Below are 57,671 nucleotides of genomic sequence, written 5' to 3' on the forward strand. Positions count from 1 at the left end.
TCAGGGGCTGCAGCTTGCCGGCTGCAGCTTGCCGGCGCCGACATGATCATCGGCGTCGATCTCAACAACGACAAGAAGGCCTGGGGCGAGCGCTTCGGCATGACGCATTTCGTCAACCCGAAGGAAGTCGGCGACGACATCGTTGCCTATCTCGTCAACATGACCAAGCGCGGTGCCGATCAGATCGGCGGGGCTGACTATACCTTCGACTGCACTGGCAACACCAAGGTGATGCGCCAGGCGCTGGAAGCCTCGCATCGCGGCTGGGGCAAGTCCGTCGTCATCGGCGTTGCCGGCGCCGGCCAGGAGATTTCGACCCGCCCGTTCCAGCTCGTCACCGGCCGCAGCTGGATGGGCACCGCCTTTGGCGGCGCACGCGGCCGCACCGACGTGCCGAAGATCGTCGACTGGTACATGGAAGGCAAGATCCAGATCGACCCGATGATCACGCATACGATGCCGCTGGAGGACATCAACAAGGGGTTCGAACTGATGCATTCGGGCAAAAGCATCCGCGGCGTCGTGGTCTATTGATCCGATGAAGACGATATCGACAGAGAAATCGTTCGGCAAAAGGCGCTCGACAATGGGCTCATCCTTTTGACTTGCGGGGTCTACGGGAACGTAATTCGATTCCTGGCACCAATCACCATCCAGGATGACGTATTCGCGGAAGCGCTCGACATCTTGGAAAAAACAATTCGCAAAACTGAACAGGAGGGCTGATATGTCGATCTCGGAAAACTTGGCGTCGAAACTCAAAGACCCAACCCTAGCAGTGGACAAAGCCCTTATCGCGGGCGAATGGATCGGCACCGCCGATAGCGGCAAAACATTTGACGTGACCAATCCTTCAACGGGGGAAGTCCTCGCGACACTTCCTGACATGAACCGCGACGAAGCCAAACGGGCAATTGATGCTGCCTACATAGCGCAGAGGTCCTGGGCGAAGAAGACCGGGAAGGAGCGCGCCGCGGTCCTCAGGAAACTTTTCGATCTGATGGTCCAGAACGCCGACGACCTTGGAACTATTCTTACACTCGAAATGGGCAAGCCATTTGCTGAGGCACGCGGGGAAATCCTCTACGGAGCGTCATACGTCGAGTGGTTTGGCGAAGAGGCAAAGCGTCTCTACGGCGACATGATCCCTGGCCACCTCCCCGACAAGCGGATTATGGTCATCAAGCAACCGGTCGGTGTTGTCGCGGCCATCACGCCGTGGAACTTCCCCAATGCCATGCTCGCCCGGAAAATGGCCCCGGCGATTGCCGCCGGCTGCGCGATGATATCCAAACCTGCCCGGGAGACGCCGCTATCCGCGCTTGCGCTTGGCGTACTTGCAGATCGTGCCGGAGTCCCTGCCGGCATCTTCAACGTTATTCCGTCGAAAGATTCTCCTGCAATGGGCCTTGAGTTCACCGAGAACCCCAAGGTCCGCAAGCTCACGTTCACCGGCTCAACCGAAGTCGGCCGAATTCTCGCCCGACAAGGTGCGGAGCAAATCCTGAAACTCGGCCTCGAACTGGGCGGAAACGCACCGTTCATCGTATTTGATGACGCGGACATCGATGCCGCCGTCGAGGGTGCCATGGTGTCCAAGTACCGAAACAACGGGCAGACATGTGTGTGTGCCAACCGCCTTTACATTCAGTCCCGCGTGTATGAAAGCTTCGCGAGAAAGCTTGCTGAACGCGTTTCCGCCATGATAGTCGGTGACGGTCTCGAGGAGGGTGTCAACGCTGGCCCGTTGATCGACAAAAAGGCGCTAGCCAAGGTCGAAGAGCATATCGAGGACGCGCTTTCAAAAGGAGCGAAGGTCGCGGTAGGTGGTAAAGCCCATGAAAAGGGTGGCCTTTTCTTCCAGCCAACCGTTCTCACCGGGGTCACGAGCGATATGAAGGTTGCACGTGAAGAGACTTTTGGTCCCGTTGCACCGCTTTTCAAATTCGAAACGGAAGAGGAAGTCATTGCGCTGGCGAACAATACGGAGTTCGGCTTAGCGTCCTACTTTTACTCCAAGGACGTCTCGAAGATTTTCCGTGTCGCCGAAGAACTCGAGTACGGAATGGTCGGCATCAACACGGGACTGATATCAACAGAAGTCGCGCCATTCGGCGGCATCAAGCAATCCGGGCAAGGCCGCGAAGGTTCGAAGTACGGCCTCGATGATTACACCGAGATTAAGTACCTCTGCCTGAGCATTTGACACCGTCAGGGTATGGACCGGGCAAACTCAAGCAGGGCCCTTCACGCTTATCAGGTCCAACGGACGCAAGAGGAAGTCGCTCTCTTGCGTCCTTCGCCGCAAGCGGCTTCCCAAATGTACAAGACTGCGGGGGGTCGCGAGGTCTGCGCTTGCTTGAAGCCTTCCGCGCTTCTCACCGACACCCACGGCATAGATGGGTCGACCCAAACTTCAACGACATCCGCACCATCTGTCTCTCCGGAGTGCGTTTATGATTCTCTTCAGGCCAGAGTGCAAACCAAGCTGGTGCTCTTCTCTTCTACTCTGACAGACCTGCAGGCGAACAAATTCGACATTTCGCTTGGCGAATTTTACATCACGGACGAGCGGGTGAAGGTCGCCGACTTAGAGACGAGCTGGGCGACCGTCGCCACCTTCCTGGTCAGGAAAGATTCCGGTTTTATGCCCGCGAGACTCGCGGACGCGTGTGTTGATACCGTCGCGGGATAACGGGGTCGCTCGACCTCGCGGTACTCGAAAAGGCCAAGGGTTATTGCAAAGGAGCGGACATCAAAGTCCAGGCTTTTCCAAGCAACAGCACCGCGATGCTTGCCGCTCGTCAGCGGACGCATCGACGCTGTATGCGCCGACCGCGGGCTCGCAGACGACGCCATGAAGGAAAACCAGAAAATCGCCGTGAGAAGTCGCCTCGGCGGTCCGTGCGCCATCGCAATCGCACGCACCGAGAACTCCCAAGCGATGCTCGCAGCCACAAAGGCCGCGGTCGATCACCTGATCAAATTTGAATGGCCGACGGTGTCGTTTTACCTATTCGAGTTCACGGAGCGGGTCAGAACTCTCGAACTGCAATGCCCTGATGTACAGCGAAGGCTCATCGGCTTGAGTGACATCACATCCGCGCTGATTCACAAAGTAATCCGATGATGAGTAATCATCTTACTGAGGACCGAGCCAGTACCCTCCGGAAGCGGAAATGCTTTCTGCAGCACGAAAAGTCGCTCGATCTCTGCGAGGATTAGTGCCGGTGCTGCCACGGCCGACGACCTCGCGACGTGAATCGACAGATGTTCACCAGTAGCGAGCAGTGTGTCGGTTTTATCGAAAAGGCGGTGGTACAAATGCAGGCGCCTTTCATCGAAGCCAAGTATTTCCGTTTCGGTCCAGAGGGCGGTTCCGACCTTGGCTTCGGCACGATGGCGGATGTGTGTTTCCAACGTGAAAAACGCGCCCTCGCCGGCATTGTTGAAGTCAACGCCAATCTTGCCATACAGCGCATCCGAACTCTCACCGAACACTTGGAGATAGCGATGTTCGGTCATATGTCCATTATAATCTAGCCATTCTGGCAGAACTTTGCCGCGCCACAGCCGCAGTTGTCCCTCGGAAGATGTGGTCCGGTCGATCTTCATTGAAGCGCCTCTAAGATATCAGCTGTCACCCGGTCAGCGTCCCGCATTCCATCGACAGTGACTAATCTGTTTTGATTGTAGTAGAAGTTAGAAAGGGCCAAGGTGCTCTCGCGATATGCCATCAGACGCTTGCGCATGGCTTCCGGGTTGTCGTCCGCGCGGGGTGTTTCACCGTTGCGCTGGGCCTCATCCGCCCGCTTGGTGATGCGGTCCAAGAGCAGATCCTCATCGACTAGCAGCTCGACCACAGCGGTCAGTCGGAGGCGCTCGTCTCCTAACAGGTCATCGAGCGCCACCGCCTGTGCGATCGTGCGCGGAAATCCGTCCATGATGAAACCCGTTCTTGCATCCGGCTCTCTAAGCCGTTCCCTTATGCAACCAACGACAATATCGTCACCGACCAGGCCCCCGGCGTCCATCACGCCTTGGGCGGCTCTGCCGACATCCGAGCCAGTTTTAACCGCTGCGCGCAACATATCGCCCGTGGAGAGCTGCGGTATATGAAACTCCCGCATGAGGCGTTGGCTCTGAGTGCCCTTACCAGCTCCCGGCGGTCCAAGGATGACTAAACGCATTGAATTCTCCAAAAAAGCTCGGTTTTGATTTCTTTTCAGGACGCGGGATGCTCGACATGACACCATAGTACGACCATCGGAGTTGCGGTGCATCTCATGGCGCATTGTTGACCTGCACCATTGAACAGGACGTCACCAGGGTCTGCGGCCGCCCAATGACCATCGCCAAACAGAAACTCCCCTAGGGACAGTGGTAGAAAAACCCGGGAGTGAAATTGGCGGTGGTCTGGAAAGCGGGTGTAAGGGCTCAAAACCGTCAAGCCAATTCTGAGGTCGGTCCGGTGCTCAAGTCCGCCAGGCCCCACCAGAAGGGCGTGGATATGGTGCTGTCGGAAATTGATGCTGCAATAGGGGCCTTCATCTCCTGCGAACCATTCCAACTGGTGGAACATTTCGAGAAGCGGGGACACGAGCGCCCTGCATCCAGGTGCGACAGCTGAAACAGCCTCAAGTTCACGACGTGAAAGCTCAACAAGGGGATGCGAATGCGCGGATCCGGCGGCAGGATCGGTAAGTATCGGACCCGCTCGCTGGAGCATATCCATGATTTTGCCGGCGGTAAATTTCGCCATCAACGGAACGTGCGCCGCGAAGAGCAGGTTTCCAACAGCGCCGAGCACCTGTGTCAAAGGTTTCGGTCGGCCGGCACTTCTTGTACGCAACGGCGAAAGACTCGGAGCGTCTCGCGCTCCGAGTAGGAGGTCGCCGTTTCGTTTATGCGACGAACTGCGCTGCGCTGACATATGCTGCCTACAAAGCCTGTTCGAGTTCTGGCAGTATTTCGAATAGATCCCCCACAAGGCCGTAATCCGCGACCTGGAAAATCGGGGCTTCCTCGTCCTTGTTGATCGCTACGATCACCTTTGAGTCTTTCATGCCAGCGAGATGCTGAATGGCTCCAGAAATACCGACGGCAACATAAAGCTGCGGTGCTACGATCTTGCCTGTTTGCCCCACCTGCCAGTCGTTCGGAGCGTAACCTGCGTCGACCGCCGCTCGTGAGGCGCCAACAGCTGCACCGAGCTTGTCGGCGATAGGCAGGATTACATCTTTGAACTTCTCGGCAGAGCCGAGCGCCCGCCCGCCGGCAATGACTATCTTCGCGGAGTTGAGGTCAGGTCGCTCAGTAGCAGTGACGGAAAGCGAGACTTCCTTCGAAAGCTCCAACGAAAGGGCTGCCGTCGAGATGGGCTCGACGGCAGCAGCTGGGCCTTGGGAGGCCGGGGAAAAGGAGGCCGTGCGCACGGTGATCACCCGCTTGGCGTCGGTCGACTGCACCGTCTGGATGGCGTTGCCGGCATAGATCGGGCGCTTGAAGGTGTCTGCCGACACGACCTCGATGATTTCCGAGACCTGGGCAACGTCGAGCAGCGCTGCGACGCGCGGCATGACGTTCTTGCCAACCGAGGTAGCAGCCGTGATGATGGTGTCGTAGGCGCCGGCAAGCGACACGATCAGGTCGGCCAAAGGCTCGGCGAGATTGTTGGCAAGGTCGTCGCTTTCAGCAAGCAGCACCTTGGAAACGCCCAAAAGCTTGGCGGCAGCATCGGCAGCAGGCTTTGCGCCCTTGCCGGCCACCAGCACATGCACATCGCTTCCTGTTTCTTTGGCGATCTTGGCGGCAGCGCTCAATGTCTTGGCGGTCTGGTCGGAAAGGCTTTGATTGTCGTGGTCAGCCAGAAGAAGAATGGCCATGGTTCTGTTCTTCCTTTCCTAAATTAAAGCACGCCGGCTTCGTTTTTCAGCTTGTCGACAAGCTCGGCCACCGACTTGACCTTGACGCCGGCCTTGCGGCCGCCGGGCTCTTCAGTCTTCAGCACCTTCAAGCGCGGGGTCGTCGTCACGCCAAGATCGGCCGGCGACTTCTTGTCGAGCGGCTTCTTCTTCGCCTTTATGATGTTCGGCAGCGAAGCGTAGCGCGGCTCGTTGAGGCGCAGGTCGGTGGTGACCACTGCCGGCAACTTGATCTCGATGGTCTGCAGGCCGCCATCGACCTCGCGGGTCACTTTGGCTTTGCCGTCGCCGATTTCGATCTTCGAGGCGAAGGTCGCCTGGGCGACGCCCATCAGGGCTGCGAGCATCTGGCCGGTCTGGTTGCTGTCGTCGTCGATTGCCTGCTTGCCGACGATGATCAGGCCCGGCTGCTCGGCTTCTGCGACGGCTTTGAGGATCTTGGCAACCGTCAGCGGCTCAATCGCGTCGTCGGTCTCGACCAGGATGGCGCGGTCCGCACCCATGGCAAGCGCCGTGCGCAGCGTTTCTTCCGCCTTGGCGGGGCCGACCGAAACGACGACGACTTCCTCCGCCTTGCCGGCTTCCTTCAGCCTTAGCGCTTCCTCGACCGAGATCTCGTCGAACGGGTTCATCGACATCTTGACATTGGCAAGCTCGACGCCACTGCCATCCGGCTTGACGCGGATCTTGACGTTGTAATCAACAACCCGCTTCACTGGTACGAGAATTTTCATATCTGTCTCCACTGGCATTCGACCGGTCCCGGTCCGCGAGCAAAGGCAGCCACAACCGCCGCTCAGGTACGCAGTAGTACAAACACATTCCAGTTAGTACAATATCTAATTCGCATGATCCGGAAAAATGTGGGGCCGCGTTGCCCCGACGAAAAGAAGCCCACGCACCATTGTTGGGCGCGTGAGCGGACGTGTGTTGAATTCACAGGGTTTGGCAGGATTCAATGACGGTCAACCCAAAGGGAGGGCAGGCGGTCCGCCTATTCACTAAGCTGCCTCCCCTCCCGTTTAATGACCCAAGACCCGGGCGTCCCTTCCTTGCCAAGCCATCCAGATTTTCTCGCCTGTTTTCAGCTCCACTGCCGCAGATGAATTGGCGGACTTCAGAGCGGCCACAAGACTTGCTTGTCCCGGAAGCCGGACGAGCACGTTCTCGCTTTGGCCGTGATAGTTTATCTCCTCGACGGTTCCTTCAAAGCAGTTTTCGTGGTCCGCCAACCTGGAGTTCGAAAGGCGGATCCACTCGAGGCGGATCGAATATGTGACCGGACAAACCGCTTCAATATTTCCGACGAGTTCGCCAAGTTGAGCAGCCCCGATACGGTTACCCTTCGCCGTTTGACAGCTAGCATTCATGCGCCAGCGAATGGCTCCTTCGACGCCCCGACTATTGAAGGGGCGGCGTCCGGGTCATGCAGCCCTTTCTTTTGCTTTCAGCCCTCTCTTGTCTGCGCAATCAAGTCAGCCGTGGCCGACCACGGCCTTGATTTCCAAGAATTCCGTGAAGCCATGTTCACCGCATTCACGACCGTTGCCAGACTGGCGATAGCCGCCGAATGGAGCCTTAGGATCGAAATCCGGCGAGTTGACGTACACGGATCCTGCGCGCAGCTCGCGCGACAACTGGCGAACCTTGTCCATGTCCTTGCCCGTGATGTGAGCAGCCAGGCCGTAGACCGTGTCGTTTGCCATGCGTGCGGCGTCCTCGAGGTCGCCGTATGCGCTGATGGTGAGGACCGGGCCGAAGATTTCTTCCCTGTAGATCGTCATGTCCGATTTGACGTCAGAGAAGATGGTCGGCTTAACGAAGTATCCGGCATCGATGCCCTCCGGCCGCCCCACGCCACCTGCAGCCAGTTTCGCGCCCTGGTCGATACCCGATTGGATATAGGCCTGAATACTTTTGAACTGGCCCGCGTTCATGACTGGGCCGAGCGTCGTGTCGGGATCGCTAGGTGGTCCCGACACGTACGCGTTTGCGACCTTCGCTGCGATACTGGTTGCTTCATCGAGGCGATCGCGTGGCACCAGCAGGCGCGTGCCAGCGTCGCACGCCTGACCGTTGAGAAGGAAGCAATTCACAACGGCGCTTTCGATAGCTGTCTCGAAGTCTGCATCGTCGAGGAGAATGTTCGCGGACTTTCCTCCGAGCTCATTGACAACACGCTTGATTGTGTCGGCAGCCGACTTTGCAATCTGAATGCCCGCGCGCGTCGATCCAGTGAAGGATACCATGTCTATGTCAGGATGCTGGGAAATGGCTTCGCCCACCACGCGTCCATCACCGTTCACAAGGTTGAACACACCAGCGGGTACACCAGCCTCATGAAGGATCTCGGCAACGATCAGGCCGTCCAGGGGCGTTAGCTGGCTCGGCTTAAGAATCATCGTACATCCAGTTGCGAGAGCCGGAAGGATCTTCGTGAAAATCTGACCGATGGGAAAATTCCAAGGAGTGATCATGCCCACAACGCCAATCGGCTCCTTGTAGACCGTCGTCGTTCCGAGCTTTTCCGAAAACGCGTATTTCCGGAGGATCTCGATGGTCTCCAAGGTGTGAAGCTTACACCAATCCAGGAGAAATCCGGAGCTTACCGAAATGGGCATACCCACTTCCAGGGTCACGGTTTTCGAGATATCGGCTTCCCGCTTGATAAAGGCTTCATAGATTTTCTGGAGGAGTTCGATACGCTCCTCGATCGTCGTTTTCGAATAGGTTGCGAACGCGCGGCGAGCCGCTTTGACAGCACTATCGATGTCTGCGGCGTTACCCATTGCCACCGTGGCGTAAACTTTTTCGGTCGAAGGGTCGATGAGATCGCTGGTGATCTTGGAAGCTGGTTCCACCCACTTGCCATCGATGTAGAATTTGTTCGCGTTTTCCATGTTTCTCCTCTTTCCAACACCCACCGACGATCACGGACCGCAACCCGGCGCAATATTCAAAGCGCGACCGGAATCGCGCACATACTGTCACGTACTTATATATCCTATTGAGTAGGATGTCTATGTCGATTGGACGATGAGACTGATCAATTCTGGCCTACGATTTCTGGAAGATCGAAGGCGGTAACCTCTGGGGGATCACCTACAAACGCTTCAACCTGGACAAGACAGGATTGCGCCACCGTGGCCTGCGAAAGCTTCGAAGCAGGCGCGTCGATCGTCACCGCATTCGGATTTCCATGTTTCTCGAGGATATTGCCCGGCGTCCATTCCGTGGGATCAAACCACGCTCCCGTTGCAATCACCGTAACCCCCTGAAGAAGGCCTTCCGTGATCTGTGCGGATGCGAGACACGCTCCCCGGTCGTTATATACCCTGACGATATCTCCTTCCCTTATGCCGCGAATGCTCGCGTCATCGGGGTTCAGAAGAACCGGCTCCCTTCCCTTTACCTTTCCCGTCCGGCTGTGAGGAGAATGATCCAACTGGCTGTGAAGCCGGCGGCTTGGCTCCTGGCTCAGCAGATGCAGCGGAAAGCGGTCAGCCTTCTTGGATCCCAGCCATTCCAGTGGCTCCAGCCACGTGGCTTGCCCAGGACAGTCGTCGTACCCGAAACCAGCAATCTTCTCGGAATAAAGTTCGATACGACCCGATGGCGTCTTGAGCGGATGCCGCTCTGGATCGCGCCTGAAGCGCTCAAGCATAATTGTCGGTTTGTTCAGCGATGAAAATTCTAGTCGTCCTGCCTTCCAAAATTCCGAGAACGTCGGAAGAGGTATCACCGAACTGTTTCTCTGTCGGAACTCCTCATACATGTATTCAAGCCATGCCTCGGCGCTGCGTCCTTCTGTGAAATCTTCACCCTTGCCCATCGCTCCGGCTAGGCCAGCGAAAATATCGAAGTCGCTTTTCGCCTCGGCATTCGGTTTGCGTAGCATTCGCATTGCGACGAGTTGTCCTTCACGCGAAGCAAATCCGATGTCGTTTCGTTCAAGCGTCATGCTCGCCGGGAGAACGATATCGGCGGCCTTCGCGCTACTGGTCCAAAATTGCTCGTGAATTATAATCGTTTCCGGCTTCCGCCAAGCGAGGATGAAGCGGTTAAGGTCCTGGTGGTGATGATATGGGTTTCCGCCCGCCCAGTAGACAAGCCGAATGTCGGGATACTCGAAGGTGCCGCCATCGTAGTCATATCGAGCGCCGGGGTTCAAAAGCGCGTCGCCGATACGTGCAACGGGGATGAACTTGTCAACCGCATTCGATCCTTGCGACAATCTCGGCCCCGAAATCCGGAGTTCGCTGGAGCCCACCGAATTCAACGTGCCGTACCCGATACCAAAGCCACCACCAGGCTCGCCAATCTGGCCGAGATGTGAAGCAAGTGTCACCACACCCCAGTAGGCTTGTTCGCCATGGCTCTGGCGCTGGAGCGACCAGGATGCGTTAATCATAGTCTTCGATCGAGCCATGTCGCGGGCGAGTTTGACAATCCTCTCAACGGGCACACCCGTAATAGAAGATGCCCATTGCGGGGTCTTCGCCCGGCCATCCGTGTCTCCAAGCACATATTCGCGAACTCGCTCGCCTCCCACGCAGTAGCGGGCCAGAAACTCCCGATCCTGCAGATCCTCGGAGATCAACACGTAGACCAGCGCGAGCATTAAAGCGACGTCGCTGTTCGGACGGATCGGTATCCATTCCGCGGAGCCATCGATATCCTGCCTAAGAGGTGAGATATTGACGAAACGGACGCCTCTCGCCCTCATCAGGTCGAGGGCTTCGCGCACCCTGTGCCGGCCGGGGCCGCCAGCCGTCATTTGCGTGTTGCGAAGAGGGATACCGCCGAAGGCGACAAACAGTTCATTGCTTGCAGCAAGCGTGCTCCAGTCTGTATGCTGCTCTAGCAACTGTTCCATAGGAGCGGCTATGTGCGGCATGATAACCGAGCCCGCACCAAAGCTGTAAGAATCCCTCCCCTTCACGTACCCGCCGATGACGTTCAGGAAGCGATGGATCTGGCTCTGTGCATGATGGAATCTACCAGCGCTTCCCCAGCCGTAGGAGCCACCGAAAATGGATCCATTGCCGTGGACCGTCGTGACACGGGCTAGCTCGCTAGCCACGAGGTCAAAAGCTTCGTCCCATGGAACTTCGACAAATCGATCGCTCCCACGACGCTCCCGCCGTGCACCAGCACCCTCGCGCAGCCAACTTTCCCGGAAAGACGGTCGACACACACGGAGGGATTGTACTTCCGGAGAGAGTTGGTCGAGTCCGATCGGGCTCGAATTTGTATCCCCTTCCCATGCATCGAGGCGGGGGGTGCCCGCAGCGTCGCGGACAATCCGATGCATTCCCCAGTGTCCCAATGCGAACTCAGACGCCTGCGCGTCTGAGTGTTGTTTTTCGTTAGACATAGGCGTTCCGAGTGTTAAGCGGCCTGCGATGCCGCATTGGTTATTCGTCGACGGTTGCAGCTTCCAATGGTTCAACGCCCCGTACAGTCGGGCGCAAAAGTGCTGAGTTACGAGATGGCCAAGGCGACTTTTTCACGTGCGCCAATGTCACCTCACAGCAGTCTTACTAGCAAATCGATTAAGCGAGACGGCCTTAGGGCGTAACTACCTTTCCAGGGTTCATGCTCCCAAGTGGATCGATTGCCATCTTGATCTTCTTCATCAGCGCGACCTTGCCAGGATCGCCGTACAGATCGAGAAGGTTGAGCTTCACTCTTCCGATGCCGTATTCCGCGCTGAACGAGCCGCCCATCTCGGCAGCAAGGCTGTAGATAAGGGGCGATACCGTCTCCTCAAACTTGGTCTTGAAGTCCGCCGGAATGGCATCCCCCGGGGGAACCACGTTGAAGTGTACATTCCCGTCACCGACATGGCCGTAAACAGACAGGATCGCATTGGGCGAGTTTGACTGCACAATTCCCGAGGCTTGCTTGATGAAAGCGGCCAGCCGGGACGTCCGAACTGAGACGTCGTGCTTCACGGACCCGCCGCTGAGAACCTCGCCTTCCGGAATATTCTCGCGCAGATGCCAGAAATGGTTTCTCTGTTCCTCATTTGCTGCGATCGCGCCGTCGGTGATCATCCCCTCGCCCATTGCCTCTTCCAGAAGTGCGTCAACCGCGCCCTGGAGGTCTAGTATGTGCGATGATGTCGCAGCTTCGAGGAGTACGTAGTGATCGCTCGTCTGCTCAAGAGGATGGCGAAGACTTGTGCGCCTCCCCAACAGGAGATTGAGCGAGCTGTTCGAAATGTACTCAAATGATGTTACCGCATCCCCGGTGAATCGCTGCGCGCGATCCAAAAGCGTAGATAGCTCTGCTATGTCGCTAATCGCGAGAAAAGCGGTTACGGTCGTTCTTGGCTTTCGAGCAAGTTTAAGAGAGGCCGCGGTAATGATACCGAGTGTCCCCTCTCCGCCGATGAACAGCTGCTTGACGTCATAGCCGGAATTGTTCTTCCGGAGTGGGTTGAGATCGGTCAGAAGGCTGCCGTCCGGCAGTACCACCTCGAGGCCGAGAACGAGTTCTCGCGCCATGCCATACTTGACGACATTGATGCCCCCGGCATTCGTCGAGACATTCCCACCGATCTGGCATGATTGCTGCGATCCGAGGCTGAGAGGCAACATCAAATCGCAGTTACCCGCCACTTCGTGGAGATCGCTGAGAATGCAACCCGCGTCCACGGTCATCGACAGGTTGCCGACATCAATCTCCCGTACGTTATTGAGCTTTTCGAGACTGATGACCAATTCTGTGCCATCGCTGTTAGGCGTCGCCGCCGTGCAGTAGCTGGTGTTGCCACCTTGGGGAACGATCGGCACACCCTTTGCCGCGAGTGTCCGCACCACGAGCTGCACCTCTGCAACTGTCCGAGGGCGTATCACGGCTGCGGCCCGTCCTATATATAAGTGGCGGAAATCCGCAATGTATCTGCTAACGATATCCTGATCGCAGACTACGATTTCGGCTGGCAGGCTGGAGAGGGCATTCTCGGCAGCGGTCATCAGGTTCTCTGTTTCGCTTAGTTGACTGAAGCGGACCCGCCATCATCATGGAACGATAACGAGCTTTCCGACATGGTTACGTTTGACCAACTCCGTCTGACCGAGCGGCAGGTCCTTCAAGTCGTAAATCTTTTCGATGAGAGGCTTTAGTCGGCCGGAAGCCACATGGTCGATCACCGATTTGAACGTCTCCGGAGTCGGACATGTAATGCCGAACAATTCCAGGTCCTTGTAGATCAGATCCCTGAGATCGATCGGCTGAACCGGTCCTGCAATTGCGCCCGCAGTCGAATAGCGACCGCCGCGGCGCAGCAGCTTAAGGCTTTCCGTGAAGAACGGACCGCCCACGACATCGGCTACGACATCGACTGCCCTCTCCCCGACGATCGCTTCGATCGCTGCGCGAACATCGCTGGTTTCCCGGGCAACGAAATGATGTGCTCCAAGAGCCCTAAGACGTGCTTCCTTGGCCCGACCGGCGATAGCGATCACGGTCGCACCTCGGATCAGAGACAGTTGAACCAGGGCAGTGCCCACGCCGCCGGCGGCACCCGTAATGACGACTGTTTCGCCCTTGCCTAGCCGCGCGCGCACAAGCATTTCTTCGGCGGTGTCGTAAGAGGTCGGGAAGGTGGCAAGCTCCGCATCGGAGAGTTCTGATTCGATGGTGTAGGCGTTTTCTGCTGGGACGACCGCATATTCCGCAAAGCCACCGTCTCGTTCGCCGCCCAGATAGGCGACCAACTGCGCGCGCTCCGGCAGCGAAAGGTCTCGCACCTGCGGGTCAACGATCACGCGCTGCCCGATCCTAGAACTGTCCACCGAGCCACCGACCGCCGCGATCGTACCGACAATCGCGGCTCCTTGAATCCGCGGGAAGACAATCGTTTCCTCCTTCCAGGTCCCAGCGGTTTCGGCATCCGTCTTCCTGGAACCGACAGCGCCTTTGATGCCGACCTCTTCTGAGAGGCCTTCATTCACGTCACGGTCGTACCAGCGAGTTCTTAGATTGATATCGGTGTTGTTCATACCGCAGGCACCAACTCGAACAAGAACTTCGCTGTCGGACGGTTGTGGAACACTTACATCGTCCCGGTATTCAAGTTTATCGATCCCACCGAAACCGGTCAGAAGGACCGCGCGCATTTTATCCGGGATGTTTTGTCTGCTGCCCATACTAAGTCTCCTGAAAACACAGCCCGCCCCCATGGGCGGCTGACTAGAATTGCCTTACTAGAACACGTGTTATTGTTGGTTTGTTTGCCAATTCGGATTTACCCAATACGGCTCGTTCGATGGATTCAGTTGACGGCGTCCAAGGCGGCAATTAGCCGCGCATTCGCCGATCATCATTGCGGCCGCGTTCAAGTTGGAGGTCACGACAACGGGTATGATCGAAGCGTCGGCGACCCGCAGCCCTTCCACACCTCTCATCTTCAAATCTGGACCGACGACCGCGTCGGGATTGTCCCGCCGTCCCATTGCGCACGTGCTCGATATACGGAACGCCGTGGTGAGCAACACCGTCTTGGATGCATCTTCGCTCAACCCTGCAACAAGCGCACAGCCTGCCGACCCGCCTCCGACTACGATGAAATCGAGCTCCCCTTGCATGGTCTGCCTGCCTCCGTCATGAAATCCGCGATTGAACGGTTCGACTTCAACCCTTGTAAAGGCAGAAGAGAAACTCATCGGTATTTATTTAGTCTACTTGGTATATACGGCATGCGCGCCTCAATCAATGCACGTCTGACGAAACACCGAGAAATTAAGTTCTCAGCCCTCGGAGGCGTTCCGATCGCTGGCGAAAGAGTTCGACCGTCGCTAGCAACGCAATGGAAACCAGAGCCAGGGTGGTTGCCGTGAAAGGAGAGCTGGGGCCCTGGGGCCTCGACATCGAGATTTGCCAGGCTCCCCAAGAAGCCATAGAAAAGAGAGGCGGTGTAGCCATCATTAGCAACAATGCGCAGCTTCAGGCTCTACTGAGGACGCCTGGATGACAAGACGTTGTGTTTCAACAGCCAATAGCCTCTTGCGATCGTTGAATTTTAAGGGCTTTTACACAGAATAGAGCTACGCAAACAATTGGCAGGCATATGAAATACGCGTTTCGTATCCCGAAGCCTTGAGCAATGAACCCGAGCAATGGGGGCCCGAGGAAAAATACGATGAATGAGGTCTGGCCGAGTGCGGCAACATTCTCATGAGCTCGGCGATCCGTCCTTGCCATCGCCGCCGAAATCGCCAGCGGATAAACTGCGCTACAACCCGCACCCAAGCAGGCGAATCCAACAAGCGCCACCTGCGGGATCTGAGCCAGCCACAAGACCATCAACCCTGCGCCGGCAAGCAAGATCAAAGACATGGCGATGCGGACAGGTCCATATCTGTCCACTAGAGGGTCCGCGGAAAGTCGCGCGACGGCCATGAAGAGCGCGAACAGGGTAAGTCCCAACCCTCCAATCAATGGTTCGACGGCGAAGACATCGCGCATGTAGATTGCAGACCAATCAATGCCAGCACCTTCCACCAATAAGGCGGCAATTCCAATCGCGCAGAGAGGGAGCATTCCTAGAGTTGGAACAGCAATCCCGTGTGACTTGCCTTCGACTGACCGCTCCTGAGGGGGGCTTCCCTCCATATTCCAGATCGCGATGATCCCGACGACCAAGGCGACCGCCAAGCTCGCTGCTAGGTGAACGTGTATTGAAATACCAGCTTGCCGAATTGGAGAAGAGATTAGGGCTGTGACGAAGAACCCGACACTCCAAAACCCATGAGCGCGATTCATCACGCCCCGACCGAGCTTCGATTGAATTCTGTCTATTTCGACATTGAGATTGATTTCAAGCGCCCCGGCCAACAGCCCCTCTAAAAACAAGAGCAGAAAAACCAACTGTGCGTTGGGCATCCAGGGAACGAAGACCAAAACTGTCGGGATGCCGAGGATCGTTGCAAAAGCGCTAGTGCGCGCTCCCATCCTGGCAACCACCGAAGAACCGAAAGTGAGAGAAACGAGCGCTCCGATGGCCGCTCCTATCAAAGTCAGCCCGAGCTCGGATTTATCTATCTGAAGTGATTGTTGGAGATCGGGAATACGGGCAAAGAATGCACCCAGGGTCACCGCAAACAGGAAGAAGCAGATATAAATGCGATGGTGCGGACCCAAGATCATTTCGTTGCCTTTCGATCGACAGATCTGCCGACTATCGCAGGGAAGGTATCCTGGCTTCAGTTTCACAATCCCAGCTTCTGATGTGGAGACTGGACGGAAGCGCGTTATCGCTTGGTACCGTCATACCCGTACGGTGTAGCCAGCTAAAGCCAAGGATTGGATGGACGACGAGCGCAGATTCTTCCGCGCTCGTCCACTGTAGTCGTGGCAACTGTAATGTTAGTTGAAGACTGCGAACGGCTCTCCGAGAACGTCGAGGTCCGGCTCGACGCCAAGGCCCGGCAGGTTAGGCGGAGGCATATGGCCGTTCACACTGCGCGCGCCGCGACCTGGTGCTGTGTCGACGGTCACATAATCCTGGCAGCTCCAGGTTCCGACAAATCGATTGGCCGGCACCGTCTGACCGAAATGTGCACAAACGGTATCGTTTATTACCGTTCCAGCCATACACATCGTCAGCATCGAAATGTCGTAGTTTAACAGGAAGTCACGAATGGTGCGCGCTTTTGTCAGACCGCCTACGCGAGCAATCTTAATATTGACGATCTGGCAAGCCCGATCTTGCACGGCCCGAGCGAAGTCCTTCAACTCCACCAGGCACTCGTCCAAGCAGAGCGGTTGACGGGTCTGTTGGCGCACAATCAGGCATTGTTCATACGTTGCGCAGGGCTGTTCGAACGTCGTATCGAGATCCGCGGTTGCGTTCATCACTCGAATTGCTTCCCAAGGGCTCCAGCCGCAGTTCGCATCAAAGATCATGATTTCGTTTGGCCGCCTCCTTTCCGAGAACCGCTGTACGACCTCGATATCAGTCTCTACACCCTGGCCTACCTTGACGGAGAAACGCGTCGCACCACGCTGCCTATAGATCTCCATCTCCTGTAGCATTGCATCGGGAGTGGCGTGATGAATTGCGGCGGAGACAGGGACAGAGTTGCCGTCTTCCTTGCCGCCCAGAAGTTCGTAGATGGGACGTCCAGCAGCCTTTCCTACAATGTCCCAAAGAGCATAGTCGATACCGGCTTTCGCGTAGATGTGCCCCGTCAGGACAGCGTCCATCAGGCGGTTCAATTGCTCCGGACGGCGAGGATCTTCGCCAATCAGCTGCGGTGCGATTTCTGCGATAGCGGTTCGAACGCCACCGGGGAACGCAGGCAGGTAAGAAGAGCCCCACGGGCAAACCTCGCCCCAGCCGGTAATTCCTTCATCAGTGTCAATCCGGACAAATGTGGAGAGAAACCTCTCGAATTTGCGGCCGCGAGACAGGTGTTGCACTGCCACCAGCGGAAGTTCGAGTTCGTAAAGCCCAATCGAAGTAATTTTCATCGTTCTTCCTCTATCAGAGACGCTCGCACGAATGTCGCCGAGACCTCTCGGGTGGACTTGCCGCGAGGGATAACTTCGCCTTTCGAATCCCCCTTTCGGGGCATCCGTACGGATGAAAATATTTACATACCGATGCGTTTTCGTCAACACATGAAGCCTACCGTCACTTCGGGCGGCAAGTACTCCATTGTCTGCGATGCCGTGTCGGCTAAGAGGGAAAATAGAACAGAATCTCGCGATACGCAGACATCGCCCAGAGGCGATGACGCGTTAACGTGTACATACTGTTCTGAACTCAGGGTTAGGCGACCACGCCCTCAATAAGTTGCTTTGAGTACTCCCGGGCGATCTGCTCTGCAGAATAACTTCCATTTGGCTTAAACCAAGTATAGAGCCAATTGCAGGCTCCAATCACGCAAGAAACGGCAATAACCGGAGGGGTGTCGCGGAAATCTCCAGCTCTGACACCCTCTTGATAAAGTTCCTGAATGCGTTTGTTGTACCGACGCCGGTTAGCATCGACTATCTTACGCTGCTCTTCGGTGAGTTCGTTCTCATCTCTATTGTAAATCGTAGCCCATTCACGGCGAGACAGAACATTCATGCAGTGCATTCTCACGATAGCTTCAAGAATCTCTGTGTGAGAACCACCCCCCTTAAAAACGCCGTCGAGACCGCGCGCATAGGCGGTGTCGATCTCCTCGAATATTCTCCAAAGAATCTCGTTCTTATTCGCCATATAGTAGTAGACGATAGACTTGGTATACCCAATTTCCGAGCTGATATCGTCCACTGTGACGGCACGGAACCCTCGTTCTGCGATCAGCTTAGCAGCCGCGGCAAGAATCTCCTCTTGGATGAGAGCTGTTTTCTGCTCGCGAATCTTGCCGCGAATACTTTGCTTGCCATCGTCTGTCACTGGACGCTTACCCCGAAATTCGCCGTTGCTTAGGGTTCGATACCCCGCAAAACCCTGCGAAGCAATACCCTCTTCTCTTGTAGCGGGTCGCACATCTTATGCGCGAATGGCAGTTGCCTCAGACGTGATACCCGAAATTCTGTCATCGCTTCCCTCGATCCCTCGACGAACACCTATAGTGCCGAAAAGATACTGATAGGTATACGTCCAACTAACAGGAATATTTTCTGCGGAGAATGTGCTGAAGACCAGAGGGAAATTTACAGTGCTGAAAAGGGGTCAAGTTCGTCAACACATTTGGCTCCCTCACCTATGACGTTGCCTCCAAGTTTATCCAATTTGAGTTCGCTCCAGCGGTTTTTTGGTTACCGCATTTGTGATGGTAGCGACGGGTTGCGGTGCGGAGCCATTTCTGACCGCCCTTACCCCGCAGACGGTTTTCTTTTTTCCGGAACACTAAGTTATCGGCTTGACACTAAAGTAGCAAACCTATGAGTATCATTTCATGCTTTCCGGTATCCAGAATTTTCCGGCTGCGGACTTGTATGCCAATGGGCGTGCTTAGAAGGGGAGATGTTATGACAAGATTCAATGGCAAGGTAGCAATAGTAACTGGCGGCGCCGCTGGCATCGGTCGCGGATGCGTTGCGCGTCTCCTCTCGGAGGGCGCTAGCGTCGCTATGATCGATCTGGACAGTCAAAAATGCCAGGCAACGGCGTCAGAACTACACGCTCCTGAAGGTCGACTGCGTACCTACACGGCTGACGTGGGTAAGGAAGCGATTCTGGCCGACCGTATACGACAGGTCCACAAGGATTTCGGTCGTATCGATGTGCTCGTGAACAATGCGGGGATTGTCCGTCCCTACAAGTCGACGCACGAAGTGACTGAAGAAGAATGGGATCGGCTCCAGGCGGTCAATACCAAGGGAGTTTTCTTTGCCACCAAGCATGTCCTGCCGATCATGATGGCGCAAAAATCCGGATCGATCGTAAACATCTCTTCGGTGGCCGCGCTACTTTCGTTTGGGGGTATTGCTCCGTATCACGCGTCAAAGGGCGCTGTTCGTGCGATGACCAAGAACGACGCCATGGACTATGCTAAGTATAACATCCGGGTCAACGCGGTGCTCCCCGGCTTCGTTCTGACCGATATGGTGAAAGACGAGCTGGAGACCCTTTACCCTTCCTATGAAGCAGGCCTGGTTACAGCAACCGCGATGCAACCTCTCAACCTCATGGGAGAGCCATCCGATATTGCAGCGGCGGTTTGCTTCTTGGCATCCGAAGACGCTCGCTACGTCACCGGATCTGATATTGTGGTAGATGGGGGCTACTCCGCTAGATGATCTCGGCGGGCGGAGTAGCTCGACTACTATTCCGCCGGCCCTCCTCGCTTCGACTTCGCCAGCCATTTGTGTCAAACGGCATTGAATATTGGGTCTGACGCATATTTGATGACGGTTTCTTTCACATCGCGCCAATCAACCGCGCCTGGAGAAGGTCCAGAGGTTCGGAAATTGCGGCAGCTGCCTTATCTTTGACTTTCCAGTTGGCAAAGGGAGCGAACAGACTGTGGTGGGGCATCTGCGATCCACGGGTCGAGTACGGCCTTGGCTTTCCTGCGGATCATCGTTTGGAAGCGACCAATCAGATTGCGAGCTTCGATCAAGGCGGGAACACCGGCTTCTATGGCCGCGATCGTAATTGTATCGGCCTTGCTCAGTTGATCGCGAGCGGTTGTCATCAATCGGGCAATCGTTCTGACGGATGACACTTTTTGAAGTTGCTGATCAAAGGCCCGCTCGGCCCACCGCCGCCTTGCCGTCCGTTCACCAACTACACGAAAGGAACCACGAAAGACTCTGCATCGCAGTCGCCGCTAGAGTTCAGCACCACTTCTTTATCCATCTCCGCACGAGATTGGCATTGATGCCGTGTTCGAGCGCCAGCCGTGACGCCGAGACGTCAGGTTCTAAGTACGCCGCAACAAGCCGCTCTCTTGAAGTGATATCGGCGTCGGACGCCGCGTCCCACAAGTCGCACCTGAAGTTTCTGAGCATCGTCATCCATGTTTTGGCTTCCACCTATTTTGATGGAGACCTCATGCCTCAGAGCACTCAGTTTCAGAAGGTGCGTAGAAATTCTGTCTTACAATCAATCCGTTGGATGCCATCCACAGATAGGTGCGGCCGGGCCAAGCTAGGAGCGGGATGCCCGTGACCATCATCCAACGGGTAGAAAATAAAAGGAGCGGTCAAGACCGCTCCTTTATCTCGTCTGCGAGACGTGAGAGCCTTCGGGTTGGCCCCGCTCAGTCTGCGATATGAACGTCTATCGCAAGTGCGAAGTCTGGATCGATAGTCAGCTTGTCTCCTGCCCCGATGATAACAGTGGTGGTAGAAGACTGAACAATCGCCGGCCCTTCGAATGTCGCTCCCGGGAAAAGATCATCCATATGGTATACCGCGGTCGACACCATCGCTCGCCTCCCGAAATCGTAAGCCATGCGTTCACCACGCTTAGGCGGCGAGCCAGCTTCAGGCTTTGCAATCGCGGTGGTCGAGCCTGCGAGGCCCAGACCCGTCACACGCCAGTGCAGGAATTCAACAGGCACCGATGGTCTGTTGTAGGTGTACTGGCTTTTGTGTTCCGCATGGAAGCTCTCGACGGCCTGGTTGATATGTCCCACAGTAATCTTCTCAGCGAAGGGAACGGGGATAGTCAACTGATGGACCTGACCTGAATAGCGGGCATCCGCGAAAAACTCGATACGAACCTTGTCGTCAGTAAACCCTTCAGCGCGAAGCTTCGCTCGCAGATCACTTGCGAGAGTGGAGAGGATGGCATTGATGCTTTCCACATCCGGATTGTCTGAATAAGTATGGCATACGCCAGCCTCGTCGTACCGAACGTCTGTAACCGTCATCCCGAAGGCACAAAGGGTGCCAGCTTCACGCGGAATAATGACGTGTGGAACGCGAAGCTCTCTTGCAAGTGCTGCCGCATGGAGGCCGCCAGCACCACCGCCCGACAAGAGAGCATACTTCCGGATATCGATCCCGCGTTGAACCGACACCGCCTGTATCGCCGCGACCATGTTGGCGTTGACGATCCTGACAACACCGGCCGCCGTTTCAAGGGCATTGAGTCCGATGTTTTTACCCACCCGGGCGAGCGCCGCTTCGGAGAGATCATCTCGAAGAACTCGACGACCGCCGAGGAATGCGTGTGGGTCGAGGTATCCCAAAACAATGTTGGCGTCTGTCACCGTAGGTTCGGTGCCACCCGCATCATAAGCGACTGGGCCCGGGCGCGAGCCTGCGCTCTGCGGCCCGACGCGCAAGGCGCCACCGCTGTCGACCCAAGCAATACTGCCGCCGCCTGCACCCACCGATAGCACATCAACGCCAGGCACCCCGATAGGCTGCATGTCTACGCTGATCTCGCGGGACATCGCGGGGCGGCCATCGCGAAGTAGGCACACGTCGAGGCTCGTCCCGCCCATATCGATGATAACAATGTTGCTCAGACCGCGCGACGCGCCGATATGCGTAGCAACTGCAGGAGCCGCGGCAGGCCCAGAGGCGAGCACGTTCACCGGCTTTCGAAGAATCTCCGGGACCGAGGCAACGCCACCGTTGATTTGCATGATCAAGGGACCGCGTCCATACCCCGACTCCTTGAGGGAGCCCTCGAGTTCCTTGAGGTAGGTGCTTACGCCGGGCAGCATATAAGCGCTAAGAACAGCAGCAGAGGTGCGTTCCCATTCGCGTATTTCTGGAAGGATGTCGACCGCGCACAACACAGGCACCCCCGGCAGCTCCTCGCGTAGGATCTCAGCTGCGCGATGTTCGTTGTTGGGATTGGCAATCGACCAAAGGAAGGCAACGGCTACGGACGATACGCCAGCCTCACGCATCGTAGCGGCAGCCTTCCGGACGCCATCTTCGTCAAGTGCTTTGAGGATTTCGCCATCCTTGTTTACACGTTCGCTTACGCCTAGGCGCAGATAGCGATCGACCAACGGCTCTGGGTAAGGCATGCGGAGGTTGTAGCGGTCAGGCTTGAAGGCATCACGTGTGTATAGAATGTCACGGAACCCTTCAGTGCAAAGCAGACCAATCCGCGGGCCATTGCGCTGGATCAATAGGTTTGTCGCGATTGTAGTGCCGTGGACGAAGAGCGTTACCTTCTTGAGGAACTCCTCGGTCGTATGCCCCAGTTCGCGCGCAACCGCCTTCAGGCCGCGTTGGATAGCCTGGGCCGGAGAGACCGGATCGCTGTCTTCCTTCCAAAGGAAAGTCTTTCCCTTGTCATCAAGTACAGAAAAGTCAGTAAAGGTGCCGCCGATGTCGACGCCAACACGATAGCTCATAGTGTCACCTGCGAAAGATTGAATTGCTTTTCGTTGAACGCATCATTGCGCGGTCGAAGGCTTAAATGCTCGGATTCTGAAGGAACACATCGCCTTCACGCATATGGTTTTCGGCCCAACGGCCAGTTCCCGGCTGGGTCGGCTCGACCGACGGCCGTTTAATTTTCGCGAGCGCTACGCGTTTCGTCGACGTTTCTCCTTCGATCACCTTCGGATCGAGTTCATCTGTAACGATCACGCCGAACACTTCAGCCGCCGTATTCCGGCTAATGAAACCGTCCCGAATGTTCTTGCGTACGAGTTCAATATCGCGCTCCAAGGGATTCCCATGACCGCCGCCGCCGCACGATACGCCAACGTATCGCTCGTCCGCTTTCAAGTTCATGTTTCCGGTCGCAGAGAAGTAGCGGCGTTTGCGGGTCGTCATGTCTTCGATGTACTGCCCTCCCCCCGGCGAGGCTGTTCCACCCGCAACGCCATGTGGCGGGTTGCGCCAACCGTCACCAAACGAAAAGCAATCAACCTTGCCAAGTACAGGTCGCAGTCCGATGTTGAGGCCAGGTCCGCCGATGTGCTTACCGAAGCCCATGGAGTCGGTCTCGATCTCCAAAAAGTCGACGAGCAATGGATGCAGCATCTCTAGCTGCTCCAGTGGCTGTGACTTCATGCCGCCAAGGGCGGCCACGCTCTCGCAAAGCGGCCATCCGTCCGTTGCGTTAGATGCTCCGAAACCGCCCGTATTGTTGAAGAGCATCACACCCCAGGCATTGCCCGAGTAGTCTTTGTCTCCTGCGAAAGCCGGAACGTTCGCACAGCGGGTGCTTCCACCCAAGACATAATCGGGCATCGCTTCGCAAAGAGCTTTATGAACGGCATCGGACATCATATCGGACGGGATAATGGTCGCGCACGATGTCGAAGCGGGAAAATGAGGGTTCACGATCGAACCTTCTGGGAGCTTGACGGTGACCGCATCGATCTTCCCCTGGTTATGAGGAATGTCCGTAGGAAGATAGCACATGAAAGGTGCAGCCCCTGCAGCTTTGGACGTTGCGATGGAGCCGTTGACGCCGCCCTTGGCTTGCTCGCCGCTTCCTTCGTAGTCCACGACAATTTCGCCGTTCTTGATCTCAACAGAAACATTGATCGGGATATCCAGAAGCTCAACGCCGTCGCTGTCCACCCAGCCTTGCGCACGGTAGACGCCGTTCGGCATCTTCGCAAACTCCGCCTTTGCGCGCGTGTTCGAGTAGGTGATAAGCGCGTCGACGCAATCAACGGCGGTCCTCACCCCGAACTCTTTACAAACCTCAAGAAGACGCTGCTTGCCCTTCTCGATCGAACCCAGCTGCGCTAGCATATCGCCTTCGAGAAGGTGGCGATAACGTACGTTCCAGAAGTAAAGCTCGCGGACGTCATTGCGCATTTTACCTTTGTCCACCAACCTCAACGGCGGGATTGTAATGCCTTCCTGATAGACATTCTGTGCTGCCGGAAGCACGCTGGAGGGGAGGAATGCACCGATGTCCAACTGGTGTCCGCGGGCCGTAGACCAAAAGACTAGCTTTCCATCAATGAAGACCGGGGTGCACGTCGCAACGTCGGCTGGGTGGGTATTTCCGTGATATGATGAATTGCAGAGGAAGACGTCTCCATCGTGAATGTCGCCTTCAAACGCCTTCATGATCTCTTCGACAACAAGATGTGTTGTCAGCGTATGCACAGGGAGCGCGTCTCCGCAGGCAATCTGCCTGGCCTGCGCATCAAGTACGACGCAGTCGAAGTCGCGGCATAGCGAGTACATGGTGCTCTGCGCGCTGCGCTCGAGCGTCGCGGACATTTCTTCGATGATACTGTTGAACCTGCTTAGCAAAACGCTGAAGGTGATCGGATCTACCCCTGCAGCGCTGGGGCCGGTTCGGTCGGCGACTAATAGACCGCCAGAGAGATTCTCTTCATTCCGCATTTTTGACCTCCAAGTATAATCTTATCCTGGTAATTATATTCACGATCTTACGCGTATTTGCAAGAGACTTGATAGCTTTCTGCCATCACAATTTGCAGCGACCGCACCGCGTAAACAATGAAGCGATTTTACCGAAATATGCGCAGGACTGGCGCGAATTCGCGCCAGTCCTAAGGCGACTGACCGGTGAAGCCGAGCTCCGGCGCTGCTATGAGCAGCGGTTTGGGCGAGATGCCCGCAATCGTCTTACGCGAACCACCAACGCTGGAAGCACTTCAGCCCGTCCAGTGTAAGGTCGTTCTGGAGATCTGTTCCATGCTGGACGTTGTCGCGCACGGCCCAGACAAAGTTCTGGAACATCGGAATGATAGAACCGCCTTCGTTATGGATGATCTCTTGAAGGTCGCGGTAGATCTCTCCGCGCTTATTGTCGTCGATTGTGCCACGCGCAGTCTCGATCAGATCGCTCACCTTGGGAAGATTGCAATGGGTCTCGTTCCATGCCGCCCCTGGTAAGTAAGCTTGTGAGAATTGAAGGCCGACCGAGGCCAGCCTACCCCAGAAGACCGTAGTGAACGGCTTCTTGAGCCACACGTTCTCGTAAAACCCATCGTCAGGCTCCCGGACGACGTTGATGTTGATGCCCGCGGCAGCAGCCGACGCCTGATACAATGCCGACGCGCCGACAGCACCGGCGAACCCCTGATCAGCCGCGCTGAGCGAGACATTGAGGGACGTCAGGCCAGCCTGCTTGAGATAGTATTTGGCCTTGTCCGGGTCGTAAATGGTCTGCGGAATGTTCGCATTGAAAAACTTATTCGAAGCGCCGACCGGATGGTCGTTTCCGACAGAACCGTATCCGAGGAGGATCTTATTTACGAGTTCCTCGCGGTTTACACCATATTTGAGTGCCATTCGAACGTTGTTGTCGTTGAACGGTTTGACATCCATCATCATCGCAAACGAGTTGAATTGCTCGGTTTTGATATCTTCGACACGGATACCCTTGGCTCGCTTGAGCATCGCCGCGGTTTTGAGGTCCACCTTGTTGACGATATCGACAATGCCGGTTCTAATCGCATTCATTCGAGCCGCATCGTCTTCAATGAACGTCACTTCCGCGGTGTCGAAGAAGCCGACCTTGGGATCCCAATAGTTGGGGTTGCGCTTCAAGAGCATGCGCCGGCCGGGCTCAAATTCTTCCAGGCTGTAGGCACCGGTACCGTCCTTCGTCGTCCTGTCAACCTTCCCGCCAACCGACGGAAGGATGCCAAAGTTGAACGTCGTCACCAGGCTAAGGAAATCGATATTCGGGCGGGAAAAGACAACGTCGACCTTGAGCGGTCCATCAGCCTTGACGTCCGTAACGTTCTTCATTTCTTCCTTTGCTGGCGAAAGTGAGTCGTCACTACGGTGAATATTGAGCGATGCGACCACATCGTCGGCCGTCAATGGCTTGCCGCTGTGGAAAGTGACACCCTTGCGAATGAAGAATGAGAACTTCTTGGCATCGGGGGAGACCTCCCAGCGCTCGGCAAGACCTGGCACTGGGCGGTTCATCTCATCCAGTTCGATGAGGTTGTTTTTAACGTTGCTCGAAACGACCCACATCGCGTCGGATACATAGGTAAACTGATCGAGGGTGTCCTGTGACGATCCACCAGCTAGACCCACACGGAGATGCCCCCCGCGCTTGCCCGCGGCCCGAGAGGGCTGCGGTAGTAAGCCTGACGCTGTGACGATAGCCGCAGTTTGCAGAAAGCGTCGACGGTTAAAGTAATGCATTGCTATTCTCCCAGTTCTAGACAGTTGAATTGCTATTCGCCGAGTTGTTCCCTTGTGATCCCGGCACCTTGGTCAACCCCGCTCGGCGAGAGCGGGGTTGGGCATGAAAACCACGTCGGCAACCGACGTTTACGCGAACCACCAGCGCTCGATGCATCGGAAGCCATCCAGGTCCCAATCGCTATTGAGTTTTTCTTGATGCATCAGCTTGTTACTGGAGGCCCATACGAAGTTCGCAAAGACCGGAATGATTGCCCCGCTTTCATCGTGAACAATCCTTTGCAACTCCTGGTACATGGGCTTTCGCTTCGCCTCGTCGCGAGTGCCACGCGCCTCGGCGAGGCTCTTCTCGAAGCGATCATTCTTGAAGTGCGTTGCATTAAAGGGGGCGTTAGCGCCGAACGCCTGGCTGAATTGCGCGTCTGCGCTAGTCTGCTGCGTCCACCAATCCGCGGTGAACGGCTTCTTATTCCAAACGTTGTCGAAGTACCCATCATCAGGCTCGCGGGTCATATCGATCGCAATACCCGCCTTTCCGGCGGATTCCACGAACAATGATCCGGCAGCTGTCGCGCCCTGGAAGGCGGCTTCGGATACACTGAGCGGAACCTTGAGCGATTCCAGCCCGGCTTGCTTGAGGAAAAACTTCGCCTTGTCTGGATCGAATTCAGTCTGCGGAATCTCGGGGTTGAAATACGGGTGAATAGGGTCAATGGGCTGGTCGTTGGCGATCGTGCCGTGCCCAAACACGATTTTGCTTAGAAACTCCTGACGATCGATCGCGAATTTGAGAGCATTTCGGACGTTTTGGTCATTAAAGGGCGCTACATCCGACATCATGCCCAAGACATAAAAGCGTCCGCTGGGTGTATCCTCGACTTTGATGCTCGGAACACGTTTCAGCATATTGAGTGTCTTGAGATCGGCCGTATTAATCAGGTCGACCTGGCCCGAGCGCAGTGCATTCATTCGAGCAGCCGCGTCAGTAATAATTAAGACCTCGGCGGTGTCAAAAAAGCCAGCTTTGTCGAGATCCCAATAGTTCGGGTTCCTTTTCAGCCGAAAACGCTCGCCCGGAACATAGCTTTCGAGGACGTACGCGCCTGTCCCGTCTAGTGACTGGCGATCGATCTTTCCGTCTTTCGAGGGAAGGACCACAAGACGAATATCGCCGACTGTCTTTGGAAAATCTGCATCGGGTGCGTTCAGCACAAATGCGACCTTCCAGGGGCCTTCTGCAACAATGTCACTCACCGACGCCAAAAGGTTCTTGAGCGGAGATGTGGTTTCTTCACCGCGATGAACGTTGACGGACGCGATTACGTCCTCAACGGACAGCGCTTTCCCGCTATGGAACGTCACGCCGGAGCGCAACTCAAATGACCACTTCTTGAGATCGTCGCTGGGCTCCCACTTCACGGAGAGGTTAGGTGAGACCGTACCATCAGGTTCGATGCGGGTCAGCGCGCTTCTAGACGAAGCCGTGGCAAGCAATACCGAGTCGTAAAGCGGGTTTATCGGGTCCATACTGTCTTGCGTGGATCCGGCCGACAGGCCGATCCGAAGGTGCCCACCACGCTTTGCAGCAGCGTGAGCAGGCCGGGCTACGGTAGACATAAGTGCGGCTGCACCCGCACCAATCATGAGGTCTCTGCGAGAAATATCGAACACTAAAGATTCCCCTTGTACGGATCGGTTATTTTTTATACTTGTTGGTACATGATACGTCTGAATCTGGATGTGTCAAGCGTATGCGGCTCGACGAAGAGAGCTATTTAAGGCTCCTAACCGCACAACGACTTACTGCTCTGAGAAACGAGCAGCGCCAAACTTGGCTGCTCAAATGCAGATCGAATTGCCCGTTCGAAGAGGATATTCGCGGGTTGAGAGGGCTAAAAAGGTGGAACAAATAACTGGAGCAAATCCTACGGGAGCAACGCCATTGGCGGGCTCATCTGAAGGTATCGCAAGATATGATATGGATATCGGGAGCGATCGATCGTCGGCAGGTTCGACAGCTTTTGGCAAGCTGGCGCGTATTATTGGCCAGCGCTTAGCGCTTGGGCTTTTCTCACTCTTTGTTGTCTCCGTCATTATCTTCGGCTCGGTGTCGCTCCTGCCGGGCAACTACGCCACTGCGGTTCTTGGGCAGTCTGCCACACCCGAGAAAGTTGCGGCCTTTGAAAAGGAACTCGGCCTTGATCGCCCGCCTGTTGAGCGCTACCTGAAGTGGGTCTCCGGGGCGGTCCGAGGAGACTTCGGGATATCATTCACAGGCCGCGGCGATACTCCGCGCTATGTCTCAGATATTATCGGCCCTCGCCTGTTCAACACGCTGTTTCTGGCCGGCCTCGCTGCCGCTGTGGCGGTTCCGCTGGCAATTTTCCTTGGGATTGTTTGCGCCTTTTATCGCAACGGCTGGGTCGACCGGGCGCTAAACGCTGTGACTCTTACAACAATTTCAGTGCCGGAATTCTTCGTGGCGTACATCCTGGCGTTCTTTGTAGTCATGCGCGAGAACTTTGCCGCTACTGCGTTCGCCCAGATTGCACCAGAAAAGCTTACATCCGCGATCGGCACGGTATTAGGCTACATCCCAAACCTGCCGATCCTTGCCGACGTGTCGCCGGGTCTCTCGTTCGGTGAGCGGCTTTGGTTTTGTCTGCTTCCGGCCCTGACCCTAACGCTCGTCACCCTCGCGCATATGATGCGGATGACAAGAGCGGCCATCATCAACCTTTTGGCGACACCTTACATTGAGATGGCGCAACTTAAAGGCGTACACCCAATGGCTATCATCGTGCGACATGCTCTGCCGAACGCTTGGGGTCCGATTGCCTATGTTGTCGCGGTTAATCTCGCTTACCTTATCACCGGCGCGGTCGTTGTCGAGGTCGTCTTCGTCTATCCCGGTGCAGGTCAGCTGTTAGTTGATTCTGTCCGCTCTCGCGACATCCCGGTGGTCCAAGCATGCACTATCATATTCGCGGCGACGTATATCCTGTTGAATCTAATTACCGACGTCATCACGATCGTAACCAACCCGCGGCTGTTGCACCCAAGATGAGCATTATGACTTCAGATACAAACCAGGAAATCCAAGTCGCAAGCGTAGGACTGGCACTCGCCCGCCCACGCAGGACGCGACTAGGTAAAATCAAGAGCGCACTGAAGCGAGCCCCCATCAGCGCTTGGTTCGGTATGGTTGTAGTTTTCGCCTACATCGCCTTGGCGATCTTCGCGCCAGTTCTCGCACCCTATGGCGAGGCGCAGGTGTTCGATGAACCGTTCGCACCCTGGAGCGCCGATTTTGTCTTGGGCACGGACCAATTAGGGCGCGACATCCTCACCCGCCTTATCTACGGCGCAAGAAACACGCTGGGTATCGCAGCGATAACGACCGCGATTTCCTTCTGCACTGGCGTCACGCTCGGCCTCGTAGCTGCATTGGCCAAAGGCTGGCTCGATCAGCTTCTGTCGCGGTTTGTCGACATCATCCTGTCAATCCCGGGCCTGATCTTCTCACTGATGCTCCTATCGATCTTCGGAGCGAATGTGTGGAGTCTGGTCCTGATCATCGCCGTCCTCGATTCCACGAACTTTTTCAGGCTCTCGCGGGCGACCGGTCTGGGCATAACGGCATTAGAGTACATTGAAGCAGCCCGCTTGCGGGGTGAAAATTGGTTCTGGATTGTCTTCAAGGAGATCCTTCCGAACATCATGCCTCCATTGATTGCGGAAATCGGTCTTCGGTTCTGTTTTGTGTTCCTCACGATCTCTGCACTCTCATTCCTAGGCGTAGGTATTCAGCCCCCCACCGCTGACTGGGGCTCCATGGTTCGAGAAAACGCAACGCTGATAACCTATGGAGACATCACGCCACTGCTGCCCGCAGCTGCGATTGGTCTGCTGACAGTCGCTGTCAACTTCCTGGTTGACTGGTTCCTCCACAATCTGAGTGGTATTAAAGATGAGCACTAAGTCTTCAGCCAAGGAAATCCGCCAAAAGGGTTCGTCCCTTCTAGAGATTACGAACCTAGAGATTGATGGCTTCAGCAATGACAGGTGGCACAAGATCGTTCGCGGCGTAAATCTCTCGGTCAAGTGCGGCGAAATCGTCGGATTGATCGGAGAGTCGGGCGCAGGCAAATCCTCCTTGGGATTGGCTGCGATGGGGTATGCGAAAGGCGGTTGCAAGATCGCGTCCGGGCAAGTTATGTTCGAGGGCGAGGACCTAGCCAAGGCGAGTGAGCGCCGACGACGAGAGCTGCGCGGCACGCGTATCGCTTATGTTGCCCAGAGTGCAGCGGCAGCATTCAATCCTGCTCAGCGCCTCCTGAAGCAGACTGTGGAAGCAGCAGTGCGCTCGGGCATGGCGATGGGCTCTGCGGAAGCCGAAGCGATCGAGCTTTATCGGCAGCTCCAGCTTCCGAATCCAGGTGAGATCGGTTTTCGCTATCCTCATCAAGTCTCGGGCGGACAATTGCAGCGCGTCATGACGGCAATGGCGATGATCTGCAAACCAGACCTTATCATATTCGACGAGCCCACAACTGCCCTCGATGTGACCACGCAGGTAGAAGTTCTCGCGTCTATCCGCACTCTCGTCGAGCGGCACAATACGGCAGCCCTCTATATTACCCATGACCTTGCCGTCGTGGCCCAGATGGCGGATCGGATCAAAGTCCTGCGCAACGGCAAGACGGTCGAGGAGTCTACCACCAAGGCGATGATCGAATCCCCGCGCGAGGAATACACCCGGTCACTATGGGCTGTTCGAAACCTCTATAAGGAACCGACTCCAAGCGGTGATGTTCTCCTGAAGGTCAAGGGTGTTTGCGCCTCCTACGGTGACCACAAGGTTCTCAACGATATCAACGTTGAAGTGCCCCGCGGCAGGACAGTCTGTGTTGTAGGCGAGTCCGGCTCCGGCAAGTCGACGCTTGCGCGTTCTATCATGGGGCTTCTACCGCCCACCGCGGGGTCGATTGAATACGATGGTCGACCGCTGCCTGATAAGCTGGCAATGCGAGACCGCACCATCCTGAAGAAAATCCAGTTGGTGCATCAGATCCCCGATACGGCGTTGAATCCCCGACATACCGTGGGAGCCATGATTGAGAGATCGCTGCACCTATTCAAGAAATTTTCGGGAGCGACGCTTACTCGCGAGGCGATCAAGCTACTCGAACGGATTGAACTCAACGAGACGTTCTATGATAGGCTCCCGGCGGAACTATCCGGCGGCCAGAAACAGCGCGTCTGTATCGCTCGTGCACTAGCGGCCGATCCGGAGCTAATTATTTGCGATGAAGTGACATCAGCACTCGACCAGGTAGTGCAAGAAGGCATCCTGAAATTGCTCCTTGATCTGCAAGCGCAGTCCGGTGTCAGCTACATGTTCATTACACACGACCTCAACACTGTAAGGGCCATCGCCGATCAGGTAATCGTCATGCAAAAGGGTCAGGTGATCCAACAAGGATTGAAAACGGACGTTCTCAATCCTCCATACCACCCATACACGGAACTTCTTCTTTCATCGGTTCCAAAAATGGAGACCGATTGGTTGTCCAATCTCTTGGCATCCAGAGCGGAATTACAATCCCTGGTAACAGCGGTCTAATCGTCAGCGGTGCAGCAACCTCATGAATGGGATGTATAAGTCGTCGTCGGTCGAAACCGAAATGAAGCGAGCGCGTTACGCCCGCTCAACGGTGCAGCGATTAAATTTCTGACTTTATGGGCGGCGGGCGGCGTTACGTCGCTCGCTTGAGGAAGACATGGCCTGCGCTGGCTCGCCGGCCTGACCTAGAGCTCAGCCAATACACAAACGAGACCTTACTGGACGGGAGAAAAACATGCGTCGGATCAACTTCATCAACCCTTTCGGTTCTATCGCCTATGACCAGATAATCACGAAGACTCTTGGCCATTATTGCGCCGAGGGAACTGAGATGGTCGTTACTCACCTGGAGAATTGCCCTCCGGACATCGACTTTTTCTATAACAAGCACTTAATCGAACAATCGCTCTACGAAGAGGTTATGCGTTCGGAAGAGGTCGGCTTCGACGCCGTGATTGTAGGCTGCCTATACGATCCTGGCGTAAGAGTCGCGCGGGAGCTTGTGGATATTCCCGTGATCGGGCCGCTGGAAGCTTCGTTTCAAATGGCTTCTAACTTTGGCCACTCTACGATGATCCTGACCGATCACCGTAAGGCGGTCCCCTTCATTTATGACGAGATCCGCCTACGTGCACAGGGTGCGACGGTCAAGGGTGTGGACGCCATTGACTGGTTCGTCAAAGATATGATCAACGACCGTAAATCTGTCGCGCAGGACGTGGTACGGCTTTCCACCGCTGCAGCGCAGAAATTCGGGGCGGAGACGGTAATCATGGGCTGCACCATCATTGCCGCAATCTATCAGGAATACCTGATGGAGGGAGGGAAGCCTGCCGATGTTCCGATCCTAAACCCCAACCTTATGGCCTTGAAAATGGCTGAGGGTTTAGCCGACCTACATCGGAAAGGAGCCTACACACTAGCGCGTAGTGGCTACTACATGAAGCCGACCGGCCACTATGAGGAAGAGTTTAAGCGCGCACGCCGCATCTGGAATGAGACGAAGCCTGACTTTAAGCAAAAATAGTCGCTTTCCGACTGGGAAATTTCTCCGAGCGTGGTGTAGGCAATATTGATGAAGGTTTTTCCCGACGGCCGGGAGGCAGAAGCATCCTCCAAGATGACCTTCTTCATGCTGTCCACATTTGAATTTCTGCCTTATGTTGAAGTTTGAAGGCCATCGAGGGACGCCAGCCCTGGATATGTGTGCGTTGAGCTGACCAGATATTCTAAAATACCGCATGATCAGCCCAAACGAAGGGTACGATCTGCTCTGCATATTCTGCATCAGTCAAGTGCACAATGCAGCGGTATCCCAACCATTGGAGGGGGCGTAGCTTGAGGCCAAGCAGTCAGGAGTTTGAGCATGTCGTTGTCAATATGGCTTGAAGAAACGGGAGGCCCGGAAGTTCTCAAGGCCGTGGATGCCAGGCTCGTAGGGCCAGCCGCGAATGAAGTGGTCATTAAACAAGAAGCTATCGGGGTGAATTACCTCGATGTCACCCAGCGGCGAGGTGACTCACCAATTCCGCTTCCTTCTGGATTGGGACTTGAGGGTGCTGGCGTCGTCGAAGAAATCGGGTCGGGCGTCTCGGATTTCGCAGTTGGCGATAGGGTTGCATATGTACTTGGCCCGTTGGGAGCATATGCCGCGAGCCGAACCATTTCGGTCGACCGGCTCATACGGGTGCCCGACGACATGTCGCTCGACTCGGCGGGGACCCTGCTCCTGAAAGGCATCACCGCCCAGTACTTGCTCACTTCAACTTACAAAGTTGGACCGGGCACGGTCGCGCTGCTCTACGGCGTCGGCGGTGCACTTGGCCAATTCATGACACCATGGGCGAAGCATCTAGGAGCCACTGTCATTGGTGTGGTGTCAAAAGACGCGAGCGTTGAACGTGCGAAGGCTCTGGGATGTGACGACGTGCTGGTTTGGGGAACCGACCTCGCCAAGCGGGTCAACGAGGTTACCAAAGGCCGCAAGGTTGACGTGGTGTATGACGGTTTGGGGCAATTGTCTTTTGTAGCTTCGCTGGACAGTCTCAAGCCTCGTGGTCTGATGGTATCCCTTGGAGCGTCTACAGGAAGCCCGCCGCCATTCGACTTGAAGATGCTTGTAACGAAGGGTTCGCTGTTCCTAACCCGTCCCAGTTTAGCAGCCCATGCCACGAATATTGCCGAGTATCGGCAAAGGGCAGCAGATGTCATCGACGCCGCAGCCGAAGGTATCTTCTCGACCAAGATTTGGCGGGAATTTCCGCTAAAAGACGCGGCAGCTGCGCACGAAGCCTTGGAAAGCGGCCAATCCGCTGGCCCGATCATTCTCAAGCCTTAAGTTTCGAACATGCAAACAATCATTGAGATCGTTCTTCATGCGAGACGGGCGGCGGTCGAGGTCGCCCTCTACACACTGCTTCCCATCATGGTCGTTATGATGATCCTAATGAGATTTCTGGAAGCGGCAGGGATGATTGATGGGCTCGTACTGATCTTCGGGCCGCCTCTGAAGCCGTTCGGTTTGACTGGAATGCACCGAAGACAGCTATCTTGCCATAAGCCGCGTATCTCTTGGATTGGTGGCGGGTTGAAACTCCAATCGGCACCTTGAATTTCCCCGCTGTACCGTCAAAAACTAATTGACCGTCCTGTCGCAACAGAATGCGTCGCAGCTGTCGAACGCACGGCATCAATCCTGCGGCAGCTGGGGCATGAGGTGGTGGACGCATTCCTTCCTCCTATCAAATATGCCAGTTTCCTGAAGGCCCACCAGGATGTGCTGGCCGCAAGTGTGACATCGACCGTCAACGGCAAGGTCAGGCACGACAAAAACAGTGGTTGGGAAAAGAAGCTCGAGCTAGCTATGCTCGACGCCTATCATATAGGCGAGAAGCTCTTGGTCGAGGACTATGCGCTTGCCATCAATCGATTCCGTGCGATTGCGCGTCAGCTTGAATTGTACATGGAGGAATATGACTATATCTTGACCCCAACGCTGACGCAGCTGCCTGCAAAACTTGGCACCCTGAGCATGGAGGAGGATTTTCGGACGTTCCGCAACAAGGTCGGCCAATACACCACCTTCCTTGCAATCATCAATGCCTGCGGCCAGCTAGCCGCGAGCCTTCTGCTATATTGGTCAGAGGAAAACGTGCCGGTCGGCGTGCAACTTATCGGACGATTTGCAAAAGACGCGGATCTGCTGCGCGTCTGCGCTCAGATCGAACAGGCTGCACCTTGGATCGACAGATGGCCGGCGGCTTGAGCCTGACCGGAGACCCCACAATACGCCATGCGGGCCATAACAAGGGTCCGAATGGCTATGGAAGACAGCTAGATGAGCCACCAGCGACTTGATCGGAGTTTTAAGATGGTGACCGTCAGGCGTCCGACTGTGGCGGGAGCTGGCTTCAAACTACGTTTTGAGCGTATATCCGTCTGCGAGAACCGAAACGTAGTGATCGGCAATCTGTTCTGTCGTCATCTTCCCATTGGGCTTGTACCAGACGTGGATCCAGTTGGTCATGCCGATCATGCCGCTGATCGCCAGATGTGCGGAGACATTCTTGAAAAGTCCTTCAGAAACGCCCGCCTCGTAAACCATACGGAACATATCTTCATATTTTTTCTTACGGCCGATCACCATCTTTTGCTGCGTATCCGACAGCTCGGCTTCATCACGGAAATAGATCGCCGTCCAAGCCGTTCGCTCCATGACATTAAGCGTATGCTTCCGGATCATGGCGCTCATAAGCTTGTCTGTCGGCAGGCCGGACGCGACGATCTCCGAAAGGTCCTGGAAGGACGCGTCGTGGATCCGGTTGAACAGCGTCCAGAGAACCTCGTTCTTGTTTTTGAAATAGTAGTAGATGACAGATTTGGTGTAACCTAGGCTGGTTGCAATGTCGTCGATCGTAACAGCGCGAAAGCCGCGCTCGGCGAACAGCTTAGCCGCGACGATCAGAATTTCCTCCTGAACGTAGGCCTGTTTTTGAGTCTTCATCTTTGCGCGAACCGAAGTATTCATGTTTCGCTCAACAACCTGCGTCTTCTTCTTTTCGAGCTTGGCTGCCACTGTCATCAGAACTTTCAACCTTATTGGCCATTCAACGGCAATTGCAGGACATGGTTTTTTTGTCCCTGAAGTCTATTTTTTTGAACTGTTACACTTCATTGAAGGTTTCTGACAGGGACGTCAACGAAAAAGATGCCTTATTCACCAGTCTGCTCAGGAAATGCGCACCTTTTTGCGACCCTCTCAGGTCACATTGAATAGGTTCTTGAACTTCGGCGAACAGCCTCCAAGCAGCGGCTCGTTTTTCTGCCAACACTTTATCTTGCCTGTATTGCCTTCGTTTTGATGATCGACGGGTTCAACATTCCAGCGTCGGGCGTTTGGACGCTGCTGGTGCTGGTAAGCCTGTCCCACGGCATCGCGGATCTGCTGCAGATCACCGCGTTTTCAAAGGCGCCGGCCAGCATCATCATACCCCTGCAGTATTCCCAGATAACGATCCGTCGCTCCCGCCACTAGTTTCCAACGTCTACGTTTGTGTTTCAACGCGGTCTGCACAGACCCTGACTGCGAAATTCGTCGATCCGACCTTAAAATCTGACTTAAAATTCTACATAAGATACTCGATAGTCAATTTGCTCGAGATTTTGCCTCAAGCAACGGTAACCCCGATTGGACGCAGGAGGCGCGGCTTCCCAAATGCCGCATCGATCGTTTCTTTGGTGGCTCGATCTGCGATGCATGCATGGCCGCGATTCCAAAACAACTCACACAGGCAAGGGGTTATTATGACGCGAGGTACTCCTTCCCACGGGGTTATATTTGTCCTACCGCTCGACTTTTCGATTAACTCGGTCGACGTGGGTTTATCGGGCATGCGCATCTGCAACTTTGCTTCGACATCTGTCGCCGTTGCCTTCTCGACAAGGCGCGTCACTAACGCCGGAGACTTTGTCAAACTTCGGGGCGAGGAGTAGCGCTCACTTCAGTCAACGGCCGTGCCGAAGTTCATGGTTAGCCAGTGGGTCACTTCAAGCCAGCTCCCCACTGCCAAGACGATGAATTAGACGATCCTCCGGCAACTAAAGCTTGGAGCAAATTCGACCTATTCCGGGTCAAAGCCCGCGAGCTCGAAATAGTGTGCGCACTCGTCCGGCGGACGCGTTAACACATTGGGCGACGGCAGGACGTGAATAGCCAATTTCGTTGGAATTTTGCGACGCTCCCGCCTGTCGGCCGATCGCCAAGTCCGTGCTCGTCGGCTCAATGTCATATGATCGGGGACGGCGTGACCCAGTCCCATCAGTTGCAGCGCTGATGTCAGAAAGCCTTCGGTTCGCCGCGGTCGCAAGCCGAACGCCCGGCCCCCCCACTTCAGACATGGCCAAGCGGGCCGACATGATCGCGGCCGCGATTACTGAGTTTCGCATGCGTGGTTTCGCGGGTGCGGATTCCAGTCGTCCAGTGCTTTCAGCACAGCGTTCGCGAAGGCGGTCGAGTGCTCGCCAAGGCGCTTTATCACGTTAGCTCGCTCTTAGGGTTCTGCAACCGGCCACTCGGGCATCGGCTTGCACAGATTGGCCGCAATCGATCGGTGCAATTGCTAACGTTCTATGAGACGCCGCCTTGATGACATCAGTTTCGACCAACCGACCTTGCGTTCCGGTAAACGCCAGGAAAGATGATGTCCTGGTCAACCAGGACATTGAACTTGTACCCAGGTCGGATCTCGAGCGTAGGCTGGGCGTCGAGGTTTCTGTCGATCGTGCGCTCTGCGACCCGCCCGAACGTCTCTGCGAAATTGCGACGTGCCGCATCGGACGCGGTGTCCTGCGTTGCCAGCGTCGAGCTCTCTGGTACAGCCATATCAACGCCAGTCCCGACGAGGGCGACGAGCACGGCCGAACCGAACGTCCTGAGATAGTGGTTATTCACCTTATCATTGAAGCCGCCATAGCCTTGCGCGTCTGTTCCCGCCATGCCGCCGATCTGCAAGGTTGATCCGTTCGGAAACGTGATATCGGTCCAGACGACGAGTACCCTGGACTGGCCGAAGGATACTTTGCTGTCGTACCGACCAAATAGTTTCGTACCCTGCGGAATTAACAGGCGGTGGCCCGTCGCGCTGTCAAAGACGTTTTGGCTAACCTGCGCGGTGATGCGGCCGGGAAGATCGGAATTGATGCCGGTGATCAGCGTAGCCGGAATGACCGAGCCGCGCTTCAGCTCGAAAAGCGACTGCTGTGGGGCGACCTTATTGGGCAGGTAGCCGAGTTCTTTGATGTCCGCATTGAAGAAATCTTCCTTGGTTCGCTGGCCGTTCGGGTCGAGGTTTTGCCCACCAAGACCCGCCTGGAGAGTCGCCGCATAGAGGTCTGTCGCCGATCCCGGCTGAGCCGAGTTCGTGGCAAGGTTCGTTGTGGTCATGTCGGTGGTCGCCTTTTCCTGTGCATCGATCTTGCCCTTGTCGATCGCCAGCGGCGCGTCATACGCGGCGTCGCCCGCTTGAAGACGTGCCATCCGCTGCCGCTGGCGTTCGCGCAGATACTGCTCATTTTGCTCGCGCTGCAGGCGGGCTTTCCACACCGTCTCCGGCTCGATCGCGAATTTTTCTTCCTGCTGGACCTGTCGAGGCTCCGTCGTAAATGGGTTGGATGTTGCATCCTTTTTCGTCTTGTCGGGCGTCGGCTGGAAGGCGGGAGTCTGAACCGGCTCACCGATGATGCCGTCGCTGACACCGCGCTTGAGCTGGTCGGCATAGGTCGAGGCAGGATTGCCCGACGTTTGAGCAAGGCCGGGGTCGCCCCGGAAATAGAGCCCGCGCGATGTAAGTCCGTAGAAGATGACCGCGAGAAAGACGATGATGAGAACGATCACGACGATGATCGGCAAACGGTTGACCTGGCGGACACGGGAGCTGCTTGACTCCTGCGGCACGCCGCCGAGCTTCAAGGACTGAGCCATGGTACGCCTCCCCTACCCGCGTTGCATGACGGAGAGTGGGCTTGCCGCCGTCGCCCCCGTTGCGCTTGCACTATAGGCACGGCCGATCTCGACGCTCGCCGTCGACAGGCGCGCCAGAACTTGTCCGTCGAACGGCGAGATGACATAGGCAAGTGCGATCGTCTTCGACTTGCCGTCGGTCGTTTGGTCGGTGACGACGGCATAGCCCCAGCCTCTAAGCGATGCCTCCAGCGCTTCGCCGAAAGGCGACGCATCCTGCTTCAGCACGATGGTTGCAGTCCCAGGTCCGATCTTCTCGGCAAGCCTGCTCACCATGTCGCCGGCGATTGCGGAAGCCGCCGGCCCGGAGAGTTCGGGCGGGGCATTGCTCGCGACAAGTGCGTCCGGGCCTACCGCCTGGCAGCCGGCCAGCGTGAGAGCAAGAAAGCATATCGCTGCAATCGATCGGAAGACGGCCAATCCCATTACCGGCCTCCCCGGCTGATCGTGACCTTTTGCTGGTGACGGCCGACGCCGGAAACCAGCACCGCCTTGTCCACCTGATAGTCGACCACCATCATGTTGTCCTTCATGCGATAGTTGACGATCCTGTTCTGTCCGCCCGAGACGACAAACAGAACCGGGGCTTCCTGGCCAGCGATTGAGCGCGGAAACTGGATATAGGTTTTCGTGCCGTCGCTGTAGACACGTGTCGGTCGCCACGGGGCGCTGCCCGAGAGAGAATAGGCGAAGTCTAATTGCTCGGCCGGGATGCCCGCGCCGGGGATGGTGTTCGCCTCCAACCGGGCGTTGACGTCGGCCAGCCCGGTCGAAACGTCTTCCGGATATTCAAATCCGACCCGCGCCATGTATTGGGTCGGATTCGACTTGAGTTGGACATGATAGGTTCGCCTCGACGTCGTCACGACCATCGAGGTGATGAGGCCAGGCTCGGCCGGCTTGACGATCAGATGGATCGCCTGACCTCCGACAGCACCGGATGTTGCCGGCTCGACCTTCCATCGGACGGTATCGCCAACCAATACGTCACGGACCACCTCTCCGGCCTGAAGCTCAATGTCGCATACCTGCAGGGGCGAACAAACGACGGAGGGCTGCACTTCGCCAAAGAGGAAAATCACCTTGCCGTCGCTGCCCTTGGTCACAAGACCGCGACTTCCACGCCATTGGCCGGAGATACCAATGCCTTTCGCTTCATTGGGACTGACGCTTTGCGCCGGCGCTTGCGCGGAGAAGAGCGGCGACGCCGCGAGCACGAATGCGGCTGCGATCGGAAGCATGGCCGGAGCGGGTCTTGTTCTAATAATCATATGCGGGGCCATGCCTTTCAAAGTTGGGCTGTCCAGTCGAAATCGCGGAGATAAAGCCCTATGGGGTTGAGGCGAATAACGCCCTCATCCTGCGGGGGTGTTAGGGTCACCGTAGCGATGCCGCGGAAGCGCCGGGGCTGACCGACTTCCTCACCCTTGCGATCGCGCTCGAATTCGGTCCAGTCGATCTGATAGGACTGGCTCGACAGCGCCACGATATTGTTCACCTCGACAGCGATAGTTGCGTTCCGAGCCTTATCGAAGGGGGAATTCGACCGGAACCACGCATTGATCTTCTCAGTCGCCGGATCAGACGTCCTCAGAAGCGCGTAGGTGCGATCGATATATTGCTTCTGAACGACCGCATCCGGTGTGACACCCCGAAAGTTCGAGACGAAGCTGCCGAGCGTTGCACGCACCACGCGCGGATCGGCATATTCGATCTGCTGCGGGAAGCCGGTATTTGCCGCCGTGCCGAGTTTGTCGACCTCGACGATATAGGGAACCAGCTTGACCTGCGTGCTTTGAAGCAGGGCATAGGAGAACCCGATTACCGCCATCAGCATTCCGACGATGCCGACGATACGCCAGGCCGCCGCCGCTTTGACGTAGGAGCCGTAGCGCTCGCTCCACTCCTGGCGGGCCGCGATATAAGGATTGTCCGGACCATCACGCAGGGTCATTCCGACCTCGCCGGTTGACATTGCAGGTTCCCATTTTCCCTCATCCCTTCTTTCCGGCGGAGCCGTTGTGCGCGGATGCCCGGTTGGCCTCACCAAGTTTGGCGTTGGCAAGCCCAAGCGTTGAGGTTCCATAGGTGCCGCGGCCGTCCATCACTTGATCGCGGGCGGCTGACGCCACCGCGGTGGCGGCGGCGGCACCTCCACTTGCCATCCCTTTAAGTGCCGCTCCCGCCATGGAAGAACCGCTATGGCGGGCATCGGAATATGCTGAAGCTCCGGCCTTGGCGCCGCCCGACGCGAGCGACCCCGTTCCAACCACCGTGCCGATCGCAAAGTTCGCGGCCTGCGATCCATGCCGGATCGTTTCCATGCCGCCGGTGACGGAGGCACCCTGGACGACACCCTGGATGATATTCGGCACATACATGGCAATGACGAACACCACGACGGCGATGCCGGCAATGGCAAGCGCCGTCTGGTACTCGTCGCCGACCGTCGGTTCATTCGCCAGCCCAATTAACACTTCGGAACCGATGCGCGCGATCATCACCAGCGCCATCAGCTTCATTCCGACCGAGAACGCGTAAATCAGGTAGCGGATAGCGAAGTCCTTGGTGTAGCTCGAGCCGCCGAGTCCGAGCAGGATCATGCCGGCAAGCAACCCGACATACATCTCGACGAGCACGGAGATAAAGATTGCCGCGACGAGCGAGAAGGCAATGACGCTGACGATCATCGCCAGAGCCGCCGAAAGCGCTAAAGCATTGTCCTCGAACAATCCGAAGCTGATTTTCTCAGACATCTTCGAGGCGACCAGCAGACCGGCGTTGAAGACGGTGGCAGGCGAAGCTGAGCCGCTGCCGGCGCCGATCTGGAACAGGCTGTCGACGATAGCCTTCGCCAGTGTCGGGCCTCGATCGAGAACAAAGGCAAAGAAGCCGATGAACATGATCCGGCGTACAAGCTCAGCGAACCAGGCGTCGAGAGAGGCGGCCTGAAGCGCCAGCCACACCGCGGCAATGCCGACCTCGATACCGGCCAGGATCCAGAACAGCGAATGGGCGGCGCTGCTGATCTTATCCTCCCAGCCCTTTGCTGCCGTGATGACCTGGTTCTCCAGCGCCGTTAACACGCTGCCGTCTTGCGCCAGCGCTGGACTTGCTACGACCACGATACAAAGCGCCAGTACGATCGGTAGAAGACGCGCGCCCAAAGTGTTGGCGCCTACCATCGCGGTTTCATCTCCTGCCCACCTGCCAGGTGGTAGTTCATCTGGCCGCCGAAGAATTTCTCTCCGCGCTTGCGCCTCTTGTTGCTGGCCGGCAATCCGGACGCGGCACTTCCGGAGGATGGCTGTGAGGGATTGTCGAATTGAGAAAGGAGCCACACAGTTTCGCCGGCCGGCCGCAGGGACGAAAAGGACGACGACGAAGAGTGGCTTCGAAATTACCATCTTGGCTTCATCTCCTGTCCGCCTGACATCGACGGCGGCGTCGACTTGAAGAATTCCTCGCGGCGGGCTTGCGCGAGATCCTTCTGCGCCTGCTCGGACTGGTACCAGGTCCCCATCATCGTCATCTGCTGGGAGACGAGCCCGCGCAGCTTCTGCATTTGGGCGACTTCCTGCGCCGCGATTTCGTGTCCGACCTGCAGCGCCTTCATCTGTCCGTCGGCGCTTTCCGACATCGACCGGAGCGCGGACATGGTGGATTCCTCCGATGAGAATTGCTCGGCCGTCAAGTTGGCTGCCTTCAAGGTTCCGGCGATAGTGTCCCGGTTGGTGTCGGACCAGTTCTGATAGGATGACGAAAACGATGCCCCGTTCGGAAGATTCGACTTGAGGTCGGCGAAGGTCTCAAACCGCTGCTTCAGCACATCGTCGACATTGCCCATCGAAAAGGCGATGCCCTGCCCCTGCGAAACGATACTCTTCAGCCTATTGAGGTCGCTCTCCGCCTGTCCCCACATATGGTTCGGCAGTTGTGCCGTGTTCTGCACCATATTCTCATAGATCTTGAGCTGGTTCTGGATCTGCTCGGCTAGCTGGCTGATCTGGGTGATCTGGTTGTTGACCTGTTCAGCCGACTTGCCGACGAGGCTGACCAGCTCGGTATTATTGGCAAGTTGTGTCCACTCGGTCGCCTGCCCTGTGACGCCTCCGGCGTGCCCAGTCGGCACAGCGCCGGCAAGCATGATGACCGTTGCGAGGGAGGCCAGACCCATTGCGTCAGGCCCTGTCGGCTGGAAGATGCGTCGCGGCATGAGCGATCCCTCTCTGTTCGAGCCAATGAAGAGGCCACCTGGCCCCATGTTGCGTTTCGAGAGCGCGGACCTTGGCGAGGTCGTCCTTGCCCGAGGAGCCGACGAATGAAAGGGCGACCGGTCCGAGTGTCATGTCGAAGAGCCGCCTCCCCCCTGGCGAGGCGACGTAGTATTCGCGCTTCGGGAGCGCGGTTGCGACGATTTCGATCTGGCGCTCGTTGAAGCCGATGCGCTCATAGAATTCGCGCGTGCCGGTCTCGCGCGCCGCACCGTTAGGCAGGCAGATCTTGGTCGGGCAGCTTTCCTTCAGCACGTCAACGATACCGGACCGTTCCGCATCCGAGATCGACTGGGTGGCGAGCACGACGGCGCAGTTGGCCTTGCGCAGGACCTTTAGCCACTCACGGATCTTGGAGCGAAAGACGGGATGCCCGAGCATGATCCACGCCTCATCGAGTATGATTAGGCTGGGCACGCCGTCGAGACGCTTTTCGATGCGCCGAAAGATGTAGGTGAGTACGGGCACAAGATTGCGCTCGCCCATGTTCATCAGTTCCTCGACCTCGAAGGTCTGGAACGCACCGAGTGCAAGGCCGTCCGCCTCGGCATCGAGCAGCTGCCCCATCGGTCCGTCCACCGTATAGTGCTGCAAGGCCTCCTTGATCTCGCGCATCTGCACGCCAGAGACAAAGTCGGACAGGGACCGGCCGCGTGCTTCCGCCATCAGAGCTATCTGTCGGGATATGGCATTGCGATAGTCAGGCGTGATCGTCACACCCTGGAGCGCCACCAGCGTCTCGATCCATTCGGTGGCCCAGGCGCGGTCGGCATCGGTCGACAGGTCCGACAGCGGGCAAAACGCTAGCGCCCTCCCCTTCCCGTCGCTCTCGCCGCCGATCTCGTAGTGGTTGCCGCCGCAGCCAAGCGTCAGCGGCATCATCGATCGGCCCCTATCGAAGACAAAGATCTGGGCATCGGCATAGCGACGGAACTGCGCTGCGATCAATGCTAGCAAGGTCGACTTGCCGGAGCCCGTCGGCCCGAACACCAGCGTATGGCCCACATCGTCGACGTGCAGGTTCAGCCGGAAGGGCGTGGAGCCGCTGGCGACCTGCATCAGCGGCGGTGAAGCTGGTGGATAGAATGGGCATGGCGCCGTGGGGTTGCCGGACCAAACCGAGTTCAATGGGATCAGATCGGCGAGATTGCGCGTGTTGATCAGCGGCTCGCGGATATTGGCATACCAGTTGCCCGGCAGTGAGCCGAGGAAAGCATCGGTCGCATTCAAGGCCTCGATCCGGGCGCCAAATCCTTCGGCCTGGATGAGACGGCGCACGGCCTCGCATTTGTCCTGAAGCAGGGCGCTGTTTTCGTCAAAGAGGATGATGACCGGCGTGTAGTAGCCGTAGGCAACGAGCTGTGACGATGCTTCGGCGATGGCATCTTCCGTTTCAGCGACCATCAGCATCGCATCCTGATCGATCGACCGGCTTTGCGTCTGGAAGAGCTGGTCAAAGAACGGCCGTACCTTCTGCTGCCATTTTTTTCGCGTACGTTCGAGCTTTGCCCTCGCCTCTTGTTCATCGAGGAAGACGAAGCGGCTCGACCAACGATAGGTCAGCGGCATCAGATCGAGGGAATTGAGAATGCCGGGCCAGCTCTCCGCCGGCAGCCCGTCGATTGCGACCACCCCAAGAAAGCGGTTCTCGATCTTTGGGGAAAGGCCATGCTGCAGGTCGGCCGTCACCAGCCAGTCGAGATACATCGGAATGTCAGGAAGCCGGATCGGATGGTTTTCGGCCGTGATGCAGAAGCGCACGAACTGGAAAAGTTCGTCATAGCGAGCCGTGCGGAAGCCGCCTCTCTCCTCGACTTCCTGCGTCACCATCCGACGGATGGAAATGACGTTGCCGAGATACTGCTCGACTTCGCGGATCGATGTTTCGAACGTCTGCAGAGCGATATCGGCATAGGAGGCGGAACGGCTCCCGGCGTCGGAATAGATATAGCGGGTCAGCCCGGACTGTCTGCGCTCCGGCGGCCGGTAGGTCAGGATGAGGGCGTGCCGGCTTTCGAAATGTCCCCTTTCCCACTCGAAATGCGCTCGCCGTTCGGCATCTATGGCGCGCGTGACGGGGTCTGGAAAGTGGCAAGCTGCTTCAGCTGGATAGGCCGTCGTCGGAACCCGCACAGCCTCGACCTGGATCATCCAGCCGGAGCCTAGCCGCGACAAGATCATGTTGATCTGGCGGCTGACCTCGTTTCGTTCAGTGTCGGTCGAACTCTCGGAATCCGGGCCTGCGAAATACCACCCGGCCATCAGTGAACCGTCCTTTAGTAGGATGATGCCATTCGCCACCAGGCCGGCATAGGGAACGAGGTCGGCGAAGGAAGGGCCGGAATGTCGGAAGGAACGTAGAGCGACCATGATTTATCCTCAATACCGCCGCCACGGCGTTGACGTTGCCCGGTAGGTTGGGCGGTAGCGGATGTGGCGGACATAGACCGCGCGCATCATCGGATCGGCTTTCGCCATCATCCGAAGTGCTGCGACCGCCACCATCCAGATCGCAATCCCAATGAGCGTCGCGTACCAGGTGAGCACCACGAAGATCAGAATGATTGCGGCAAGGCCTGTGAGCAGTACGAGCTCACGGTCGGCGCCCATTAGAAGATTTGGCCGCGACAATGCGCGGTGGATGCGCGTCCGGACGAGATTCGATCCAGGCTCAACCACGAGCCGTCTCCGCTTCGGGACGAACCTGAAGATTGCGGGTTTGGAGATCGCCGATCGATGCTCCGGTCGCGCCGAACAGAGCGACGATCTGCGTGGCGCCGAGAAGGATGCCGGCAACCAGCACGACATACATCAGCCTGCGCGCGAAATCATTCAGCTCGCCGCCGAAGATCAGCATCCCGCCGGCGACCGCGACGGCCGCCAAAGCAATGAAACCGGCCACCGGCCCGGTGATGGATTGCTGGATCTGCTGCAAGGGGCCTTCCCAAGGGAGGCCACCGCCACCGCTCGATGCCAGCGCCGGCTCCAGCGATGTCAGGCAGAAGCATATGGCCATGGCGACAGCGGCGAGAATTGTGTGGCGGTCACGCGACATAGTGCTCGTCCTCCTCTATCTGGGGGAAGGTCTCAGTTTCGTAGCTGTTGCCGATGAAACGCTCGATGTGGACCACATCACGCACACGGCGCCCCCTCGGGGTGCGTTCGATCGAAACGATCAGATCGACAGCATCGCCGATCACCTCGCGCATGGGCTGCTGGCTAACTTCTGCGATCAGTTGTTCAAGGCGACGCAGTGCCGACATCGCGGAGTTGGAATGGACCGTCGTCACGCCACCCGGATGGCCGGTGTTCCACGCTTTCAGAAGGGTCAACGCGGCGCCGTCGCGAACTTCCCCGACGACGACCCGATCTGGACGGAGCCGCATGGTGCTTTTGAGAAGCCTCGCCATATCGACTGTATCGCTCGTATGCAGGGCCACAGCGTTTTCCGCGGCACACTGAATTTCGGCGGTGTCCTCCAGGATCAGGAGACGGTCGTCAGGAGCTATCTCGACGATCTCGGCGATCACCGCATTGGCGAGCGTAGTTTTGCCCGAGCCCGTACCGCCCGAGATCACAATATTGAACCGGGAGGATATTGCATTGCGAATTACCGATGCCTGCAACTCGGTCATCACCTTCGCAGCAACATAGTCATCAAGCGGAATGAGTCGGGAGGCGCGGCGTCGGATGGTGAAGGCCGGTCCGGACACGACGGGTGGCAACAGACCTTCGAACCTGTGTCCGCCGATCGGCAGCTCCCCGGAAATGATGGGTCGTTCATCGTCGGCTTCAGAACTCAGTGCATGTGCAACGCTGCCGATGATGATTTCGGCGGTCGCGGCATTCATTGTGCCCGCAGCAGCAACGCCATGCCCGAGCCGTTCGATAAACAACTTGCCATCGGGATTGAGCATGATCTCGACCACTGTCGGGTCATCAAGGGCGACGCAGAGATGGTCGCCAAGCGCCTCCTGTAACTTGCGGATCAGACGCGGATGGGAGCGAAGTTCAGCCATGGTCTCGATTTCTCTTGATCGGCTCAAGCCGCGTTGTGCAGCAGGTTGAAAGTGGAGCCTGCGCCGGCGGGCCGGACCCGCTCAAGGCTTGCCCGATCAGCTTGAAGTGATCCCGCGACCGCGATGGTATTTCCGATCCTCGTGGGCTCGCCGAGACGTCTCATGGGCCAGCCGGCTCGTTTCAGGATGCGCTCGAAGCGAACGTCGGTTGCGGTGACAATCTCGTTGTAGCCGTGGGTCATCGACCATTCGATGATGGCGGCCAGCATGGTCAGGGTCGCCTCATGCAGCGATCCCTCTCCCCTGCCCTCCTCAATTGTCGTATCGACACAGAAGCGGGAACTCTCGATCATTGCTGCGTGTGCCTCGAGCTTCCCGGCGGAAAGAAGCTGCGGAAAAGCCCGGGTCAGCATGGTCGCGCCGCTCGCCGGAAGTAGGCGCGCACAGCCGGAGACTTTCGATGACCCTCTAAGCAACAGGATGTAGGTGGCAGGCAGTTGGTCGAAGTCATCGACCTCCCGACCGTCGACCACCTTAACGTCCCATTCCAGGCGTTCCTTGAAAACGCTCGCACGAAGGCGATGCATTCCGTCGATGAGGTCAGGGAATTGTGCGCGTGTATCAGCAGGGATAGCGATTGTCTGCATCAGTTTAGCTCCGATCTTGTGTCGTTCGGATGCTTAATGGGTCAGACTGCGCGATGATCCGCGACTAATGAAAGTATGAGTGTGATTCTCTCGTTGGTGCGGCACTGGGTCGACGCGGCCCATCGAAATCGTTCTCGTATTTTCAAGGAGAGAAAAGACAACAGCGGCGAAATGGCAAGGCCGGCAAATCAGATGGCGACGAGAAATTCAGGCGAATGGCGTGTGATCTACGAGCTGCCCGGAAGAGCGTCGACGGTGATTCTCTCACGCTCTGCGATTGCTCTTTCCCTAAGGTGAATATCGCGTGCAGTTACTATTAAAAGTATGAGTAGTGGTATCGTCGCGCAAGTTACCTTTTTTATCCAAAACGATGTAAAATTAGGATCTTAAGCAAAGATCCCTTCAGCCCTTATTCGAAGTTGTTAACCACTTGTTAACCCTAAATCTCTGGACGCTATGGGAGAATCGTGTTCTATGTTTTGGCGGGCAATGGCCGGTAAACCGGTATTAACCCGCCAAGAGGGACAGATGGCGATAGCAAAACGAGTTGAATCGGTGGTTACCTCCAAGGAGGACGCTGGCAGCAAGATCACGCGCCACGCTAGCCTATTGTCTGTGCAACTGCAGCAGCTTAGAACACGCATGTATCCGCCGAAGTCGGAAAAAATGCTGCGGCAGTTTCTTACGAACGAGGTTTCCAAGCTAACATCTATTCCCGATTCAACACTGAAATTGATGTCGAGCGAGGGGCGCGGCCCGAGCCCGAGTAGGCTCGAAAACAATCACCGGGTCTATACGCTCGCTCAGATCAATGAGTTACGTGAACTATTTGCAAATCAGAAGCCCGCTGAGGCGCTGCGCTTCCTCCCCCGTCGCCGGGCGGGCGAGCATTTGCAGGTGCTTGCGATTGCAAATTTCAAGGGTGGTAGCGCCAAAACCACGACCTGCGTGCATCTTGCTCACTATCTGGCGCTCCACGGCTATCGTGTACTCGCGCTCGACCTCGATCCTCAGGCCTCGCTTTCGACCCTCTTCGGAGCCCAGCCAGAGATGGATGTCGGAGCCAATGAGACGATCTACGCGGCGTTGCGCTACGACGAGGCCGAGAGACGGCCGATCCGTGACATTATTCGGAAAACATACTTCGATGGTGTCGACCTTATTCCTGGAAACCTTGAGGTCATGGAATACGAGCACGAGACACCTCGTGTCTTGGCGAACAAATCGAGTTCCGGGGCAATTTTTTTCGAGCGGCTTAAGCTCGCTCTTGCCGACGTTGAAGCAGACTACGACGTCGTACTCCTGGACACGCCGCCGTCACTGGGCTTTCTGACGCTTAGCGCAATTTACGCCGCGACGAGTATGATTATCACTGTTCATCCCGCGATGTTGGATGTCGCATCGATGAGCCAGTTTCTCCTCATGATGGGCGACCTGATCAGCGTCCTTAATGAAAGCGGCGCCCAACTCGATCAGGATTTCATCCGGTATCTGGTGACACGACATGATCCGAATGATGCTCCCCAGTCGCAAGTGGTTGCCATGATGCGCCATCTTTTCGGGTCTGACGTCCTGCTCCCGACAGCAATCGAAAGTACCGCTGTTGAAGCGGCTGGGCTCGCCAAAAGATCAATTTATGAGCTTGAGATGGGTCAGATAGGCCGCGATACACACAAGCGTGCCCGCGAGGCCGTTGACGCAGTGAACGAAGCGATTGTTCACTTGATCAATTCGAGTTGGGGGCGGGAATGAGCAAGGCCCCTCGCAAGTCGATCGTCGCGAGCTTCGGGCTGCTTTCTGCCGAGCTGGAAAGCACTCAGGTCCCTGACGTGCAATCATTAGCAACAGTCCCCTCCCCGGGGCCGGGCAACCGCGTCGGGGCGGGCGTCATTGGTGCAGCTCACCGGGCCATAGACGACATCCGGGCCGAGCGAGACCAGTTAAAAGCGTTTCTCGCGGCCGGCGTTGGCGCTGTCCAAGAGTTGGACACCTCTTTCATCGATCCATCTCCCTATCCGGACCGTCTTCCGGAGGACGACGCGAGCGAGTTTGAGGCGTTTAAACACTCGATAGAGACTGAAGGCCAGAAGGTACCGGTTCAGGTTCGCAAGCATCCATCAGAGCCTGGGCGCTACCAGATTGTCTATGGCCATCGGCGCTGGCTTGCAGCAAAGGCGCTTGGCCGCCCGGTTCGTGCCATCGAGGTGAGCATATCGGATCTCGACCTGGTTGTTGCTCAGGGTATCGAAAATGCTAACCGTCAAGACCTGACTTGGATCGAACGCGCATTGTTTGCCTCCCGCATGGATGACGCAGGCATCAGGCCGCGGGATATCTACGCGGCTCTGTCGATCGAGGACGCCGAGTTAGCTCGAATGAGGAGCGTCTATCGATCTGTTCCCACCGACGTTATTGAAGCGATTGGGCGTGCGCCCAAGATTGGGCGACCACGTTGGCTCGATCTCGCCAAGATGATCACTCACGAACCGAATGCGCTGGAAGTCATCCGACTAGTCCTCTCGAAGAAGGGCGATCTTCCTGGAACCTCCAATCAGCGGTTTCAGCTCGCCTTGAGCACGATCACACCCCGGACGCCGTCGCGCCGGGAGCCTACTTCGATTTCCAACGCCCAAGGCAGAAAGCTCGGAGCGATCGTTGCCTCGGCTAAGGAAGTTCGGATTTCGGCGGAGGGGGCGCTCGGAGTCGAGTTCATAAAATATGTCGAGAAGCAATTGCCTACTCTAGCTGAGCAGTTCACTCGCCAATTGGACAACGAAAAACCCTGACAGCTGTCAGGGTTTTTGAAATTACTAACGAAAGGAAGCGAAGCAAAAGAAAAAGGCCCCCAAACGTTGCCGTCGTGGAAGCCTCTCTCTCTGTGTGACAACTAGAGAATCGCATTTCCCCGAATCCCAGTCAAGAGTCTTTGGCACCTTAATTTGGTGGGTGGTGTTCTTTTGCCTCTTTGAGGGAAAGAAAATGCAGATTGGAAATGTGACGACGCCTTTCGGGCGGCGGCCGATGACGCTTGCCTTAGTCAAAAGGCAATTTGCTACGGCTGAAATCGGATCCGGCAAGACGGCGGATAAATGGAAAGTGTTTCGCGACGCATCTGAGGCGAGGGCTTTGCTCGGAATTCAGGACCGGGCCTTGGCCGTCCTGGATGCGTTGCTAACCTTCTATCCGGAAAGCGAACTGTCGCAAGACCGCGCGATGATCGTGTTCCCATCCAATGCACAGCTTTCGGTGCGTGCGCATGGCATCACCGGCACGACCTTGCGTCGTCATTTGTCAGCCCTCGTGGACGCAGGCCTAATCATTCGCAAGGATAGTGCTAACGGAAAGCGCTACGCCCGCAAGGATAGGTCGGGCGAGATCGAAGATGCCTACGGCTTCGATCTATCACCCTTGCTCGCTCGCGCCGAAGAACTCGCCTTGATGGCGCAACAAGTCGCTTCCGAGCGCGCACGGTTTCGTCGCGTGAAGGAGACATTGTCCATTTGCAGGCGCGATGTCCGCAAACTCATTTCTGCAGCTATGGAAGAGGGCGCTTCAGGTGATTGGGGAATGATCGAGTTTATGTATGTCGACTTAGTGGGGCGTATCCCTCGCACGCCTGTGATCGGCGACTTGGAGGCTCTCCTCGAGGAAATGGAGATGTTGCAGTCGGAGATCCTCAATCTGCTGGAAATTCAGTTCAATTCTGAGAAAATGGACACCAATGATGTCCATTTTGATCGTCACATACAGAATTCAAACACCGAATCCATCTATGAACTTGAACCTAGCTCCAGAAATGAGCAGGGCGCGAAATTCGAGGCAGAGCCGTTGACCAGGCGGGAGTCGATAAAGGTGTATCAGTTGGGTATGGTGCTACAAGCCTGCCCGCAGATCGCAATGTATGGTCCGGGTGGCGCGATCTCGAGCTGGCGTGAATTGATGAGCGCGGCAGTCGTTGTCCGATCGATGCTCGGCGTCAGTCCGAGCGCCTATGAGGATGCCTGCGAAGCGATGGGCCCCGAGAATGCGGCCGCGACGATGGCATGCATTCTCGAAAAGGCGGGTCATATCAATTCGGCCGGCGGCTATCTCAGGGATTTGACGGCCAGGGCGCGGCGAGGGGAGTTTTCGCTTGGACCGATGCTGATGGCACTGTTGAGGGTGAACGGCGATGCCGGCCGCAAAGCTGGGTAAGCCACAATGAAAAAACCTGCCAGCTGTCAGGGTTTCAAGCTTCGGACCGAGTGTCGTTTGGGATCTCAACGCAAGAATAAGCCGGAGCGGGGCCAATTTTCGGCGTGACCGATGCTGATCGGCCTGCTCAGTGAGGCAGGATGAGACCGGTGGTGGGAGATTGCCAGCAGGTAAAACCCTGACAGCTGTCAGGGTTTCGTGGGCCAAACCGATTTTGCTGAGATGATTCCCGATGGAGGCTCTGTTAACGGTAAACGGCGGAAGCTGCTTTTTCTGTGACCCGCTTGTCTCATCTTCAATTCTCGGCGTCACTCAATGCGTCACCGAGGCAAGAGTGCGACGATGACGCATAGAACGGCTCGATGCACCGTTGAACCTTGAGGCATTTAGGGTCGCGCGGACTTGCGGTCCGGGCTGCTTACTCACCCCATCCCAAGACATCGTAACCACCGAAGACCATGCGACGGATCATCGGTGAGCCGAGACCGGACGTAAACCCGATCGCGGGCGCACTCGCATGGTTTAGTCGTTCGAGATGCGCACCGGCGATACGGAGGTCGGTGGCGGCGATGTTGCTTTCGAGCTGCGAGACCTTGCTGACGCCCACCAGTGTTGATCCGACCCCCTCGTGAACCAGGGTCCATGCCAGCGCGACTTCCGCCATCGGCCGTTCCAGTTCCGCTGCCACCTGTTCCAGCGTTTCGAGGATGGTCCAGTTGCGCTCGGTAAACTTGGTGTCGCCAAGCGGATTGGCGCCGCTGAGCCGACCCTTGCCCGCACGATCCTCTCGCCGGTATTTTCCGGAGAGAAAACCGCCGGCCAGCGGGCTCCATGGCATCACACCCATCCCGGCCTCGCGCGCTACCGGGAAGTGCTCGCTCTCCACGTCGCGCGCGACTAGCGAATATTCGAGCTGCATCGCGATCGGGCCTGGCACCCGCCGTTCCGCCGCGATCGTGGCTGCTTTCATTGCTACCCAGGCCGGCATGTCTGACAAACCGTAATAGCGGATCTTGCCTGAGCGTACGAGGTCGCCGAGCGTCTGGACGATCTCCTCGACCGGCGTAACCTGATCCCAGATATGCATCCAGTACAGGTCGATGTAGTCGGTGCCGAGCCGTTTCAGCGAGGCGTCGAGCGCGCGGTGGATGTTTTTCGCGCCCGCGCCGCCTGCGTTCGGGTTGCCGCCTGCGACGTGCACGCCCGACGTCGGATTGGCCGACGCGTTGAAGGCGAACTTCGTCGAAAGCACGATTTCGTCGCGTGAGCCGCTGTCGGCGATGAACTTGCCGACCAGCTTTTCGCTTTCGCCACCGCTATAGATATCCGCGGTGTCGATGAAATTGCCGCCGGCATCGCGGTAGTGATCGAAGATGGCGCGCGAGCCGGCCTCGTCCGCACCCCACACATCGGTGCCGAAGGTCATCGTGCCCAACGCCAGGGGACTGACGATAAGGCCGGATCGGCCAAGGGCGCGGTAATTGGTGAGAGACATGCTTTTTCTTTCGTAATGATTTGGGGGAATGATCCGAACTTGCCGGTGTGGGCTGGGCCGGCATGGACATGATCCGCAAGGCGCGGTCAGATCCAGGTCGGCGCGAATTCTTTGGCATAGCGCTCGCCAAAACCGCCTTCAGGCAGGATTTCCTTGATCTTGGCCAGGTCTTCCGCCGTCAGCACCAGATCGGCGGCACCGACGTTTTCCGCGACGCGCTCCGCTTTGCGAGAGCCCGGGATCGGCACGATGTCGTTGCCCTGAGCGAGCAACCAGGCGAGCGCCAATTGCGAAACGGTGGCGCCCTTCGACGCAGCAAGCGCTTTCAACTGGCGGACGGCTTCGACATTCTTTTCGAAATTGCCGGGCTGCCAGCGCGGATCGCCCCGGCGCATATCACTCTCTTCGAGTTCGGCGGCAGGCTTGACCGCACCTGTCAGAAAACCACGGCCAAGCGGTGAATACGGGACGAAGCCTATACCAAGCTCGCGAATGATCGGGAACAGAACTTCAACATTGCGCTCAAACACCGAATACTCGGTCTGAAGCATCGCCACTTCCTGCACGGCATGAGCCTTGCGGATCGTCTGGGGACCAGCTTCACTTAATCCGAAATGCTTGACCTTGCCCTCGGCGATCAGGTCCTTGACCGTGCCGGCCACATCTTCGATCGGCTCGTTCGGATCAACCCGGTGCTGGTAGAGCACATCGATATGATCGACACCCAGATAGCGCAGGCTGTTTTCGGTAACTTCGCGAATGTGCGCGGGCCGGCTGTCAGCCTCCCATGAGGGGGTAAAGCCGAACTTGGTCGCCAACACCACGTCATCGCGAAAGTCTTTGACGGCACGGCCGATGAATTTCTCGTTGTCACCCCAGCCATAAAGCTCGGCCGTATCGAAGAACGTTACGCCAAGATCGTAGGCACGACGGATTGTCGCCAGCCCGGCCTCTTCGTCGGCAGAGCCGTACGCCAGATGAAAGCCCATGGCGCCGTAACCAATGGCAGAGACTTCCGGACCATGGCGGCCCAACTTGCGCTTTTGCATTCTATATCCTTTTTCTGATAGAAATCCGGCGACGGTGTTCGTTTCCATTTTTCGGGGTATTTGCTGGCGGGATTGACGAACATTCGTGATCAGTATCGCTTCGTCATCGAAACGAGACTGAGGTTGCTTGATCGTCATCCCGCCATCGACGACTAGCGAACCGCCATGGTGCAAGGCCGCTTTCTGCGCTTTGAGCGGCGTAACCTATAGTTTGCACCGAACTTGTCCGTGGTGGTGGTGGCTGGTATGGAGCCTTCCTACGCTTCACTCGTCAGGACCAGTTAGCCCGATCCTTCCGAATGATTGCCCATTTCTCTTGATCAGGCCGATATCGCTTGTCTGCTCGGCTGGCAGGAGTCATTCTGTCGCCATGCTTCTAACGACATTGCCTCCTCATTCACCGAACGACGGCGACGAGTATCGCCTAAATCACCAACGATCGACGCTGGCGCTCAGGATCAGCAAAGTTCTGCCAGGCGATGGCGAACATGTTTCCCCCGTTTCCGGCCTATTGCTTGTCCGCCGCGACAGCCCGAGCGAAGCGGTTTCAGCCCTTTATGAGCCGAGCCTCGCACTTCCGGTTCAAGGCCGCAAGCGCGTGATTCTCGGCGCGGACCGGATCGAATATGATCCGGACCGGTTCCTGTTGACGTCCGTCGATCTGCCGACAATGTCTCAGGTCATCGAGGCAAGTCCGGGCCGCCCGTTCCTGTCGATCATGCTCAAGCTGGATTTGCCGATCGCACAGGAGGTCGCCGCCGACATCGACAGTCATGGACTTACCAATGACGCGGTGCGCACACCGCTGGCGCTCGGCGCTGTAACCGCTGATCTGCTCGACGCCGTCATTCGGTTAGAGGCCTTGGCGGACCGGCCCAAGGACATACCGTTTATGAGCCCATTGCTGATGCGCGAGGTGACCTACCGCTTGTTGCTCAGCCCCGCCGGCGCGTGGTTGCGGGGGATCACGATGCTGGGAACGCGGTGTAACCGGATCGGTGGGGTGATCGCCTGGCTCCGGGAAAACCATGCGCGCTCGGTGCGGGTCGAGGAGCTGGCCGAGATGGCTGCCATGGGTGTCTCAACCTTCCACCATCATTTCAGCGGCATCACCCGGATGAGCCCGCTTCAGTTCCAAAAGCACATCCGCCTTCACGAGGCCCGCCGCCTGCTGCTGACCGAACGGATCGACGCCGCGACGGCTGCGCTTTTGGTCGGTTACGAAAGTGCCACGCAATTCAATCGTGAATATCGGCGCCTGTTTGGCAACCCGCCTATCCGGGACACTTCCTCTCTTCGCGACAACAATTGAGATACAGAGCAAAGGCTCGGCGGCTCGGGACGATCGGCCCGGTTTCAAGACGTGTCTCGCCTGGCTGAAGGAAGGCGACACGCTGTGGTTTGGAAGCTCGACCGTCTCGGCCGATCGCTCCCGCACGTCTTGTCCATCGTCAGCATATCTGTGCCGTTTCATGCCGTGACCCTTACGGTAGGAGCCGCGCTGCTCTTCCGGTTCGCCGTGTGGCGCTATTGTAGTAGCTTGACGCTTGCTGCACGGATCGATGTCGCGATTGCTCCATGGCTTCGGGAAGGGGGACGCCACGATTGGCCGCCTCCGTAAGATACCCTGACCGTAGCCCGTGCGCCGAAAACTCCCCCGGCTCCAACCCGGCCATTTCCGCCCGCTGCTTCAGGATCGCATTGACCGACTGCGGATCGAGCGCCCGCCGCGAAACAGTCCCCCAGCGCCCTATTGCCCGAAACACGCTGCCGCTGTCGATCTTCGCCGCCGTCATCCAGTCATTCAGCGCCTCGACCGGCCGGCCGGTCAGATAGACGACGTCGTCCTCTTCGCCACTGCTGGTCTTGGTGCGGCCGAGATGGATGGCGAGCGAGGGGAGGGGGGCGCCGTTTTCGACCGGGATCGGCGGTTCGACGGTCAACTGTTCGATCCGCAGACCGGCGATCTCGCTGCGCCTTCGGCCGCCGGAGGCAAAGGCAACCATCCGCATCGCCCGGTCGCGCAGATCGCGCAGGCTGTCGGTCGCGCAGGTCGCCAGCAGTTTGGCCAGCACGTCACCGGTGACCGCCTTGGCGCTCTTGCGAAGACGTTGTCTTGGCGCGGCTCGAATCGCCAGCCGAATGGCTGATTTGAGGGCAGGGGAGGCGAAGGCGCCGTCAAAACCGCGCCATCTGGTCAGCGTCGACCAGTTGGCCAGCCGCCACCGCACCGTCGCCGGCGCATGCGGGCCGACCGATTTCAAAAAGCCCTGGCGCCGGAGGTTCTCGTCGACGTTTTTCGGCATGCAGTGATCGGGATCGGTGTCGCGGCGTTGTGGGTCCCAGAGGTGGTGGGCGACGAATTTCAACAGCAGCGCCTCGGGCGCCGGCCACGGCAGGGTTTGTCCGGTCGCCGCCATCCCCCAGGCTTCGAGATAGGCAAGATCCGAGGCCAGGGCCCGCAGCGTGTTGTCGCCCATGCCCTGGTTGACGAGATGCCGCAGCGTCTCGACATCCTGGTCGGTGAGCAGTTCGGCCAGTTCGTCGCGGCGCTCGATCGGCAGCACGGCGGCGATGGTGTCGAGCTCTTCGGCGCGGCGCTCGACGGGAGTTTGGGTTTTCTTGGGTTTGGCCACGGGCGCTCCAAAATCGCAGGTTTCGGCGGCCTCCAGGGCCGTGATTGGCCCCGATTCTCGGTTGTCGAATGGCTTGATTGAGCGGAATCAATCTCATTGTGTTGGTAGCGCTTATAGCCTTTCAGGATCACCGGAATCTTCTCGGTTGGCCTGAATGCGCCAACAGGAGAGATCGGCCTGTGAGACCTAACGCTATTTCCGCTGTCTATGCCTGAACGCATCGACGAACGCCGAGAAGGCTGGCGAAGGATTGCGCC

50 protein-coding genes and 4 pseudogenes (1 of these 54 running past the window's edge) are annotated in these 57,671 nt (G+C 57.0%); 17 read left to right on the forward strand and 37 right to left on the reverse strand.

Annotation, left to right across the window (positions count from 1 at the left end; all coding sequences use genetic code 11):
- The 5 genes and pseudogenes from AB4Z52_RS23650 to AB4Z52_RS23670 form a co-directional block, all read left to right on the forward strand.
- Positions 1-534 (forward strand): zinc-binding dehydrogenase (locus tag AB4Z52_RS23650; protein ID WP_442220343.1); only part of this gene is annotated, 534 nt, incomplete at its 5' end.
- 30 nt (positions 535-564) lie between these two features.
- A pseudogene (locus AB4Z52_RS23655) lies at positions 565-726 on the forward strand (4-aminobutyrate--2-oxoglutarate transaminase); the annotation flags it as partial.
- A 1-nt stretch (position 727) separates the two neighbouring features.
- Positions 728-2,206 carry an NAD-dependent succinate-semialdehyde dehydrogenase gene (locus AB4Z52_RS23660; RefSeq protein WP_442220344.1) on the forward strand — a complete coding sequence of 493 codons (1,479 nt, stop codon included), beginning with the start codon at positions 728-730 and terminating at the stop codon, positions 2,204-2,206.
- A 114-nt stretch (positions 2,207-2,320) separates the two neighbouring features.
- On the forward strand, positions 2,321-2,695 hold the full coding sequence (locus tag AB4Z52_RS23665; protein ID WP_442220345.1) for a transporter substrate-binding domain-containing protein: 375 nt from the start codon (positions 2,321-2,323) through the stop codon (positions 2,693-2,695).
- A 162-nt stretch (positions 2,696-2,857) separates the two neighbouring features.
- Positions 2,858-3,130 (forward strand): hypothetical protein, encoded by a 273-nt coding sequence (locus tag AB4Z52_RS23670; protein WP_442220346.1) that lies wholly within the window; start codon positions 2,858-2,860, stop codon positions 3,128-3,130.
- On the opposite strand, the gene AB4Z52_RS23675 is transcribed toward AB4Z52_RS23670, so the two are convergent.
- From AB4Z52_RS23675 to AB4Z52_RS23740, 14 genes are all read right to left on the reverse strand, one after another.
- A complete protein-coding gene (locus AB4Z52_RS23675) occupies positions 3,112-3,615 on the reverse strand; it encodes a thioesterase family protein (protein ID WP_442220347.1) in 504 nt (167 codons plus the stop codon). The two genes, AB4Z52_RS23670 and AB4Z52_RS23675, sit on opposite strands and share 19 nt — an antisense overlap.
- Positions 3,612-4,190, reverse strand: coding sequence for an adenylate kinase (locus AB4Z52_RS23680; RefSeq protein ID WP_442220348.1), 579 nt, complete (start codon positions 4,188-4,190; stop codon positions 3,612-3,614). Before AB4Z52_RS23680 ends, AB4Z52_RS23675 begins: the two co-directional genes overlap by 4 nt.
- A 35-nt stretch (positions 4,191-4,225) precedes the next feature.
- Positions 4,226-4,810 carry a dimethylsulfonioproprionate lyase family protein gene (locus AB4Z52_RS23685; protein ID WP_442220420.1) on the reverse strand — a complete coding sequence of 195 codons (585 nt, stop codon included), beginning with the start codon at positions 4,808-4,810 and terminating at the stop codon, positions 4,226-4,228.
- Between the two features lie 130 nt (positions 4,811-4,940).
- On the reverse strand, positions 4,941-5,885 hold the full coding sequence (locus tag AB4Z52_RS23690) for an electron transfer flavoprotein subunit alpha/FixB family protein (protein ID WP_442220349.1): 945 nt from the start codon (positions 5,883-5,885) through the stop codon (positions 4,941-4,943).
- A gap of 23 nt (positions 5,886-5,908) precedes the next feature.
- The gene (locus AB4Z52_RS23695; RefSeq protein WP_442220350.1) at positions 5,909-6,658 is read right to left on the reverse strand and encodes an electron transfer flavoprotein subunit beta/FixA family protein; all 750 of its coding nucleotides are present in this window, start codon (positions 6,656-6,658) and stop codon (positions 5,909-5,911) included.
- Positions 6,659-6,946: 288 nt separating this feature from the next.
- Complete coding sequence (locus AB4Z52_RS23700) at positions 6,947-7,294, reverse strand: TOBE domain-containing protein (protein WP_442220351.1); 348 nt, start codon at positions 7,292-7,294, stop codon at positions 6,947-6,949.
- Between the two features lie 105 nt (positions 7,295-7,399).
- On the reverse strand, positions 7,400-8,824 hold the full coding sequence (locus AB4Z52_RS23705) for an aldehyde dehydrogenase family protein (RefSeq protein ID WP_442220352.1): 1,425 nt from the start codon (positions 8,822-8,824) through the stop codon (positions 7,400-7,402).
- 146 nt (positions 8,825-8,970) lie between these two features.
- On the reverse strand, positions 8,971-11,301 hold the full coding sequence (locus AB4Z52_RS23710) for a molybdopterin-dependent oxidoreductase (RefSeq protein ID WP_442220353.1): 2,331 nt from the start codon (positions 11,299-11,301) through the stop codon (positions 8,971-8,973).
- Positions 11,302-11,494: 193 nt separating this feature from the next.
- Positions 11,495-12,907 carry an FAD-binding oxidoreductase gene (locus tag AB4Z52_RS23715; protein ID WP_442220354.1) on the reverse strand — a complete coding sequence of 471 codons (1,413 nt, stop codon included), beginning with the start codon at positions 12,905-12,907 and terminating at the stop codon, positions 11,495-11,497.
- Positions 12,908-12,952: 45 nt separating this feature from the next.
- Positions 12,953-14,083 (reverse strand): alcohol dehydrogenase family protein, encoded by a 1,131-nt coding sequence (locus tag AB4Z52_RS23720; RefSeq protein WP_442220355.1) that lies wholly within the window; start codon positions 14,081-14,083, stop codon positions 12,953-12,955.
- Between the two features lie 69 nt (positions 14,084-14,152).
- Positions 14,153-14,599, reverse strand: a complete 447-nt coding sequence (locus tag AB4Z52_RS23725; protein ID WP_442220356.1) for a GMC oxidoreductase — start codon at positions 14,597-14,599, stop codon at positions 14,153-14,155.
- A gap of 322 nt (positions 14,600-14,921) precedes the next feature.
- The gene (locus AB4Z52_RS23730) at positions 14,922-16,082 is read right to left on the reverse strand and encodes an MFS transporter (protein ID WP_442220357.1); all 1,161 of its coding nucleotides are present in this window, start codon (positions 16,080-16,082) and stop codon (positions 14,922-14,924) included.
- Between the two features lie 219 nt (positions 16,083-16,301).
- Positions 16,302-17,555 carry a mandelate racemase/muconate lactonizing enzyme family protein gene (locus AB4Z52_RS23735; protein ID WP_442220358.1) on the reverse strand — a complete coding sequence of 418 codons (1,254 nt, stop codon included), beginning with the start codon at positions 17,553-17,555 and terminating at the stop codon, positions 16,302-16,304.
- Between the two features lie 154 nt (positions 17,556-17,709).
- Positions 17,710-18,327 (reverse strand): TetR/AcrR family transcriptional regulator, encoded by a 618-nt coding sequence (locus AB4Z52_RS23740; protein ID WP_442220359.1) that lies wholly within the window; start codon positions 18,325-18,327, stop codon positions 17,710-17,712.
- A gap of 578 nt (positions 18,328-18,905) precedes the next feature.
- Here AB4Z52_RS23740 and AB4Z52_RS23745 point away from each other — a divergent pair.
- The gene (locus AB4Z52_RS23745) at positions 18,906-19,676 is read left to right on the forward strand and encodes an SDR family NAD(P)-dependent oxidoreductase (protein WP_442220360.1); all 771 of its coding nucleotides are present in this window, start codon (positions 18,906-18,908) and stop codon (positions 19,674-19,676) included.
- A 121-nt stretch (positions 19,677-19,797) separates the two neighbouring features.
- Here AB4Z52_RS23745 and AB4Z52_RS23750 read toward each other — a convergent pair.
- The 6 genes and pseudogenes from AB4Z52_RS23750 to AB4Z52_RS23775 form a co-directional block, all read right to left on the reverse strand.
- Positions 19,798-20,209 (reverse strand): annotated as a pseudogene (locus tag AB4Z52_RS23750) (ISL3 family transposase); the annotation flags it as partial.
- 16 nt (positions 20,210-20,225) lie between these two features.
- Positions 20,226-20,400, reverse strand: a pseudogene (locus tag AB4Z52_RS23755) (transposase); the annotation flags it as partial.
- Between the two features lie 241 nt (positions 20,401-20,641).
- Complete coding sequence (locus AB4Z52_RS23760; protein ID WP_442220361.1) at positions 20,642-22,705, reverse strand: hydantoinase/oxoprolinase family protein; 2,064 nt, start codon at positions 22,703-22,705, stop codon at positions 20,642-20,644.
- A 61-nt stretch (positions 22,706-22,766) separates the two neighbouring features.
- Entirely contained in the window at positions 22,767-24,671 is a 1,905-nt protein-coding gene (locus tag AB4Z52_RS23765) for a hydantoinase B/oxoprolinase family protein (protein WP_442220362.1), read from the reverse strand.
- A 246-nt stretch (positions 24,672-24,917) separates the two neighbouring features.
- Positions 24,918-26,345 (reverse strand): ABC transporter substrate-binding protein, encoded by a 1,428-nt coding sequence (locus tag AB4Z52_RS23770; RefSeq protein WP_442220363.1) that lies wholly within the window; start codon positions 26,343-26,345, stop codon positions 24,918-24,920.
- Positions 26,346-26,585: 240 nt separating this feature from the next.
- The gene (locus tag AB4Z52_RS23775) at positions 26,586-28,127 is read right to left on the reverse strand and encodes an ABC transporter substrate-binding protein (protein ID WP_442220364.1); all 1,542 of its coding nucleotides are present in this window, start codon (positions 28,125-28,127) and stop codon (positions 26,586-26,588) included.
- Positions 28,128-28,434: 307 nt separating this feature from the next.
- On the opposite strand from AB4Z52_RS23775, the gene AB4Z52_RS23780 reads away from it, so the two are divergent.
- From AB4Z52_RS23780 to AB4Z52_RS23805, 6 genes are all read left to right on the forward strand, one after another.
- On the forward strand, positions 28,435-29,523 hold the full coding sequence (locus AB4Z52_RS23780; RefSeq protein WP_442220421.1) for an ABC transporter permease: 1,089 nt from the start codon (positions 28,435-28,437) through the stop codon (positions 29,521-29,523).
- 5 nt (positions 29,524-29,528) lie between these two features.
- On the forward strand, positions 29,529-30,437 hold the full coding sequence (locus AB4Z52_RS23785) for an ABC transporter permease (RefSeq protein ID WP_442220365.1): 909 nt from the start codon (positions 29,529-29,531) through the stop codon (positions 30,435-30,437).
- Positions 30,427-32,082 carry an ABC transporter ATP-binding protein gene (locus AB4Z52_RS23790; protein WP_442220366.1) on the forward strand — a complete coding sequence of 552 codons (1,656 nt, stop codon included), beginning with the start codon at positions 30,427-30,429 and terminating at the stop codon, positions 32,080-32,082. The genes AB4Z52_RS23785 and AB4Z52_RS23790 overlap by 11 nt, the downstream gene beginning before the upstream one ends.
- Before the next feature lie 235 nt (positions 32,083-32,317).
- Positions 32,318-33,109 (forward strand): aspartate/glutamate racemase family protein, encoded by a 792-nt coding sequence (locus tag AB4Z52_RS23795; protein WP_442220367.1) that lies wholly within the window; start codon positions 32,318-32,320, stop codon positions 33,107-33,109.
- A 339-nt stretch (positions 33,110-33,448) separates the two neighbouring features.
- Entirely contained in the window at positions 33,449-34,420 is a 972-nt protein-coding gene (locus AB4Z52_RS23800; RefSeq protein ID WP_442220368.1) for a quinone oxidoreductase family protein, read from the forward strand.
- A gap of 300 nt (positions 34,421-34,720) precedes the next feature.
- Positions 34,721-35,347 carry an amidase family protein gene (locus tag AB4Z52_RS23805; protein ID WP_442220422.1) on the forward strand — a complete coding sequence of 209 codons (627 nt, stop codon included), beginning with the start codon at positions 34,721-34,723 and terminating at the stop codon, positions 35,345-35,347.
- A gap of 150 nt (positions 35,348-35,497) precedes the next feature.
- Here the strand turns inward: AB4Z52_RS23805 and AB4Z52_RS23810 are convergent, their stop codons facing one another.
- The gene (locus tag AB4Z52_RS23810) at positions 35,498-36,163 is read right to left on the reverse strand and encodes a TetR/AcrR family transcriptional regulator (RefSeq protein WP_442220369.1); all 666 of its coding nucleotides are present in this window, start codon (positions 36,161-36,163) and stop codon (positions 35,498-35,500) included.
- A 279-nt stretch (positions 36,164-36,442) separates the two neighbouring features.
- On the opposite strand from AB4Z52_RS23810, the gene AB4Z52_RS23815 reads away from it, so the two are divergent.
- A complete protein-coding gene (locus AB4Z52_RS23815; protein ID WP_442220370.1) occupies positions 36,443-36,616 on the forward strand; it encodes a hypothetical protein in 174 nt (57 codons plus the stop codon).
- 1,116 nt (positions 36,617-37,732) lie between these two features.
- On the opposite strand, the gene trbI is transcribed toward AB4Z52_RS23815, so the two are convergent.
- The 12 genes and pseudogenes from trbI to traI all read right to left on the reverse strand — a co-directional run bounded on the left by trbI (position 37,733) and on the right by traI (position 48,040).
- Positions 37,733-39,061, reverse strand: coding sequence for an IncP-type conjugal transfer protein TrbI (gene trbI, locus AB4Z52_RS23820; RefSeq protein WP_442220371.1), 1,329 nt, complete (start codon positions 39,059-39,061; stop codon positions 37,733-37,735).
- 12 nt (positions 39,062-39,073) lie between these two features.
- Entirely contained in the window at positions 39,074-39,526 is a 453-nt protein-coding gene (gene trbH / locus AB4Z52_RS23825) for a conjugal transfer protein TrbH (protein ID WP_442220372.1), read from the reverse strand.
- Positions 39,526-40,371, reverse strand: coding sequence for a P-type conjugative transfer protein TrbG (trbG, locus tag AB4Z52_RS23830; RefSeq protein ID WP_442220373.1), 846 nt, complete (start codon positions 40,369-40,371; stop codon positions 39,526-39,528). Before trbG ends, trbH begins: the two co-directional genes overlap by 1 nt.
- A gap of 17 nt (positions 40,372-40,388) precedes the next feature.
- The gene (locus AB4Z52_RS23835) at positions 40,389-41,054 is read right to left on the reverse strand and encodes a conjugal transfer protein TrbF (RefSeq protein ID WP_442220423.1); all 666 of its coding nucleotides are present in this window, start codon (positions 41,052-41,054) and stop codon (positions 40,389-40,391) included.
- Positions 41,055-41,096: 42 nt separating this feature from the next.
- Positions 41,097-42,285: pseudogene (gene trbL, locus AB4Z52_RS23840) on the reverse strand (P-type conjugative transfer protein TrbL); the annotation flags it as partial.
- Positions 42,279-42,443, reverse strand: a complete 165-nt coding sequence (locus AB4Z52_RS23845) for a DUF2749 domain-containing protein (protein ID WP_442220374.1) — start codon at positions 42,441-42,443, stop codon at positions 42,279-42,281. The pseudogene trbL and the gene AB4Z52_RS23845, both read right to left, overlap by 7 nt.
- A 57-nt stretch (positions 42,444-42,500) precedes the next feature.
- Positions 42,501-43,277, reverse strand: coding sequence for a P-type conjugative transfer protein TrbJ (gene trbJ / locus AB4Z52_RS23850; RefSeq protein WP_442220424.1), 777 nt, complete (start codon positions 43,275-43,277; stop codon positions 42,501-42,503).
- Positions 43,278-43,281: 4 nt separating this feature from the next.
- The gene (locus AB4Z52_RS23855) at positions 43,282-45,744 is read right to left on the reverse strand and encodes a conjugal transfer protein TrbE (RefSeq protein WP_442220375.1); all 2,463 of its coding nucleotides are present in this window, start codon (positions 45,742-45,744) and stop codon (positions 43,282-43,284) included.
- A 9-nt stretch (positions 45,745-45,753) separates the two neighbouring features.
- Positions 45,754-46,053, reverse strand: coding sequence for a conjugal transfer protein TrbD (locus AB4Z52_RS23860; RefSeq protein WP_442220376.1), 300 nt, complete (start codon positions 46,051-46,053; stop codon positions 45,754-45,756).
- Complete coding sequence (locus AB4Z52_RS23865; protein WP_442220377.1) at positions 46,046-46,429, reverse strand: TrbC/VirB2 family protein; 384 nt, start codon at positions 46,427-46,429, stop codon at positions 46,046-46,048. Before AB4Z52_RS23865 ends, AB4Z52_RS23860 begins: the two co-directional genes overlap by 8 nt.
- A complete protein-coding gene (gene trbB / locus AB4Z52_RS23870; RefSeq protein WP_442220378.1) occupies positions 46,419-47,393 on the reverse strand; it encodes a P-type conjugative transfer ATPase TrbB in 975 nt (324 codons plus the stop codon). Before trbB ends, AB4Z52_RS23865 begins: the two co-directional genes overlap by 11 nt.
- A 23-nt stretch (positions 47,394-47,416) precedes the next feature.
- Positions 47,417-48,040: an acyl-homoserine-lactone synthase TraI gene (traI, locus tag AB4Z52_RS23875; protein ID WP_442220379.1), complete on the reverse strand. Its 624-nt coding sequence runs from the start codon at positions 48,038-48,040 to the stop codon at positions 47,417-47,419.
- A gap of 489 nt (positions 48,041-48,529) precedes the next feature.
- Here traI and repA point away from each other — a divergent pair, with 489 nt between their 5' ends.
- The 3 genes from repA to repC all read left to right on the forward strand — a co-directional run bounded on the left by repA (position 48,530) and on the right by repC (position 52,234).
- Positions 48,530-49,792, forward strand: coding sequence for a plasmid partitioning protein RepA (gene repA / locus AB4Z52_RS23880; RefSeq protein ID WP_442220425.1), 1,263 nt, complete (start codon positions 48,530-48,532; stop codon positions 49,790-49,792).
- Positions 49,789-50,826: a plasmid partitioning protein RepB gene (gene repB / locus AB4Z52_RS23885; RefSeq protein ID WP_442220380.1), complete on the forward strand. Its 1,038-nt coding sequence runs from the start codon at positions 49,789-49,791 to the stop codon at positions 50,824-50,826. Before repA ends, repB begins: the two co-directional genes overlap by 4 nt.
- Positions 50,827-51,019: 193 nt before the next feature.
- The gene (repC, locus tag AB4Z52_RS23890) at positions 51,020-52,234 is read left to right on the forward strand and encodes a plasmid replication protein RepC (RefSeq protein ID WP_442220381.1); all 1,215 of its coding nucleotides are present in this window, start codon (positions 51,020-51,022) and stop codon (positions 52,232-52,234) included.
- Between the two features lie 418 nt (positions 52,235-52,652).
- On the opposite strand, the gene AB4Z52_RS23895 is transcribed toward repC, so the two are convergent.
- The gene (locus tag AB4Z52_RS23895) at positions 52,653-53,729 is read right to left on the reverse strand and encodes an aldo/keto reductase (RefSeq protein WP_442220382.1); all 1,077 of its coding nucleotides are present in this window, start codon (positions 53,727-53,729) and stop codon (positions 52,653-52,655) included.
- A gap of 86 nt (positions 53,730-53,815) precedes the next feature.
- The gene (locus AB4Z52_RS23900; RefSeq protein WP_442220383.1) at positions 53,816-54,778 is read right to left on the reverse strand and encodes an aldo/keto reductase; all 963 of its coding nucleotides are present in this window, start codon (positions 54,776-54,778) and stop codon (positions 53,816-53,818) included.
- A gap of 370 nt (positions 54,779-55,148) precedes the next feature.
- Between AB4Z52_RS23900 and AB4Z52_RS23905 the strand changes: the two genes are divergently transcribed.
- Positions 55,149-56,090: an AraC family transcriptional regulator N-terminal domain-containing protein gene (locus tag AB4Z52_RS23905; protein WP_442220384.1), complete on the forward strand. Its 942-nt coding sequence runs from the start codon at positions 55,149-55,151 to the stop codon at positions 56,088-56,090.
- 172 nt (positions 56,091-56,262) lie between these two features.
- On the opposite strand, the gene AB4Z52_RS23910 is transcribed toward AB4Z52_RS23905, so the two are convergent.
- Positions 56,263-57,414, reverse strand: coding sequence for a site-specific integrase (locus tag AB4Z52_RS23910; protein ID WP_442220385.1), 1,152 nt, complete (start codon positions 57,412-57,414; stop codon positions 56,263-56,265).
- Positions 57,415-57,606: 192 nt separating this feature from the next.
- A protein-coding gene (locus AB4Z52_RS23915; protein ID WP_442220386.1) for a LysR family transcriptional regulator crosses the window boundary here: on the reverse strand, positions 57,607-57,671 show its 3' portion. 835 nt of this gene lie beyond the right edge of the window; the window shows 65 of its 900 coding nt (coding positions 836-900); its start codon lies beyond the right edge, outside the window; the stop codon is at positions 57,607-57,609.

Origin of the sequence: Rhizobium sp. 2YAF20 (assembly GCF_052114685.1) — a bacterium.
Lineage (GTDB): Bacteria > Pseudomonadota > Alphaproteobacteria > Rhizobiales > Rhizobiaceae > Rhizobium.

Excerpts from the sequence above, each read along its gene's own strand:
- AB4Z52_RS23660 (WP_442220344.1), top strand. The coding sequence starts at position 728 with ATGTCGATCTCGGAAAACTTGGCGTCGAAACTCAAAGACCCAACCCTA.
- AB4Z52_RS23665 (WP_442220345.1), top strand. The coding sequence starts at position 2,321 with ATGTACAAGACTGCGGGGGGTCGCGAGGTCTGCGCTTGCTTGAAGCCT.
- AB4Z52_RS23670 (WP_442220346.1), top strand. The coding sequence starts at position 2,858 with ATGAAGGAAAACCAGAAAATCGCCGTGAGAAGTCGCCTCGGCGGTCCG.
- AB4Z52_RS23675 (WP_442220347.1), bottom strand. The coding sequence starts at position 3,615 with ATGAAGATCGACCGGACCACATCTTCCGAGGGACAACTGCGGCTGTGG.
- AB4Z52_RS23680 (WP_442220348.1), bottom strand. The coding sequence starts at position 4,190 with ATGCGTTTAGTCATCCTTGGACCGCCGGGAGCTGGTAAGGGCACTCAG.
- AB4Z52_RS23690 (WP_442220349.1), bottom strand. The coding sequence starts at position 5,885 with ATGGCCATTCTTCTTCTGGCTGACCACGACAATCAAAGCCTTTCCGAC.
- AB4Z52_RS23695 (WP_442220350.1), bottom strand. The coding sequence starts at position 6,658 with ATGAAAATTCTCGTACCAGTGAAGCGGGTTGTTGATTACAACGTCAAG.
- AB4Z52_RS23700 (WP_442220351.1), bottom strand. The coding sequence starts at position 7,294 with ATGAATGCTAGCTGTCAAACGGCGAAGGGTAACCGTATCGGGGCTGCT.
- AB4Z52_RS23705 (WP_442220352.1), bottom strand. The coding sequence starts at position 8,824 with ATGGAAAACGCGAACAAATTCTACATCGATGGCAAGTGGGTGGAACCA.
- AB4Z52_RS23710 (WP_442220353.1), bottom strand. The coding sequence starts at position 11,301 with ATGTCTAACGAAAAACAACACTCAGACGCGCAGGCGTCTGAGTTCGCA.
- AB4Z52_RS23715 (WP_442220354.1), bottom strand. The coding sequence starts at position 12,907 with ATGACCGCTGCCGAGAATGCCCTCTCCAGCCTGCCAGCCGAAATCGTA.
- AB4Z52_RS23720 (WP_442220355.1), bottom strand. The coding sequence starts at position 14,083 with ATGGGCAGCAGACAAAACATCCCGGATAAAATGCGCGCGGTCCTTCTG.
- AB4Z52_RS23725 (WP_442220356.1), bottom strand. The coding sequence starts at position 14,599 with ATGAGTTTCTCTTCTGCCTTTACAAGGGTTGAAGTCGAACCGTTCAAT.
- AB4Z52_RS23730 (WP_442220357.1), bottom strand. The coding sequence starts at position 16,082 with ATGATCTTGGGTCCGCACCATCGCATTTATATCTGCTTCTTCCTGTTT.
- AB4Z52_RS23745 (WP_442220360.1), top strand. The coding sequence starts at position 18,906 with ATGACAAGATTCAATGGCAAGGTAGCAATAGTAACTGGCGGCGCCGCT.
- AB4Z52_RS23760 (WP_442220361.1), bottom strand. The coding sequence starts at position 22,705 with ATGAGCTATCGTGTTGGCGTCGACATCGGCGGCACCTTTACTGACTTT.
- AB4Z52_RS23765 (WP_442220362.1), bottom strand. The coding sequence starts at position 24,671 with ATGCGGAATGAAGAGAATCTCTCTGGCGGTCTATTAGTCGCCGACCGA.
- AB4Z52_RS23780 (WP_442220421.1), top strand. The coding sequence starts at position 28,435 with ATGGATATCGGGAGCGATCGATCGTCGGCAGGTTCGACAGCTTTTGGC.
- AB4Z52_RS23785 (WP_442220365.1), top strand. The coding sequence starts at position 29,529 with ATGACTTCAGATACAAACCAGGAAATCCAAGTCGCAAGCGTAGGACTG.
- AB4Z52_RS23790 (WP_442220366.1), top strand. The coding sequence starts at position 30,427 with ATGAGCACTAAGTCTTCAGCCAAGGAAATCCGCCAAAAGGGTTCGTCC.
- AB4Z52_RS23795 (WP_442220367.1), top strand. The coding sequence starts at position 32,318 with ATGCGTCGGATCAACTTCATCAACCCTTTCGGTTCTATCGCCTATGAC.
- AB4Z52_RS23800 (WP_442220368.1), top strand. The coding sequence starts at position 33,449 with ATGTCGTTGTCAATATGGCTTGAAGAAACGGGAGGCCCGGAAGTTCTC.
- AB4Z52_RS23810 (WP_442220369.1), bottom strand. The coding sequence starts at position 36,163 with ATGACAGTGGCAGCCAAGCTCGAAAAGAAGAAGACGCAGGTTGTTGAG.
- AB4Z52_RS23815 (WP_442220370.1), top strand. The coding sequence starts at position 36,443 with ATGATCGACGGGTTCAACATTCCAGCGTCGGGCGTTTGGACGCTGCTG.
- trbI (WP_442220371.1), bottom strand. The coding sequence starts at position 39,061 with ATGGCTCAGTCCTTGAAGCTCGGCGGCGTGCCGCAGGAGTCAAGCAGC.
- trbH (WP_442220372.1), bottom strand. The coding sequence starts at position 39,526 with ATGGGATTGGCCGTCTTCCGATCGATTGCAGCGATATGCTTTCTTGCT.
- trbG (WP_442220373.1), bottom strand. The coding sequence starts at position 40,371 with ATGATTATTAGAACAAGACCCGCTCCGGCCATGCTTCCGATCGCAGCC.
- AB4Z52_RS23835 (WP_442220423.1), bottom strand. The coding sequence starts at position 41,054 with ATGACCCTGCGTGATGGTCCGGACAATCCTTATATCGCGGCCCGCCAG.
- trbJ (WP_442220424.1), bottom strand. The coding sequence starts at position 43,277 with ATGGGTCTGGCCTCCCTCGCAACGGTCATCATGCTTGCCGGCGCTGTG.
- AB4Z52_RS23855 (WP_442220375.1), bottom strand. The coding sequence starts at position 45,744 with ATGGTCGCTCTACGTTCCTTCCGACATTCCGGCCCTTCCTTCGCCGAC.
- AB4Z52_RS23865 (WP_442220377.1), bottom strand. The coding sequence starts at position 46,429 with ATGTCGCGTGACCGCCACACAATTCTCGCCGCTGTCGCCATGGCCATA.
- trbB (WP_442220378.1), bottom strand. The coding sequence starts at position 47,393 with ATGGCTGAACTTCGCTCCCATCCGCGTCTGATCCGCAAGTTACAGGAG.
- traI (WP_442220379.1), bottom strand. The coding sequence starts at position 48,040 with ATGCAGACAATCGCTATCCCTGCTGATACACGCGCACAATTCCCTGAC.
- repA (WP_442220425.1), top strand. The coding sequence starts at position 48,530 with ATGGCCGGTAAACCGGTATTAACCCGCCAAGAGGGACAGATGGCGATA.
- repB (WP_442220380.1), top strand. The coding sequence starts at position 49,789 with ATGAGCAAGGCCCCTCGCAAGTCGATCGTCGCGAGCTTCGGGCTGCTT.
- repC (WP_442220381.1), top strand. The coding sequence starts at position 51,020 with ATGCAGATTGGAAATGTGACGACGCCTTTCGGGCGGCGGCCGATGACG.
- AB4Z52_RS23895 (WP_442220382.1), bottom strand. The coding sequence starts at position 53,729 with ATGTCTCTCACCAATTACCGCGCCCTTGGCCGATCCGGCCTTATCGTC.
- AB4Z52_RS23900 (WP_442220383.1), bottom strand. The coding sequence starts at position 54,778 with ATGCAAAAGCGCAAGTTGGGCCGCCATGGTCCGGAAGTCTCTGCCATT.
- AB4Z52_RS23905 (WP_442220384.1), top strand. The coding sequence starts at position 55,149 with ATGCTTCTAACGACATTGCCTCCTCATTCACCGAACGACGGCGACGAG.